Source organism: Streptomyces sp. NPDC014882 (genome assembly GCF_043081325.1).
Lineage (GTDB): Bacteria > Actinomycetota > Actinomycetes > Streptomycetales > Streptomycetaceae > Streptomyces.
Genome location: NZ_JBIBWL010000012.1, coordinates 230,687 through 288,357 on the forward strand (window position 1 = coordinate 230,687; position 57,671 = coordinate 288,357).

Sequence of the window (57,671 nt, forward strand, 5' to 3'; positions counted from 1 at the left end):
GAACGCCTGATCCGAGCACGTGATCCGAGGAGCCGTTCCGAGCTCGTCGGCCCGGGGCGAGGAACGACACGGTGACGGCCTTGCCCGGCGTCGTCCGGTCGTGCCCCGCCGTGGGCCGAACCACGTGCCCCTCCACTCGAAGACCCTCCGGATGGCCCAGGTGCGGTGGTGGTCCGCGGTGGGCGAGGCACATGGTCGACAGGGCGGCCTCCTCCCGAGCCCTCGCGGCGCGCAACGACGACGTGGACGTCGAGATGCCCGGTCCCGCGCGGTCCGCCCCGTTCGTCGTCCACGACGACGTCCAGGAGTACGCCTGCGCCGACCGCGCACAGCAGGACCGCGCGACCGGCCGAGAGGTCCGGCCGGACGACGGCCGGCGCGAAGAACGACCGGAAGACCGTTCCGACGGAACGACCCGACGAGGAGGAACGCGATGCCCCGAGTGAGCGACGCCGCCAGCCCCGGCACGTCGGCCGAGGCCCTGGCCTCGATCAGCATGCCGGACCGGCTGGAGACGGTCTTCGGCGCGATGGACTTCTTCGACGGCCTGCCCCTGCCCGGCACGGTCACCCGCAGCTACGACACCCTGGACCTGCTGCGCGGGATCGAGGCCTTCCTCAACTGCGTGCCAGGAGCCTCGATGGTGGCCATGCGGCGCGGACTGCGCAGCCTCGGCATCGACTCCCACACCATCGGCTACACGGCTCCGCGATGCACCTCGGCACCGCTGATCCTCACGGCGAACACCGAGACGACGTACGGGATGGCCTATCTGGCGCTCGACCAGGACGGACCCACCGTGATCGAGTCACCGCCGGACTCGCTGTGCTTCGTCAACGACCTGTGGCAGCGCTACGTCACCGACATGGGCATCGCCGGACGCGACAAGGGAGAAGGCGGCAAGTACCTCTTCCTGCCCCCGGGCTTCGACGGCGACGTCCCCGACGGATACCTCGTCACACGGCCGGCGACCTTCTCCTCCTGGGTGCTGATGCGTGCGCTGGGCGGCGCGGAGGGTCTGTTCCGGACACGGATCTACCCCCTCTCGGCCGCGGGCGACCCGCCCGAGCAGCGCTTCGTCAACTTCGCCGAGTCGGACTTCAACGCCGTCCACGCCAACGACTTCTCGTTCTTCGAGGAGATCGACACCCTCGTCCAGGCGGAGCCGCCCGAGGCGCTCGATCCCGAGCGGGCCGGGCAGCTCGCCGCAATCGGCATCGTGCACGGCAAGCCGTTCCGGCCGGACGACCGCATGCGCTCGGTCCTCGACACCGCCGCCAGGATCGCCTCGGGCATCGTACGGACGCTGGCCTTCAAGCCGCGCGACCCCGACTTCTACCTCTACCCCGGCAGCTCGTGGAAGACCCCGTGGCCCTCGCGCAGCCACGCGTTCCTGTCCCCGGAGGGCGCCCGGCTGCTGGACGCCCGGGCGGTGTTCCACTACGTGGGGGCGGGCACCTCGCCGGCGATGGCGGTGGCGGCCGTCGGGGCCGGCTCGCAGTACGCCTACACGGCGGAGGACTCCACCGGCGCCTGGCTCGACGGCGGGCGCGCCTACACGCTCAGACTGCCGCGCGGCATCCCGGCGAAGGACTTCTGGGCGGTCAACGTCTACGACCCCCAGACCCGGTCACTGCTGCGCACCGACCATCCGTACCCGAGCATGAACAGCCTCTCGGAGGCCGTGCGGACCGAGGACGACGGCGACACGGTCGTCCACTTCGGGCCGGCCGCGCCGGAGGGCAGGGAGGGCAACTGGATCCGGACCGTCCCCGGCAAGGGCTGGTTCATGCTCCTCCGCCTCTACGGTCCGCTCGAAAGCTGGTTCGACCAGAGCTGGCGGCCGGGTGAGATCGAACCGGCGTGAGCGGGCAGCCGTGGGCGTGACGGCCGGCCGGGTTCCGTCCCGCGGCGTCGTGGTGGCGCCGGGTCCGGTCCCGATCACCGGTGTGCGCCGATGCGCGCGCCCCGGATGGCCGCACTGAATTGTGTGCCCTTGTGCACGGTGCGACGGTGTAGCCGGAGAGGCGACACCGGTGGCCTGGCGACAACGGCCCCGCGGGCGCCGGCACCGTGTGTCGATCCGTGGCCGGATCCCGTCCCGCCCCTCGGTGGCTGCTGACTCCCGATCCGGTGAGCGCACGGCACGCGACGGCCCCCTATCCCCGTTCTCGTGGAGGACAGCATGGAGAAAGCCGGCATAGACGAGGAGAGGACCGGCGCGGCCCGCCGGTGCGGCCCGCCACCGCGACGGCGCCGCGGCCGGCGGCCGGCGACACGCCGCCGTACCCGGCTGGTCCTGCCCCTCGTGGGCGCGCTCCTCCTCTCCCTCACCAGCTGCGGGTCCGCGCCGCACGCACCGACCCCGGCCGCCGCGGGCGGACCCGCGACGCTGCACGTGGTCCTCGACGGGAACTCCCTGACCCTCGAGCAGATGTTCGCCGTCCTCGACGCCCCCGCGCTCTCCGTGCGCCTGGCGCCGCGGGCCCGGGAGCGGATGCGGCAGAACCGCGAGGAGGCGATCGGCGCCCTGAACTCCGGCCAGCGCGTCTACGGATGGAACCAGGCACTGGGGCCCTTGAAGGACCACGCGCTCACCCCCGCCGAGCAACGCCGGTTCCAGCGCAACATCCTGCTGTCCAACGCGGCGGGCGTCGGACCCGTCTTCCCGCCGTCGGTGGCCAGGCTCGCGCTGGTCATCCGCGCGAACCAGATGGCCCGGGCCCGGATGGGAGTGCGTCCGCAACTCGCCGAGAGGATGCTCGACCTGGTGAACGCCGGCGTCACCCCCGAGATGCCGCAGATCGGGTCGCTCGGCATCGGCGACCTCCAGCCGATGGCGGAGGCCGGCCTGGTCGCCCTGGGCGAGGCCGCCCCGGCCCGGTTCAACGGCAAGGTGGCCCCGGCCTCTCAACTGCTGCCCCTGGCAGGCCTGGCGCCCTCCTTCACGCTCGAACAGGGAGAGGCCCTGCCGGTCATCAGCGGCAGCGCGGTCGTCGCCGCCTCCTTCGTCCACGCGCTCGAGCGCGCGGAGCGACTGGCGGACCTCTCCGAGGGCGGCCTCGCCCTCTTCATGGACGCCACCCGCGCCGAGACGCAGGCCCTGGACGCCCGCACCCACCAGGAGCGCCGGGTTCCCGGCGAGATCGACGTGGCGGCCCGGCTGCGCGCGCTCGTCGCGGGCAGCGGATGGATGACCGACGCGGGGCGCCGCCGGCTCGGGGAGACCCACGACCGCGTGCAGGACGCCGTCTCGGTGCGTGCCGCGCCGCACATCCTCGGCGCGCTGCGCGAGACGCTCGGCGACCAGCGCGAGGTCCTCGAACGCGAGGTGAACTCCTCCACGAGCAACCCCCTGGTGTTCCCGCGGCCCGGTGGCGGCGACGAGTTCGTCATGGGCGGGAACTACGACGCCGACCTGATGGCGCACGAGATCGACAGGCTGAACGGCAACATCGCCGACGTGGGCGTCCTGTTCGAGCAGCTGTCGGCCCGGCTCATGTCGCCGGCCTGGAGCTACGGCCTGCCCGCCAACCTCGCCGGGGGCCGCGTGGGCCTGAACTCCGGCATGGTGCAGGTGCAGACCGTCGCCACCGCCCTCGTACCGGAGATGCAGGTGCGGGCCCACCCGCCGAGCGTGCTGTCGCGGCCGGCGAAGGCCGGGCAGGAGGACCACAACACCATGGCCATGGCCTCCGCCCGCGGCCTCCACGAGAACCTCGACCGCATGGACGTCGTCCTCGCGGTGCAGATGATGATGTCCGCGCAGGGCATCGACCTGATCCGCGCCCCCATGCACGGACTTCCCCTGGGATGCGGCACGTCGCTCGTCCAGCGGGAGATCCGCCGCCACATCCCACCCCTCGGGGACGACCGCTGGATGTCCCCCGACCTGAACGAGATGATCGGGCTGGTGAAGGGGGACGCGCTTCTCCGCACCGTCCGCACCGTCCGCGGGGCCGAACCGGAAGCACTGTGCCGGGCGGCCTGAGCCCCCGCGATCACGGCCGGCGACGAGCGGACCGGGCCGCGGCCGGGTGCGTGCCCGGGGAGAGGACCCGCGGTCCCGCCCGTGCGCGCACCCGGCCCGCGCCGTGGAACGCCCGCGGCGGGCCCCCCGCGCCGCGGGCCGGCCGAGGAGCCCCCGACCGGCGGAAGACGGCACCACCGGTCCGCCCGGACGGTGCCGCCCTCCGCCGCGCCCCGGCCCCCACGTGAACGAACGCCCCGGCCCGCCGCCGTGAACGTCCGTCACGGCGAGGGCGGGTGCGGGGGCCCGGGCCGTCCCGATGGCGGTGTGGCGGGCCCGGCGTCGCGCCGCGCCCGCCACACCGGCTCCCCCTCGGAGCAGGACCTCGTCGCGCTGTCAGCGCTGCAGGGTCAGCAGACCCGGACGGTAGGGCAGGAGGCCGTAGTCACCTCCGGAGCTGGGGCTGCGGCCCTGGTAGAGCAGCTGCAGGTTGCAGGGGTCGACGGTCATGGTCTGGTCGGCGTTGGCGCGGATCAGTTCGCCGTGGCTGATGTCGTTGGTCCAGGTGGCGCCGCTGTTGGCCTTGCCGGCGAAGGGATTGCCCTCGGTCGCGGCCTGGGGCGTCCAGGAGCCGTTCAGACTGGTGGCCGTGAACGAGCGGAAGTACCGGCCCTGTGAACCGATCGCCTCGACGATCATGAGGTAGCGGTTCTGGCCCTGCAGCTTGTAGACCTGCGGGGCTTCGAACAGGTTGTTCGTCGTGTCGCTCATGACCACGGTCGAGGTCGAGCCGAAGCTGCCCGGGAAGTTCCCGATCGGCATGCTGGCCCGGTAGATCTTGCCGTTGTCGCCGGCGAAGAACAGGTACATGTTCGTGCCGTCACCGATGAGGGTCTGGTCGATGGGGCCCGTTCCGGAGCCGGAGATGCTGCCGGAGAAGAGCGTCTGCTGGGACGACCAGCCGTTCGGGTTGGTGGGGTCGGTCGACGTCCGGTAGGAGAAGGCGGTCCCGCCCCACTGGTAGGCGAGCACCCAGATGTTCTTCGGCGCGAAGTAGAAGAGCGTGGGGGCGACGGCCGAGTTGGACATCGCGTTCTGGCCGGCCGAGGCCATCTCCGACCAGTTGGTGAACAGGCCGAAGTTCATCGACCCCCACCTCGTCCCGGTGTCGTGCGTGGTCGCGTAGACGAGCTGCCTGCCGTTGTAGGGGGCGACGGTGAAGTCCTTGAGCGAGACCCACCCCTGCTTGGGCTGCGCCAGCGCGCCCGTCGACGCCCAGCGGTAGCTCGACGGAAGCTCGCACGAGCCGGGGGTGTCGGCGCCGACCTTGACGAGCCGCCACTGCTGGTTGGCTCCGCTCCAGTCGTCGTACTGGACGATGTTCGCGCTGTCGGCGGTGGAGGCGCCCTGCACCTCCAGGGCCTTGTTGCTGTGGCGCGAGATGAGCCGCACGTAGCCGTCCGAGCTGTCGGCCAGCCGCCACTGCTGGTTGGTGGCGTTCAGGTCGGACCACTGGACGATCGCGCCGCCGTTCGCGGTGGACCAGTTGTGGACGTCCAGCACCTTGCCCGAGTGGCGGGACTTGACGCGGTAGTAGCCGTCCCCGGAATCGACGAACTGCCACTGCTGCTGGTTCTGGTCGTTCCTGGTCCACTGGGTGATGCGGGCGCCGTCGTCGGTCGCCATGTTGTAGACGTCCAGGGCTTTGCCGCTGTTGCGGTTGACCAGCACGTACGAGGCGTTGGGGTCCACGGTCGCGGCCTCGGCGGGCTGGGCACCGAGGAAGGTGGCCAGCAGCAGCAGGGGCGCGAGGACGCCGAGTAAGCGTCTTGGACGGACCGGGGACGCGGGGCGAAGCCACATCGGAGGGCCTCCTTGAGGTGGGGACGAGGTGACGCCGATGAACGGCGGAGCGGCAGCTGCGCCGGGGCGGGACGGGATCGAATGTTTCGAAGAGATCCCGGCTCCGTGACGCCACAAGCTAGGAAGGCGGGGCCCTCCGGTCAAGGTCTGTCGCCGATCTGACCACAAACAAGCCCCGCTTCCGGGCGCGACGGGCCCTTGTGCCGACCGGAATTCGCAGGTGGCGTGCGGTGTGGCCGGTCGGCTCGGAAATTCGATCGCTGTTTCGCGGCATCGAAAGTTTCGAATCGGAAGCGGAAAGTTTTTCTGTCGTGAGAGTTGACGAGCTTCTGTCAACCCCGCACCATCCTGTTTGGCGAACCGACCTCAGTGCGAAATGCCGAACACCACTCGTCCTGTGTGGACGGTGCCGCACCACGGAGCCACGCACAGATGCACGACGGATTCACGCACCACAGCACTCGCGTCGACCGGCGGCCGGCCGGGTTCGACCGTGCCGGCCGGGTTCGTCCGTGCCGGCCGGGTTCGTCCGTGCCGGCCGGGTTCGTCCGTGCCGGTCGGGATCCTTCCGGGTCTCCGTGGCCACGGTGTCCGGTGAGTCCGTCATTCCTACCTTGGAGGCACATCCATGGGCTCTCAGGCCCTTCCCGGAGCCGCCGTCCGGCGGAAGATCCGCGTTCTGCTGCCGACGCTGCTCGTCGGCGCCCTCGGTATGGTCGGCGCACTGGCCGCGCCGCCGCCCGCTCAGGCCGCCGAGAACACGCTCGGCGCCGCGGCGGCGCAGAGCGGCCGCTACTTCGGCGTCGCCATCGCCTCCGGCAGGCTCGGCGACTCGGCGTACACGACGATCGCGAACCGTGAGTTCAACTCGGTGACCGCCGAGAACGAGATGAAGATCGACGCCACCGAACCGCAGCGGGGCCAGTTCAACTTCAGCTCCGGCGACCGCGTCTACAACTGGGCGGTGCAGAACGGCAAGCAGGTGCGCGGCCACACCCTGGCCTGGCACTCCCAGCAGCCCGGCTGGATGCAGAGCCTCAGCGGCAGCGCGCTGCGCCAGGCGATGATCGACCACATCAACGGCGTGATGGCCCACTACAAGGGCAAGATCGCCCAGTGGGACGTCGTCAACGAGGCCTTCGCCGACGGCAGTTCGGGAGCCCGGCGCGACTCCAACCTGCAGCGCACCGGCAACGACTGGATCGAGGTCGCCTTCCGCACCGCGCGCGCCGCCGACCCGTCCGCCAAGCTCTGCTACAACGACTACAACGTCGAGAACTGGACCTGGGCCAAGACCCAGGCCATGTACAACATGGTGCGGGACTTCAAGCAGCGCGGCGTGCCGATCGACTGCGTCGGCTTCCAGTCGCACTTCAACAGCGGCAGCCCGTACAACAGCAACTTCCGCACCACCCTGCAGAGCTTCGCCGCCCTCGGCGTCGACGTGGCCGTCACCGAGCTGGACATCCAGGGCGCCCCGTCCTCGACCTACGCCAGCGTGACCAACGACTGCCTGGCCGTCCCGCGCTGCCTCGGCATCACCGTCTGGGGGGTGCGCGACAGCGACTCCTGGCGATCGCAGGACACGCCGCTGCTGTTCAACAACGACGGCAGCAAGAAGGCCGCCTACACCGCGGTCCTCAACGCGCTCAACGGCGGCACCACCACACCGCCGCCGGCGGACGGCAACACGATCAAGGGCGTCGCCTCGGGCCGCTGCCTGGACGTGCCCAGCAGCAGCACCACCGACGGCACCCAGGTCCAGCTGTGGGACTGCCACAACGGCACCAACCAGCAGTGGACGTCCACCGACGCCGGTGAGCTCAAGGTCTACGGCAACAAGTGCCTGGACGCCGCCGGGACCGGCAACGGCGCCAAGGTCCAGATCTACAGCTGCTGGGGCGGCGACAACCAGAAGTGGCGCCTCAACTCCGACGGATCCATCGTCGGCGTCCAGTCCGGCCTCTGCCTCGACGCCACCGGGAGCGGCACCGCCAACGGCACCCTGATCCAGCTCTACTCCTGCTCGGGCGGCAGCAACCAGCGCTGGACCCGCGCCTGACGGGACCTGTCACGAGGAGATCGCCGACGCTCGCGAGGGTCGCCGCCGTGGTGGCGGCGGCCCTCGCCGTGGGCACGGCTCCGCCGGGCGGCGTCACCGCGGTGGGGAATTCCCGGCATCATCGGCTCGTCGCTCGTCGCTCGTCGCTCGTCGCTCGTCGCCCGGTGCGCGGTGCGCGGTGGGATCAGGCGTCCGCGGACGCGGGCAGGGCGAGCCAGGCACCGTAGCCGCCGAGCAGGTCGGAGACGCCGGTGCGGCCCTTGTGGCGCAGCAGACTGGCGGCGATGGAGGAGCGGTGGCCGCCCGCGCAGTGCACCACCAGGGGCCGGTCGGCCGGGATCTCGTCGAGGCGGCGGACCAGTTCGGCCAGCGGGATGTGCAGCGAGCCCTCGACGAAGCCCTCCTCGCGCTCGGCGGTGTTGCGCACGTCGAGCACCAGCGGGGGTTCGTCGCCGTCCAGCAGCCCGCGCAGTTCGACGGCGGTCAGACGGCCGGCCTGCTCCATCTCGTCGGCCAGGGCGGGGAAGGCGCCCTCGGGTTCGCGCAGGTAGCCGCCGACCTTGTCGAAGCCGATCCGGGCGAGCCGGGTGACGACCTCCTCCTCACGGTCCTGCGGCGCGACGACGACGACGTCCTGCTCGGGGGCGACGACCATGCCCGCCTGCTCGGCGAAGCGCCCGTCGGCGGGCACGTTGACCGAGCCCCGCAGATGCCCGGTCGCGAAATCCTGCGGCGAACGGGCGTCGACCACGACCGCCCCGGCCGCGCGCCGCTCCACGAACTCCTCCACCGACAGCGGCCGGGGCGCGGCGGTCGCGTCGAACAGGCCGTGCCTCTTGCGGTTGAGGACGGCGTCGTAGACGAAGTACGCGGGTGCGGACGGCTGCCCGGCCGTCACCAGCTCCACGAACCGCTCCTCGCTCATCGGCCGGCAGGCGTAGTTGGTGGCACGCTGCTCGCCGATGGTGGACCGGCGCCGGGTGGAGAGGTTCTTGCCGCAGGCGGATCCGGCGCCGTGCGCCGGGAAGACCCGCACGGCGTCCGGGAGGTCCATCAGCTTGTGCTGGATCGTGCGGTAGAGCATCCTGCCGAGTTCGTCCGCGGTCACACCGACCGACGCGAGCAGGTCGGGACGGCCCACGTCGCCGATGAACAGCGCGTCACCCGTGAGGACGCCGTAGGGGACGGCGTCCCGCGCGTGCTCGTACACCAGGACGCTGATCGACTCCGGTGTGTGGCCCGGGGTTTCGAGGATCTGGAGCTGGACCTCGCCGAGGCTGATCCGCTCTCCGTCGGCCAGTTCGCGGATCGGGTACTCGGCCTCGGCGCGCTGCCCGTAACCGATCCAGGCGCCGGTGCGGTCGGCCAGCTCCAGGTGGCCGGCGAGGAAGTCGGCGTGGAAGTGGGTGTTGACGACGGCCTCGATGGTGAACCCGTGCGCCTCGGCGTCGGTGAGGTACTCGGTGACGTCGCGGCGGGGGTCGACGACGACGGCCTTGCCGGTGGTCTCGTCGGCGATCATGTACGACGCCTGGGAGAGGCAGTCGAGGTAGTACTGGGCGAAGAACACGGTCGGGTGACCTCCACGTCGAAGGGGACTGAACACGCGCGGGGGATGTGCGGAAGGGTCCGGTCCGCCCCTGCCGGAGGGCGGGGGCGGGGTGGCCGGCCCGGGCCGGGGGACGCCCGGGCCGGCCGGTCAGAGGCGGCCGGCGAGCATGCCGTGCCAGTACACCGGCGGCAGGCCGTACCGCTTGAACAGCCACATCGAGCGGTGCTCCCCGAACGGGTCGAGCAGCGGGAAGGTGGGGGTGGGGTTCAGGTCGTAGTCGAACTCGGCGAGCATCATCCGATCGCGGGCCGTCACCAGCGGACAGGACGTGTAACCGTCGTACCGGTGCGAGGGGGAACGGCCGTTCATGACGTCGAGCAGGTTGCCGGCCACCACCGGGGCCTGCTTGCGCACCGCGGCGCCGGTCTTGGAGGTGGGCAGGTTCGCCACGTCGCCGAGCGCGAAGACGTTGTCGTAGGACGGGTGTTGCAGGGTGTGCTTGTCGGCGGCGACGAACCCCTGCGGGCTCGCCGGGTCGGCGAGCGGGCTCGTCCCGACCCAGTCGGGGGCGCTCTGCGGCGGCACGGCGTGCAGGAGGTCGTAGCCGACGGTCTCCTTCGCGCCGCTCGCGTGGTCGGTGAGGGTGACCTCGCGGGCGTCACCGTCGACGGCGGTCATCTCGGAGCGCAGCCGCACCTCGATGCCGTACCGGGCGGCCACCTTCTCCAGGGCCCGTGACCAGGCGGGCACCTTGAACATCGCCGGGTCGGGGAGGACCAGGACGATCCGGATGTCGTCGAGCACCTTCCGCCGGCGCCAGTGGTCGGCGGCCAGGTAGGCGATCTTCTGCGGGGCGCCGCCGCACTTCAGCGGGCTCGCCGGATGGGTGAAGACGGCCGTGCCGGAGCGCATGCCCCTGATCAGCTCCCAGGTGCGCGGGGCGTACTCGGGCGCGTAGTTGCTGCTCACCCGGTCGTGCCCCACGGCCTCGCCGAGGCCGGGGACGCCGCCCCAGTCCAACTGGAGACCCGGTGCCATCACCAGGTGTTCGTAGGTGAGTCCGGCGCCGTCGGACAGCGTCACCGTGCGGGTGCCGGGGTCGACGGCCAGGGCGCGGCGGCGGATCCACCGCACGCCGTCCGGGACGACCGACCCCTCGGGGCGTCGGCTGGCGCGCAGGGGCGCCTGGCCACCGCCGACCAGGGTCCACAGCGGCTGGTACCAGTGGGTGTCGGAGGGTTCGATCAGGGTGATGTCGCTGACGCCGGCGCGGCGCAGGCGGGCGGCGACGCTGATGCCGGCGCTGCCGCCGCCGATGACGACGACGCGGTGACGGCCGGAGATCGGGGTGTCGGTGGGGGAGGGTGTGGCGGCCAAAGCGGTGCTCCTTTCCGGCTGGCCGGTGTGCGGGGGCCGGGCGGGGTCAGGCGGCGGACTCGTCCGCCGCCCGTACGTCGACCACGAGCGTCCCGGCGGCCCAGGCGGCCGAGAACGCCTCCTGTGTCATTTCACGAGACATTTGGTTGCCTCCTCAATTACCCCCGGGGGTATCTCTGCTGCGAGGTTAAGACGGCCCGGGAGGGGCGTCAAATACCCGCGGGGGTATTTGTCCGAGAGGCAACCCGTGGCTCCGCGACGGCGTCGTGAACGAGCCACGGCCCGTCGGCCACGGCCCGTCGGCCACGGCCCGCCGGCCACGGCCCCGGCCGGCCGGAGGACCGGAGGGCCGTTCACGTTTCGCCGCCCGCTCCCGCGCCGCCGCACCCGCCCCGCGGCCGCGGCCCCGCCCCGGGGCCCGGCGGCCGCAATCTCAGAGTCCTCTGATCCGGGCCCGTTAGCGTCCGCCCCATGGTGCGCGACTACCTCATCATCGGGGCCGGACCGGCCGGACTTCAGCTCGCCGCTCTGCTGGAACGCGAGGGACGCGACTACGTCGTCCTGGAGCGCGGGAGCGGGCCCGGAACGTTCTTCACCCGCTTCCCCCGGCATCGACAGCTCATATCGATCAACAAGGTCAACACCGGTGGCACCGACCCGGAACTCGACCTCCGGATGGACTGGAACTCGCTGCTGGCCGACGATCCCGAACTGCGGTTCACCCGGTACAGCGAGCGCTACTTCCCGGCCGCCGACGACCTGGTGCGCTACCTGGGCGACTTCGCCCGGCGCAGCGGCGTCCGCGTCGAGTACGGCGTCCGGGCCGCCCGCATCTCCCGCGACGGCGACGGCTTCCTGGTGCGCGACGACACGGACCGGACCTGGAAGGCCCGGCGCCTCGTCGTCGCCACCGGCGTCTCCCTCCCCAACATCCCGGACATCCCCGGCATCGAAAGCGCCGAACGCTACGCCGACTTCGACACCGACCCAGCCTCCTTCACCAACCAGCGGGTGCTCGTCCTCGGCAAGGGGAACTCCGCGTTCGAGACCGCGGACTCCCTCATGGAGAAGGCCGCCGTCATCCACGTCGCCGGACCGCACTCGCTGAGAATGGCCTGGCAGACCCACTTCGTGGGCCATCTGCGCGCGGTGAACAACAACTTCCTCGACAGCTACCAGCTCAAGTCGCAGAACGCCGTCCTGGACGGCACCGTCGAGCGGATCGAACAACGGGCCGACGGCGGCTACCGGGTGGAGTTCCGGTACGCCCGGACCACCGAACGGCTCCGCGAACTCCACTACGACCGCATCGTGGTCTGCACCGGATTCCGCTTCGACGCCTCGCCCTTCGACGCAGGCTGCCGGCCGGACCTCGCCGTCGACGACCGGTTCCCCGCCCAGACCTCCGCCTACGAGTCGGTGAACGTCCCCGGCCTGTACTTCGCCGGCACGCTCACGCAGCAGCGCGACTTCAAACGGTTCACGAACGGCTTCATCCACGGCTTCCGCTACGGCACGCGCGCCCTGCACCGCATCCTCGGCGCCCGTCACCACGCGACGCCCTGGCCGGCCCGCACCCTGCCCGCCGCACCGGAGGCCGTCGCCGACGCCCTCGTGGAGCGCGTCAACCGCTCCTCCGGCCTGTGGCAGCAGTTCGGCTTCCTGGGCGACGTGGTCACCGTCCACGACGACCACGCCCTCTACCAGGAGGAGGTCCCGCTCGACTACGTCGCCGACGGCGGACTCGGTCCCGCCGCACACCGGTTCGTCGTCGACCTGGAGTACGGGCCCGACCACGACCAGGCCGACCCGTTCGACGTCACCGTGCCCCGCGTCCGCGAGAACGACCCCGAACACGCCATGGACTCCACCTACCTCCACCCCGTGGTGCGCCACTACCGCGACGGCGACCTCGCCGGCACCCACCACCTGGCGGAGAACCTGGAGAACGACTGGGACATCCCGGCCGTCCACCGGCAGCCGCTCGCCGCGTTCGTGAAGTCCTGCCTTGGCTGAGCAGTTCCCCGGCGCCGTCCTCGACCTCCTCGACGCGGCGGGCGACCGCCCCGTCTTCGAGCACGGCGACCGGGTCGTCACCGGATCCCGACTCCTCGCCCTGGTGCGGCGGGTGACGAACGGCCTGCGCGCCCGGGGCGTCCGCCCCGGAGACGGCGTCGCCCTGCTGCTCGGCGTCGGGCCCGAGGCGTTCGCCGCCGTCCTCGCCGCCCACGCCGCGGGCGCCCGCGTCGTCGGCGTACCACCGGGACTCACGGCACCCCAGCGGCGCCACCTGCTCGCCGGCACCGCCTTCCGCGTCACGGACCGTCCGGACGGCACGGCCGACGGCCCGCACGGCACCGTCCTCGCGCTGGACGGCCTGCTCGCCGCCGAGGACGACGGCGGCCGCCCCCGGATCTCGGCCCGCCCGCGGGACGTCGCCCGGCTCCTCCACACCAGCGGCAGCACCGGCGTCCCCAAGGCGTGCGCCCAGACCTACGCCGCGATGACCGCGGCCTGGGCGGCGCACCCCGACCGCTGGCCCCCCGCCATCCGCGAACTCGCCTCGCGCCTGGAGCGGTTCCTCGTCTTCGGCACCCTGGCCAGCCAGGTCATGATGGAGTACGGGCTGCTCGCCCTCGCCGCCGGCGGCACCCTCGTCACCGCGGACGCCCCGGCCTTCCCCGACAGCCTGGTGCGCCACCGGGCCACCGGCAGCGTCATCACCGTGGCCCGCCTGACGAAGCTCGTCGCGAGCGTCCGGGCCCGGCCCGTGGACCTCGGCGCGCTGCGCGCCCTGATGGTCTCCGGCTCACCCGTCGACGCCGGCCGGCTGCGCGAGGCCGCCGACGTGCTGGGACCCGTCGTCTTCCACGGATACGGCCAGACGGAGACCGGCATGATCTCCATGGCCACCCCGTACGACGAACCGGGCTCGCTGGGCGTCCCCCCGGTCGAACTGGAGGTGAGGGACGCCGACGGACGGCCCCTGCCACCCGGCACGGACGGCGAACTCTTCGTCCGCACCCCCGCCCAGGGATGCGGCTACTGGGGCGAACCCGCCCTGAGCGCCGAGGTGTTCACCGACGGCTGGGTCCGCACCCGCGACATCGGCCACCTCGACCGCGAGGGCCGGCTCCGGCTGACCGGGCGCGCCCGCGACGTGATCATCGTCAACGCCCACGTGCACTACGCCGGACCCGTCGAGCGGGTGCTCGCCACCCACCCGGCGGTGGCGGAGGCGTACGCCGTCGCCGTCCCCGACGACAGCACCGGCGAGGCCGTCCACGCCTTCGTGGTGCCCGCCCCGGGCCGGGTCCCCCGCCTCGGGGAACTGCGCGCCCTGGTGGCGGCCGAGCTGGGCGAGGCCACCGCCCCGACCCGGCTCACCCTGATCGACGAGGTGCCGCTCACCCCTGCCGGGAAGCCCGACAAACGGGCCCTGGCGGCCGGGGGTTAGCGCCCTCGTCGGCTTCGTCGCACCGGCTCGGCGGGGCCGGGGACGGCACCCCCCGCCGGGCGGGACGGGCCGCCGTCCCGGGCCCGCTCCCGCCGGTCGATCCACGTCAGCAGGGGTGTCGCCATCACGGTGGTGACGACGGCGACCACCACCAGCGCGCTGAACAGCGCCTGCGTCACGATGCCCGCCGCCAGGCCCAGGTTGAGCGCGATGAGCTGCATCAGCCCCCGCGCGTTCATCAGCGCCCCCACCCGCAGCGCCACCGCCCCCGGCTCCCCGGCCAGCCGCGCCGCGAGCCAGCACGCGCCGAACTTCCCCGCCACCGCCACCAGGACGCACCCCAGGGTGAGCAGCAGCACCGGCCCGGAGGACAGCAGCGCGAAGTCCGTGTTCAGCCCCGAGTAGGTGAAGAACAGCGGCAGGAACACCGTGCCCACCGGCTTCAGCGTCTCCACCGTGTGGTCCAGCCGCTCCGACCGCGGGAAGACCAGCCCGAGGCTGAACGCGCCGAACACCGCGTACAGCCCGATCTCGTCGGTGTACCAGGCCACCAGGAACAGCGCGCCGACCAGCACCGGCAGCAGGCTCTCCGGCGCCGCCCGCTCCGTGAGCCGCACGGTGCGGCCGTGCAGGCGCGTCACCACCGCCAGCACCACGACGAGCCCGAGGCCGCCGGCGACGGCCAGCGACACCAGCCCCGCGCTGCCCCCGGAGATGCTGAAGACCCCCGCGAGCAGCACCCACGCGACCGCGTCGTCCACGGCACCCGCTCCGAGCGCCAGCGACCCGAACCGGGTCTCCGTCAGGCCCCGTTCGGAGATGATGCGCGCGAGCATCGGAAACGCCGTCACCGCCAGCGTCACTCCCACGAACAGCGCCGACACCACCAGCGGCACCCCCGGCGCCAGGGTGCCGGTCCGCTCGCCGACGGCGGCGATCAGCGCCGACCCGAGCACCACCGGCACCAGCACCCCGGCCACGGAGACCAGCCCGGCCGGCCGGGCGACACCGCGCAGCCGGTCCACCCGGAAGTCCCAGCCGACGTGGAACATGAACGCGACGAGGCCGATCTGCCCCACCACGTACAGGACCGGCCGCAACTCCTGGGGAAAGAGGCCCGCTTCGACACCCGGGAGGAGGGCGCCCAGCACCGAGGGGCCCAGCACCACACCCGCGAGCATCTCCCCGACCACGGGCGGCTGCCCCACCCGTCGCAGCAGCGCCCCGACGAGCCGGCACACGGCCAGGATCACCACGACGGCGAGGAAGAACGCGGGGGCGAGTTCCGAGGGCGTCATGTGCTGTCTCCTGTGGAGTGGACGACGGGGCACCGGTCGGGCGGAAACCGTTCGAAGTACCGTGCGGCCGGTCGCTGACGGCGGGCGTGCAGCACCATCACCGTGCCGAGCACGAGCTGGCGCACGCCCCGGGTGACGTCCTCCACGCCGTCGCGCACCCGCAGGAAGCCCCGCAGCGGCGCCAGGCGCGACCCGGGTTCCAGCCCGCGCGGGATCAGCAGACACGGTGCGCGGTGCGGGATGGACCGGGTGTGCGAGACCGACGAGTCCAGACGGAAGCGGCGCAGTACCTCCCGCACGGCGGCACGCAGTACCAGCGGCGACAACCGCCACGCCGGGCACGGGCGGTTGGCCGCCACACCGAACGGGACGTGGTGGGCGTTCCTGGCGGACGGCGACGCCCAGCGGTCCGGATCGAAGACGTCCGGCCGCTCGTAGCCCGTGGCGTGGTAGTCCGGGTAGCTGAAGCACACCACCGAGCCGGCCGGCAGCGTGGTGCGGTCGTCGAGCGGGATCTTGTCCGTGGTGACGCGGTGCGCGATGCCGAACAGCGGATACAGCCGCATCGTCTCGTCGAGCACGTGCGTCAGGTACCGGTCGTCCCCCGGGTCGTCCGCGAGTCGCCGCTGCACCCGCGGGTGGCGGGCCAGGGCCAGCAGCAGGTGCGCGGTCGCCTCCGAGAGCTGCACGACGGCCGTGTTGAAGAACGTGCCCTGGAGGTAGAGGACCTGCTCCTCCGGCGACAGCGAGGCCGGCAGCCGGTGCGGCACGTCACCGGCCGCCAGCCGCTCGCGCAGGTAGGCCGTCAGCCGCGCCCTGCGCCGCGTATGGCGCAGCCCCGTGCACTTCAGGGCGCTGATCACGTCCTCGGCGTGCGCGGTGATCAGCTTCCGGGCGTGCGGCGGGCACGGCTCGCGGAACACCAGCCCGTAGCAGAAATCCGCCCAGGCGGGCATCACCAGGTCACGCAGCCGCACCAGGCTGATCCGGTCCGCGGGCAGCGCGTCCAGGACGCCGGCGACCGCGCGGCCGGCCGCCGCCGCCAGGTCCGCCGAGCCGCCGGCGAGGATGCGCCGGGTCGCCCGGGCCACGTCCTCGTAGCGCGGGCCGGGTTCCAGATGCTCCTGGTGCACCTCGGGCCCCGGCGCCAGCCAGTACCAGAACAGGTCGGACAGCCCCGCCCCGGCACTGCGGCCGTTCGCGGCCGGATGGGCGTACACCCGCTCGAACACCTCCGGCCCGTACGCCGCGTTGGGCAGCGTCACCGCCCGGTCGCCGTTCACCTTCTCGAAGATGCGCGCCCGCAGCGCCACCACACCGCGCGGCAGCCACCACGTGTCCGGTTTCCGTCCGCCGCTCACCGCGTCCTCCGTCCGCCGCTCACCGCGTCCTCCGTCCGCCGCTCACGGCGTACCGCCTCTCCGGACCACCATGTCCCGCGTCAGATCGGCGTTGCGGCGGCCCCCGCACAGCGCCAGCGTGTGGTCGTAGTCGTCGCGCAGCTCCGCGAGGACCCGCCGCACCCCCGCCTCGCCGTCGGCGGCCAGCCCCCACAGCACCGGACGGCCCACCCCGACCGCCGCCGCGCCCAGCGCGAGCGCGACGGCCACGTCCCCGCCCCGGCGCACCCCGCCGTCGAGCAGCACCGGCACCCGGCCGCCGACCGCCCCGGCGACCGCCGGCAGGCAGTCCACGGCGGCCGGCACGGTGTCGCACTGGCGTCCGCCGTGGTTGGAGACGACGAGCCCGGCCGCCCCGTGCGCGACGGCCAGCAGCGCGTCCGCCGGATGCAGGACCCCCTTCACCAGCACGGGCAGCGCCGTCACGGCCCGCAGCGCGTCGAAGTCCCGCCAGGACAGGGCCGGGGACATGGGGATGTCGGTGAGGCCACCCGGCGGGGCGCCGGGCAGGTCCCGCATGTTCTCGGCGGCGTAGCCGGGCGGCAGGTCCGTGAACCCGTTGCGCAGGTCCCGGGGGCGCCGGCCGAACACCGGCGCGTCGACGGTGACCACCAGCGCCGTGCAGCCCGCCTCCTCCGCCCGCCGCACCAGCGCCTCGGTGACCTCGCGGCGCGGGTGCAGGGAGAGCTGGAACCACACGGCCGCGCCGGCCGCCGCCTCCCGGGCCGCCGCGACCACCTCGCCGGCCGCGACGGTCGCGGCCGTGCCCGTCACCAGGACGGCGCCCTCCGCCGCCGCGGCCCGGGCCGTGGCCCGCTCGCCGTCCGGGTGCATCAGCCGGTGGAAGGCGGTCGGCGCGACCAGCACCGGACCCGCCCGGCGGGCGCCCGGCAGATCGACGGACGTGTCCCGCCGCTCGCTGCCGCGCAGCACCCGCGGCAGCAGCGCGTACCTGTCGAACGCACGCTCGTTGTCGGCCAGGACGCGCTCCTCGCCCGCGCCGCCCGCGGCATAGTCGTAGTGCACCGGGTCCAGGACCCGGCGGGCCCTCTCGTGCAGCGCGCGCAGCGTCACGGCGCCACCGGTGCGGCCGGGCCGCGCCGGGCGGCGAGGAACGCGCGCAGCGGGGCCCGGTGCACGTCCTCGCTGTCCCACTCGTTCTCCAGGTTCTCCGCCAGGTGGTGCTCGGCGACGTCCTCCCCGTCGCGGTACCAGCGCAGCACCGGATGCAGATAGCGGCCGTCCAGCCCCGACGCGTCCCGCTGCGAGGGGCGGCCCGCCGACACGTCGAACGGGTCCACCTTGTCGTGGTCGGCCCCGTACTCCAGGGTGATCACCGCGTGGGCGGCCACCTCCCCGAAGTCACCGGCGCGCACCGCCCCCGGCACGTGCCCGACCGGGACCTCCTCTGCGTAGCGCATCGTGCCGTCCGGGGCGAGCAGCAGCAGGTCGCCGAGGACACCGAACTGCTGCCACAGCGCGGAGGACCGGTTGACCCGCTCGACGATCCGGCCGACGGCCGTCTCGGTGTCCCCGCCCAGCTCCGCCACCGGCCAGGGCTCGCCGTGGTGGCGCCGGCGCAGCTCCCGGTACAGGGCGCGGACCGAGTAGCGGAAGCCGTGCACGAAACCGGTGGTGGACTTCTTGAAGTCGCGGCCCTGCGTCAGCGTCCCGGCGAAGTACAGCTCCGGCACGTTCACCGACTCGCCGACGGCGGTCACGGCGGGGAACCGGCCGTCGACCACCGTCTCGGGCGCGCAACCGCCGTCGAACACCGACGCGTCGAAACGGAACCCGGTCGCCACGATCACCCGGTCGTAGCGCAGGTCCTTCACCACCTCGTCGGCCCGTTCGAAGGCCACCGGCACGCGGAAGCCGTCCCCGTCCCGCCGGATCTCCAGCACCCGCCCGTCCAGCAGGGCGTTCTGGGACTTGAGCTGGTAGCTGTCCAGGAAGTTGTTGTTCACCGCCCGCAGATGACCCACGTAGTGCGACTGCCAGGCCAGGCGCAGCGAACCGGAGCCGACCAGGTGGATGACGGCCGCGGTCTCCATCAGGGCGTCGGCCGTCTCGAAGGCGGAGTTGCCCCGCCCGATCACCAGCACCCGCAGGCCGGTGAAGGCCTCCGGGTCGGGGTCGAACGTGTCGTAGCGTTCGGCCAGTTCGATGCCGGGAATCCGCGGCAGGTTCGGCAGCGGCACCCCGGTGGCCACCACCACGCGCCGCGCCCGCCAGGTCCCCCCGGCGGCGTCGGTCACGGTGAACCCGCCGGCGTCGCGGGAGACCCGCTCCACGGCGGTGTCGTACCGCACCCGGACGCCGGTGCGTTCCGCGAAGTCCGCCAGATAGCGGACCATGTCGTCGGCCGCCGGGAAGTAGCGTCGGCTGTACCGGGTGAACAGCAGCTCGGGATCGTCGCTCAGCAGGGAGTTCCAGTCCATCCGCAGCCGCAGCTCCGGATCCTCGTATCCGGTGTGCACCTTGTTGATCGAGATGAGTGTGCGGTGCCGGGGGAACCGTGTGAAGAACGTGCCCGGACCGCTGCCGCGCTCCAGAACCACGTAATCCGCACCGTCGCGCTCCAGGGAGGCGGCGAGCTGAAGCCCCGCCGGCCCCGCTCCGATGATCAGGTAGTCGTGCGCCATGGCCCGGAAGCTATCCAGCGGATTTCAGAGCGCTCTGAGATTCCCCGCCTACCGTCGCGGACGTGCTGACCACCACGGACACCGTCTCGCTCACCGGACCCCTCGATCCCGCCGTCCTGCGCCGCGCGGCCGAGCCGCTGACCGTCACCGTGGACGACGCGGCCCGCGCCCGGCTGGACCGCGGGCGCCGCCTCTTCCGCGCCCTGCGCGACGGCGACGGCGGCACCGGGGGACGGCCGATCTACGGCGCCACCACCGGCTTCGGCGCCCTCGTCGGCTTCGCCGGGCGGGCCGACGAGGCCGACCAGTGCGACAACACCCTCGCCCACCTCGGCGCCGGCCAGGGACCCGACCTGCCGCACGGCATCGTCCGCGCCGCCCTGCTGGTGCGCACCCGGTCCCTGGCCCAGGGCCTGTCCGGGGTGTCCGCCGAGGTCGTCGAACGGCTGGCGGAGATGTTCGCCACGACGTTCTCGCCCGCCGTGCCGCGCTACGGCTCCGTCGGCGCCAGCGGCGACCTCATCCCGCTCGCCTACGCAGCCCAGGCACTCCGCGGCCGGGGGCACGCCTACGTGGACGGACACCGCGTGCCCGCCGCCGAGGCGCTCACCGCCACCGGACTGCGCCCCCTCGCCCTGGACGGCCGCGACGCCCTCGCCCTCGTCAATGGCACCTCCGTCACCACCGCGGCCCTGGCCCTGGCCCACGACGCCGTCCGCGCCGCCCACCGCGCGCTCGCCGCCCTGACCTGCCTGCTGGCCGACCTGCTCGGCTGCGACCCCGGCTTCCTCGACGCCGACCTGCTGGACGCCTACGGCCACCCCGGCGCGGCCGACACCGGCGCCCGCATGCGGCGCCACCTGGCCGGCACCGTGCCGTCCGGCGGACGCCCGCTGCAGGAGCCGTACAGCATCCGCTGCTCCCCGCAGTTGCTCGGCGCCGCAGAGGACGCGCTGCGGTACGTCGACGCGGTGGTCGCCGCGGACCTGGCCGGGGTCAGCGACAACCCGCTGTTCTTCCCCGGAGCGGAAGACGCCGTGGACCCGGACGCGGACCCGGGGGAGGGGAGGGCGGTGCACGGCGGGAACTTCTTCGGGCAGCCCGCGGCGTTCGCCGCCGACCTGCTCGCCTCCGTCACCGCGCAGCTCGGCAACCTCGCCGAACGCCAGCTCGACCTGCTGGTGGACCCGGCCCGCAACGGCGGCCTCCCTCCCATGCTCGCCACCGAACCCGGCGCCCAGCACGGCCTCCAGGGCGTGCAACTGGCGACCACCGCCTTCGTCGCGGAGATCCGCCGCTGCGCGACCCCCGCCGCCATGCAGAGCCTGCCGACGAACCTCCACAACCAGGACATCGTCCCGTTCGGCACCCAGGCCGCCCTGCGCGCCCACGACATGGCCGAACTGCTCGGCCTGCTGTGCGGCTCCCTCGCCCTCGGCCTGCGCCAGGCCGTCCACGTCGGCGCCAGGCGGCCCACCGCGTCCCGGTGCGCCGCCCTCCTCGACGCCCTCAGCGCCGCGATCGACCCGGTCGACCCGGACCGGCCGCTGGACGCGGACGTCCGGGCAGCGGCACGGGTGCTCGCCACCCACGCCATGTCCTGACCGCGCGCTCCGCGACCGCCGGGGGCGACGACGCGCTCTGCGGCAGCCGGAGGGTGAACCGCGCGCCGCGCCCCGGCCGGCCCGCCGCCACGACCGTGCCGCCGTGGCTCGTGACGACCTCCCGCAGCAGGGCCAGCCCCAGCCCGTACCGGCCGCCGCCGCCCCGGTGGAACCGACGGAACAGCCGCTCGGCCTCACCGGCGTCGAAGCCGGCCCCGGTGTCCGTGACCGCCAGCACCACCGTCGTGCCCGAACGGGACAGCGCCACCTCGATCCGGCCGCCCGGCGGGGTGTGGGCGATGGCGTTGGCCAGCAGTTCCCCGACCGCCCGGCGCAGGGCGGACGCGACCCCGTCGACCCACAGCGGATGCGGCGGCCCGGTCACGCGGACGGTCAGCCCGCGTTCCCGGACGCGTTCCGCCTCCTCCGCGGCCGCCGAACGGGCCAGGGCCACCAGATCCACCCGCCGCCGCGCCGCCCGCCGTGCCGGCCCCGCCGCGAGGACCGCGGACGACAGCAGATCGTCCAGCACCTCGCCGAGCCGGCCGAGGGAGGCGACCAGCAGGGCCAGACCGTCCCGGTGCGCCACCGGCAGCCCTTCGGCCGCCGCCCGGCGCGCCAGCACCTGCGCCCGCGTGTGCACGCGGGTGATCGGCGTGCGCAGCTCGTGGCTGGCGTCCGCGACGAACCGCCGCTGCCGGGCCAGTGCCTCGGCCAGCGGCGCCACCGCCCGGCGCCCGAGGACCCCGCCGGTGACGGCCGCGGCGGCCAGCCCCACCGCCTCGGCCACGCCCAGCGCGAACCACAGGTTGTCGCGGTCGGCGAGCTGGAAACGCAGGTCGAGCACGGCCTGCACCACGTCGCCGTCGTCCCGGACCTGCGTCCGCACCAGATAGGCGGTGCCCTCGCGCCGCACCGTGTGCTCGACCGGCGTGCGGGTCAGCCGCACCCGGTCCAGATCGGCACGCAGCGGGAACCCGGCCGGCGCGTTCGGCAACGTTGTCGCACCCGGCCCGTACAGCCACATGCATCCGGGAGGGCGTGACAGGTCGCCGTGCGCCGCGCCGTAGCGCACTTCACGGCGCACCCGGTCGTCCTGCGCCTGCGTCATCAGGGTGTACGCGACCCCGCTGACGAGGGTGATCAGCAGGGTGATGATGGCACCGGTGGTCCAGGCGATCCGCCGCCGGGCCCGGCGCACCGCCCCCTCCCCGGCCTGCTCCGGCTCCCTCACAACGCCCCCAGCCGGTAGCCGAGTCCGCGGACCGTGCGCACCGCCCCGCGGCCGAGCTTGCGGCGCAGGTAGTACACGTAGGTGTCGACGATGGACGGCGCGTGCGCCTCCTCGAAGACGATCCGGCGCAGTTCCGCCCGCGAGTACACCGCGTCGGGGCGGGTGGCCAGCGCCCACAGCAGCGCGAACTCCCGTGCGGCCAGGGCGATCCGCTCGCCGTCCGCCAGCACCACCTCCCGGCGTCCGACGTGCAGATGGCCGGAGCCGATCCGCAGCACATCGGTCGCGTCCAGCGAGCGGCGGCACAACGCCCGCAGACGGGCGGTGAGTTCGTCCAGGTCGAAGGGTTTGACCAGATAGTCGTCGGCGCCGGCGTCCAGACCGTCCACCCGGTCGTGCACGCTGCCCATCCCGGTCAGCAGCAGCACCGGCGAACGCACCGGACGGGACCGCAGCCGGCGCAGCAGGTCGAGGCCGTCCAGCACCGGCAGCCGCCGGTCGATGACGAGCACGTCGTACCTGCGGGTGAGACCGAGGTGCAGGCCCCGCTGCCCGTCGGCCGCGACGTCCACCGCGTACCCCTCGTCCCGCAGCACCCCGGTGAGCAGCTCGACCAGCTCCCGGTCGTCCTCGACCAGCAGCAGCCGCCAGGGATCCCGCGTGTGCTCCTGAGCCACTGTGCCCTCCCTCGCCGCAGTCTCGCCAGTCAACGCCTGTGTGACGTACGTGAGTTCCGGGCCCGAGTCCCTGGGGAGAAGAGTGCCGCCGCGGCGGCCGCCGACCGACGGGATCACGCCACCGCACATCCGTCCGCAAACCCCCGCAAGGCGGACCCACCTGGGGAAACGAGCGGCACGGCCCGCACCGCGGGCCACCTCTTCTGCGACGAGAACGCCTGGGGCGAGGGCGAGGGTGCGGGTGCGGGTGCGGAAACAGGAACGGTCCGGGTCAGCGGGTGTTGCTCCAGCCGCCTGCGCCGGCGGAGTACGCGTCGAGCAGGTCCACCACGAAGACCAGGGTCGAGCCCGCCGGGATCAGCGGCGAGGGAGACCGGTCGCCGTAGCCGAGACGCGGGGGAACGACGATCTCGCGCCGGCCGCCGACCTTCATCCCCTTCAGCCCCCGGTCCCAGCCCTTGATGACCCTGCCGCCGCCCAGGGCGAACTTGAAGGGCTGGTCACGGTCCCAGGAGGAGTCGAACTCCTTCCCGGTCTCGAAGGTCACCCCGACGTAGTGGACCCTGACCACCGTGCCCGGTCTCACCTCGGCCCCGTCCCCGACGACCAGGTCCCGGACGGTCAGCTCGGCGGGCGCGGCACCCGCCGGGACGTCGACCTCGGGCTTCGTCGGTCCACTCATCGCCGTTCCGTCTCTCTCCGTCGCAGACCCTCGTGCGGGCCGACCCGGCCCATGGACACTGCCGTGCGGCAGAGGATCACGTTAACGCGCGTGCCGGTTTCCGGAACGCACCGGATCAGTGACCGCGCACGGCGGTCCGCCGCACGACCGGCGCACGAGCCCCCGCGCACCCGGCCGGGACGTGACCGTCGCGCCGGGGGAGACCCGCACCCTCGTGGTGCCGACGATCCGAGGGTCACGTCGCTGTCATCCGCCCGCCCCCCGACCGGCCGCCTCGTGCACGGTGTCGGACACGCGTACCGCGGTGACCTTGTACTCGGGGCAGGACGTGACGGTGTCGGCGTGCTCGGAGGTGAGGCGGTTCACGCCGCTCGCGGGAAAGTGGAAGGAACCGAACACCTGCCCGGGCGAGGTCTGTTCGCTGACGCGGGCGATGAGCCGGGCCCGGCCGTGCCGACTCTCCACGGTGAGCTGTGCGCCGTCGCGCACGCCGTACCGGGCGGCGTCGTCGGGGTGGAGGTCGAGGTGGTCGACGGGATCGAGTGCGAGGTTGCCACCACGACGGGTCATGCTGCCCGAGTTGTAGTGCGCCCAGCGCCGCCCGGTGACCAGAAGCAGCGGGTAGTCGTCGTCGGGCTGCTCGCCGGGCGGGAGGTAGGGCGCCGCGCAGAGGTGGGCCCGCCCGTCCGGTGTGGCGAACCGCTCCTCGTACAGTTTGGCCTCCCCCGGGCGCCCGGGGTCAGGGCACGGCCACGGCACGGCGCCCTCCCGGTCCAGCCGTTCATGGGAGAGACCGGTGAAGACGGGCGCGACCCGCCCGCATTCGGCCAGGGCGTGGGCCGGAGTGGGGCAGCCCAGGTCGGCCCCCAGCGCGGCGGCGAGGGCGTGGACGATGGCGAAGTCGCTCCGTGCCTCACCCGGCGCGGGCACGGCGGGGCGGACCCGCTGGAACCGTCGGTCGAAGTTGACGAAGGTGCCGTCCTTCTCCAGCCAGGACGTGGCCGGCAGGACGACGTCGGCATGGCGGGCGGTCTCGGACAGGAAGAGTTCGTTGCACACCACGAGCGGGCACGCCCGAAGAGCTTCGGTCACCCGGTCGCTGTCGGGGTCGGTCGCGCAGACGTCCTCGCCGATGACCCACAGCGCCCCCAGCTCCCCGGCTCGCGCGGCGGCGAACATGTCCGGGATCCGCAGGCCCGGGCGCTCCGGGATCCGTACACCCCAGACCGCTTCGGCCCTGGACCGTGCGCCGGGGTCGGTCACCTTCCCGTAGCCGGGCAGCAGGTCGGGCAGCGCGCCCATGTCCGAGGCGCCCTGGACGTTGTTCTGGCCGCGCAGCGGGTTGACACCGTACCCGCGGTCGGTGCCGACGGCGCCGCGCAGGATCGCCAGGTTGGCCAGCGAGCGCACACCGTCGGTGCCGTGCAGGTGTTCGGTGACGCCGAGGCCGTAGACGACGGCCGGCCGCTCGGCCCCGCCGTACAGCCGCGCGGCGGCGAACAGGTCCGCGGCGGGTACCCCGGTGATCTCCGCGACCCGGTCGGGCGGGTAGTCCTCCAGCAGCCCGGTGAGTTCCGGCAGACCGGTGGCCCGCTCGCGCAGGAACTCCTCGTCGGCCAGTCCTTCGGTGAGCAGGACGTGCGCGAGCCCGTGGAAGAGCGCCACGTTGGTGCCGGGCCGGGGCCGCAGATGCACGTCGGCGTGCAGGGCGAGTCCCACCGCGCGGGGGTCGGCGACGATCAGCCCGGCCCCGTGCAGCACGCGCCGCAGCAGCCGCGCTCCGACCACCGGGTGGGCCTCGACGGGGTTGGCGCCGACCACGAGCAGACAGTCGGACCGTTCCACGTCGTCGAAGCTGTCCGTGCCGCCGGAGAGACCGAAGGAGGCGGTGAGGCCGGCGGCGGAGGGGGAGTGGCACAGGCGGGAGCAGTTGTCGACGTTGTTGGTGCCGATGACGGTCCGCATGAACTTCTGGACGAGGTAGTTCTCCTCGTTGGTGGCGCGGGCCGAGGAGATCGCTGCCACGGCGTCCGCGCCGCCGTCCGCGACGGCCGTGCGCAATCCCCGGGCGACGTGCCCGAGCGCTTCCTCCCAGCTCACCGGCTCCAGGCGGCCGTCGCGCCGCAGCAGGGGCCGGACGATTCTTTCGGGAGAGGTGAGATACCCGTGCGCGAAGCGCCCTTTGACGCAGGCGTGCCCCCGGTTGACCGGCCCGTCCCGGGCGGGGAGGACCGCCGTGACCTCGCCGCCGGAGGTGACGACGTCCAGGGCGCAGCCGACACCGCAGTATCCGCACGTCGTACGCGTCGCGGCCGGCCGGTGGGCGGAGGTGAGCCCGCGCCCCGGTCCCGGTTCGGTGATCGCGCCGGTGGGGCAGGTGTCCACGCATCCGCCGCAGGCCACGCAGTCCGACTCGGCCCAGGGCCCGCCGTTTCCGGGAGCGACCACGGTGTCGGCGCCCCGGCCGGTCAGGGTCAGGGCGAAGGTGCCCTGCACCTCGGCGCACATGCGCACGCACCGCCCGCAGGCGATGCAGAGGTCCCGGTCCAGGTGGACGTAAGGGTGGGAGTCGTCCCCGCCGCGGCCCCCGGCGGCCCGTGCCGTGTCGGGACCGATACCCGACGACCGGCAGACGTCGGCCAGTTCGCTGGGGTTGTCCCCCGCGAGAGCGCGGGGCGGCAAGGCGGAGACGATGAGCTTCGTCGCGTCCCGGCGCAGTTGCCGGAGATCGTCCGCGGCGGCCTCGACACGGGCCCCTGACGCGGCCGGTGTCACGCAGGCCGCCACGATCGAACCGTCGGCCCGTACGAGACAGGTACGGCATGATCCGGCCGGGCTGAGCCGGTCGTCGGAGCAGAGTGCGGGCAGCTCGACACCGGCCGCCCGTACCGCGGCGAGCAGCGCGGCTCCCTCGGGAACGGTGACGCCCGTACCGTCGACTGCGACTTCGATCTCGCTTCCGGTCATGACTCCCATCCCGGCGGTCGCCCTCCGTAGGCGCGGGCGAGGCTGCGCACCGCGGGCGGGATACGCCGCCCGAAGGCGCACAGGCTGGCCTCGGCCAGAACACGCCCGAGTCGTTCCCACTCAGGGCCGGGCGGGATGTCCGCGGACGCCAGTTCCAGGCCACGACGCGAGCCCACGCGGCACGGGGAACAGGCACCACAGCTCTCCGCCGCCGCGAACTCCCAGACGTGCCGCAGCGCCTCCTGCGGGGTCACCCGCCCGTCGAAGGCGACCAGCCCCGCATGGCCGAGCGCCGCGCCCCGCGACGCGAGGCCGGCGGTGGTCAGCGGTACATCCAGCGCGTCCGGGCCGAGGAAACCGCCCAGCGGTCCGCCGACCTGCAACGCGGTGAGCCCGGTGCCGTCCTTCAGACCGCCGCCCAGCTCGGTGACGATCCGCAGCAACGGGGTGCCCAGCTCGACCTCGTACGCCCCCGGCCGGGCGAACCGCTCCGACAGGCAGACCAGCTTCGTCCCGGTCTCGTCGAGGGTCCCCCGCCGCGCGTACGCCGCTCCGCCCCGCGAGACGATCCAAGGGACGGAGGCGAGGGTCTCGACGTTGTTCACCACCGTCGGCGCGCCCCACAGACCACTCCGGGTGGGGTAGGGCGGACGCGGCCGGGCACAGCCCCGGTCCCCCTCCAGGCTCGCGATCAGGGCGGTCTCCTCGCCCGCGACGTAGGATCCGGCGCCCTGCACCACCTCGATGTCCAGGGTCGTGTCCGTGCCGTGCACGGACGGGCCGAAGTGCCCGTCGTCGTACGCCTGCCCGACCGCCTCCCGCAGCCGCGCCAGGGCAAGCGGATACTCCGAGCGCACCAGGACCACACCCCGGCCCGCCCCGCACGCGAAGCACGCCAGGGCCAGGCCCTCCAGCACCCGCTCCGGCTCCGCCTCCATCAACAGCCGGTCGGCGTAGGAGCCGGGGTCCCCCTCGTCCCCGTTGGCCAGGACGACGGTGCCGGGAGCCCGGTCGGCCGCCTCCCACTTCGAGGCCACCCGGAATCCCGCGCCACCGCGTCCGCGCAGCCCGGACGCGGCCACCTCCAGCCGGACCTCCTCCGGAGTGCCGGCCGTGACCACCTGCGGCCACACCTGCCACGCGGGCTCCCCGGCGACCACCCCTCCCAGCAGTACGGGGTCACCGGTGTCGTCGGCCGCCGGGATCGCCGGTGCCCGCGGGGGCTCGCGTCCGGCGAGCTGCCCGGCCAGCGCCGGGCCGGCGCGGGGTGTGTCACCGTCGAGCGCGGCAGGACCCGCGTAGCAGTACCCCAGACAGCGGACGGCCTGCAGGGAGGTCTCGCCGTCCGGTGAGACCGTGCCCACGGTGACGCCCAGCTCGTGCTCGACCTCCGTGAGGTGCCGTCCGGCCTGTGCGGCGAAGCACGCCGTCGCCGCACAGACGCGGACATGACGGCGGCCGTGCGGTGCGGCGAGGTCCGCGTAATATCCGGCCGGTCCGAGCGCGGCGGCAGCGGGAAGGCCCATGCCGACGGCGACGGACGGAGCCCAGGTTTCCGGGCTGTCCGCCGTTCCCGCGCCGGCCTCTGCCAGCGATTCGAGCAGTCGGCGCCCTGGCCGGCCGCGCCGGTCGGCCAGGGCCCGAAACGCGTCGAAACGGTCCGCGGGGCCCACGGGAAGCATGACCTCATCGTGTGGCCGGTGGGCAGGGACCGCAAATCCGGGCGACGGTGCCGTCCGGTTCCCCCCCGGACCACACCAGCCCCACCCCCACCCCCAGCCCCGCGAGCTGCGGAATCAGGACGAAACGATCCCACCGGTCGTTCGCGGTGTTCGCCGTACCTATCCAGTACCTGAGCGGCGAGCGTCGTCCAGGACGTCACGCAGTGCCCAGTAGGCGGGTTTCACCTCGTACGCCGCGTCCCAGGGAAGAGCGTTTCCCGGACTCGGGGGATAGTGCCGCAGGTCAGCCGTGGAGCCGTACCTGTCGGTGAAACCCCAGGTCGAGAACGAGGTGCAGTTGGGTTCTTCGCCGCAGACTGCGAGTTTCCCCGCCAACTGGCGGGCCTGGATGTCCTCTTCGCCCTCGTCGACGAGGACGTCCGCCTCCGAGACCCGGGCCTTCAGGCCGAGTTCGGCCAGAGCCCGGACCTTGCGTCGGAAGACCTCGGGGTCGGTACGGTCGCCGACGTCGTATTCGTGGTCCTGGAAACCGACGCCATCGATCGGAACGCCCCGCTCCTTCAACCGGATCAGCAGCGCGTAGAGGGCGTCCCAGCGTGGACCGTCCTCCTCCACCCCGTACTCGTTGAGGTACAGCACCGCGTGCGGGTCGGCCTCGCGGGCAGCGTGGAAGGCGATGTCGATGTACTGCTCACCCATCGCTTCGAACCACAACTGCGGCCGCACGCCCCGGTTGCCGTTGGAGTAGTCCTCGTCCTCGTCGGACATGGGCTCGTTCACCACGTCCCATTCCGCCACCTTGCCCCGGAAGTGGCCCGCCACCGCGCGTATGTGCTCCACCATGACGCGCCTGCGTTGCCCGTGCGTCATCTCGGCGCGCATCCATGCGGGCAGGGCTTCGAACCAGACGAGCGTGTGGGCGTGCACCTTCATCCTGTTGGCCTCGGCGAAGTCCACCAAGGTGTCGCCTTCCGCGAACGCGAACACGCCGCGTCGAGGCTGGACGAACTGCGGCTTGAAGTCGTTCTCCGGCGTCAGCATGGAGAACTCCTCACCCGCCGTCCGGCGGTAGGCGCTGTCCGTCAGCAAGGGGCCCGCGGCCAGGGCGGTTCCCATACGGATCGGGCGGGGGAGAACCGCCGCCAGATCACGCATCGCATCGCTGGACCGGGGCACTCGCAGGCCAGGCGCGTCCACGACGGACATCCGGCCCCGTCCCAGTGACCGCGCGTGGAGATCGCTGAGGGTCCAGCCCTTCCCGCGGGCTCCCGCGTCCGCGCCGAACCAGATGCGGCCACTGCCGAAGACGTCCCGCGCGGGAACGGTTCCCACGACCCTGCCGTCGGCCTCCAGCACAAGCCTGTTCGCGCGGACTTCGACGGCGAGGCGGACTTCGAGCCCCAGGCCGCTCCCGAAGGTCCGGGTCATCGCAGGTCCGTCGGAGTCCCCGTCCCAGCGGTCGATCCGGAGCCTCCCGCCGACCACGCCGATGCGCACGCCGCGCCGTTCGTGGCGCCATTCGTCGTAGATGACCGGCGTCTCACCGTACAGATGCAGGTAGGCACCCGTGTCGTCCGTGCGCCGCAGGCCGGCTTCGATCCGGACATCCCCCCGGAACACCAGGTGGGGACCGCGCAGGTTCACCGGTGGGTTCGGCTGTCCGCCGGTACCGTCCTGGCGTGTGATGCGCCGGTCGAGGGGGGTGACCCGTACCCCCGCGTGCGTGGGCTTCCCGCCGGCGAAGTGAGCCCAGTCCCTGCCGTTCAGGAGGTCCTCCACGGGTCCCCCCGCGGGCGCGGAGGTGCCGGCACGGTCCCCCGAGACACCAGCGGCCAAGGCACACACCACCGCGATGACAGCGCTCTTCCGAAACCGCATGAACAGCAGCACTCCGTATCCTCAGCCCGTCTTCCGACGGCATCGCCGCCCTCGGTCACACCGTCGCCGAGCACCGTCCTCCCCAGCTGCGGGAAGAACGGTGCGCAACCGATCGCGCCGCCCCGCTGTGACTGATCGCCATTGTTCCAGGTGCGAGTGAGGGACCGTCGGCCGAGGACCGTTCGGGAACGACGGCCGGAGGGCGGTCGGTACGGCCGGCGCCCGCACCCGTACACGATTCGGTTCCGGGGCGCTCTCGGCGACCGACGCGGAAGAGGGCGGGTGGTACGACATGCGGTGCGACGCGATCGCGTGCCTGGCCTGGGGCTGTGCCCTACGCCATTGGCAACGGAAGTCCGCCGGGAACTCGTTCTGCAGACGGTCCTCCGGTGACGCGAAGCAGTTGGCGGCCCCGGCGGCGGAGGACGACGGATTCCTCCACGGGCCGAGATGCGGACGATTCCATCGAAGTGCCCGCTCCAAGGTGTGTGAGGGCCTCGGACGGATCGGGCAGCGGCGAGGTGGGCAGGGGGGAGGGAGCAGGCGTCATGGAGCGCTCCTTGCCGTGCCGCCGGGGCTTCGGGCACGGCAAGGAGCGTCTGCCGGGGAGCTACCGCCGCTCCGGACCGGTCCGGTCGCGCGGTGTCCTTCGGGTCAGGTGCCGCAGGCGTGTCCGTCGAGGGTGAAGGCGGCCGGCGCGGGGCCGTCCTGGGCGCGGCTGCCGTTGAAGCCGATGGTGGTGGAGGCGCCCGCTGCGAGTTTCGCGTTCCAGCTCAGGTTCTGCGCGGTGACCGTCGTGCCCTGCTGCCTCCACTGCGCGGACCAGCCCTGGTCGACGCGCTGTCCACCCGCGAAGTCCCAGCTCAGCTGCCAGCCGTCGATCGGCTTGTCACCGGTGTTGGTGATCTTCACGTTGGCCGTGAAGCCGCCGGGCCACTGGTTGGCCACGGTGTAGTCGACCCTGCACTGCTGTGCGAGGTCTGCCGCTGTGCGCACGGTGACGCCGGGCGAGGCCGGTGAGACGTTGCCTGCCGCGTCCCGGGCCTTGACGGTGAAGGTGTACGCGGTGTCGGGCCGCAGGGAGATGACGGTGTGTGAGGTGCCGGTGGTGCCGGCGACCTTGACGGGGGTGTCGCCGTCGAGCCGGTACACGTCGTAACCGGTGACGCCGGTGTCGTCGGTGGCGGCCGGCCAGGTGAGGGTGACGGCGTCGGCCGTGATGCCCGAGGCGGTGGGCTTGCCCGGTGCGGTGGGTGCCTCGGTGTCCTCGCCGCCGCTTCCGCCGGCGGGCAGGACGAGGTGGGTGACGGAGTCGGCGGGGAAGTCGGCCGTGAACGCGCCGGCCGTGACGGCCTGGTCGTTCTCGCGGACGATGCCGTCCAGGTGCCCGGCGCCGTAGCGGTGGACCTCGGCCGTGCCGGTGCCCGCGCCCTTGATCCTGACGGGGCTCGTGAGGTCGGTTCCGCTCTTGTTGACCACCACCACGGTCAGGGCGCCGTCGGAGGCGCGCCGGGCCGCGTAGACGGCGAGCTTGCCCTGGTCCTCGCTGACCGCGGGGAGGGAGGTCTCTCCGAACGCGCCGCCCTCGCCGTCGTAGTTGCGGTAGATGCGGAAGGCGTGCGCGACAGGTTCGTCGCTCTTGGGCGCGGTCCACAGGGAGGCCATGTCCATGCCCTCACGGCCGAAGATGCCCAGGACGTCGGCCTGGGCCAGGGCGCCGTTGATGTGCCCGTGGGCGCCCCAGCTGTACTCGGTCATGGCGAGCTTGGTGCCGGGGTAGTGGTCGTCGACCAGCTTGCGCATCCGGGGGATCATCTGGACCGGGCGGTCGATCCAGCTCTCGTCGACGTAGGTGGGGTCCCACAGCTGCCGCGTGGAGCGCAGGCGGCGTTCCTGGGTGGCGGCGTCGCCGGCCTCCTGGCCGTGCACTCCCGTCTGCTGCGGGTACAGGTGGATGTCGAAGTAGTCCAGGATGCGGGTGCCGTGCTCCCTCTCGTAGGCGCGCATCTGGTCCAGGTACCACGGGCCGAGGTCCTGTCCGCCGTGCGCGGCCCGGTCGGGCGGGTCGCTCCAGCAGCCCGTCCGGCCGCAGACGTCCTGGTCGAGTCCCGAGTAGAAGATGGAGTTCAGTCCCCAGCCGACCGGTCCCAGTGTCTTGGCGCCGGGATCGGCCGCCTTGACGGCGGCCGCGTACCGGTAGGTGAGATCGCGCAGTTCGTCGTACCCCAGCCCCTCGCGGCGGACGTCGCGGTGCGTGGAGTGCCACAGGTCGGGCTCGTTGTCCAGGTTGTAGAACCGCACTCCGTCACCGGCCGCGCCGCCGTAGCGGCTCTTGAGGTGGTTGATCCAGTCGGTGACGTACTGCGGACCGATCTCGACGCTGGTGTCGGCGGGGTCGTTGCCGGTGATGGGGGTGCCGTCCGGCTTCCTGCCGTTGCCGCAGTCCGGCGCCCAGGGGTCGGTGGACTGCTGCGGCCCGTACTTCTGCACGCTGAAGGCGCATGACCTGGACCGGTCCTTGGCGACCTGGCCGAGCAGGGGGACGGTCAGGATCGTCTGGGTGCCCGTCGCCCGGTTCTGCTCGACGAAGCGGTCCGTCTCCGACCCGTTCGGCAGACTGCCGGGGTCGGGGTTGTCGTTGGGGATGTTCTCGAAGTACCAGTCCGAGGCGCGGTTGGTGGTGTCGTTGCGGAAGTTGTAGCGGGTGGTGTGGTTGCCGCCCCAGCGGTGGACCGGCAGGCGCAGGTCGGCCGCCAGGGCCTTGTCGGCGAAGTTCATGCCGTAGACGTACGGGCTGATGGCATGCCCGGCCGCGGTCGCGTCGACGGTCAGGGCCGGCCCGACCGCGGCGGCCGCCGTCGCGGGCAGGGAGACGCCGGTCGCGATGACGCCGGCGATCGCGACCGGTACTAAGGCGGTTCTGAGGCGCATCAGGTTCCTCTCGCTTCTCTCCGTAAACATGGGAGCGCTCCCACTGGCGAACGTCCATCGAACTGTCACGGCCCTGTCACTTACTGTCAAGGGATCTCGCAACCGCTTTCTAAAAGGTGGGACCTGCTCCTGCGGAGGCCCGCCGGAGGAACTCCTGCGCCGACGTGGGGACTTCGTCTCCCGCGCCACCCGCACCGCCCGCACCCGCACCGCCCGCACCCGCACCGGCCCGCCCGCGCCACCTGCCCGCCTGCGCGGCCTCGACGGGGTGCGCCGGTGACGGGGAGGCGGGTGCCGGCGGAACCACGGGGAGAGAGCGGGGCGCCGGACTTTCACGAGGATCCGGGCGGACGCACCGATGAGTTCTTCCGCTACACCCTGACCCGCACCCTGGACGCGCCCGTGGAGCAGGTGTGGCGTGCGTGGACCCCTCCCGAGCGGTACGCCCGGTGGGCGGGCGCCGCGGCCGGTTCCGTCGAGATGGACGTGCGGCCGGGCGGAGCGTGGAAGGCCACGGTGCTCACCCCTGACGGCGGGCGGTTCCCGCTGACCGGTTCCTACCTCGAGCTCACCGAGAACCGGCGCCTGGTGGTCGGCATGGACGTGCCCGGCAGGCCCGAGCCCGCCACCATGGCCGTGGACCTCGACGAGCAGGACGGCCGACGCACGCGGATCGTGCTCCACCAGAGCTGCGACACCGCCGCGGAACGCGACATGGCCGAACAGGGCAGCACCATGCTCCTCGACGGCCTCAGCGCCTTCCTCACCGCGCAGGCGGGCAGTTGAACGCGTAGGCGGCGGTCAGGGGTGCACGCGCGGGCGCGGGGCACCAGGCGGCCGACCGCACCGCTGCCCGCGCCCGTCGGGCGGGCGGCGGAACATCCCCGGGACGGCACCCGGACGAACTTCGTCCGTGGGTTCACGGCAGGACCGGCGACCGGTCACCCGCCCTCGTCACCCCGTGCCCCCGTCGACTCCACAGGGGCACCATCCTCCGGAAGGGCACCCGCATCCTCACCGGACGCGTCACCGGAACGAGGAACACCGCGTCCGCCGGCGCGCACATCCCCGCAGACCGGGTGGACGTGCTCCGCCGACCTGCTGAGAGTCTCTTCGAGGCAAGGCACCCGCCACGGGTGTGAGGCCCGGTGCGCCGCCGCCCGCGTGAGGCGGGGGCGCACCGGGCCGATGCGGCTTCACCGGCCGTGGCCCGGCGGGTACGTGATCCGCGGCGGGAGGCCGCTCAGGTGCAGTGGACGCCGTTGAGGGTGAAGCCGGTGGGGGAGGCGCCGGGTGTGCCGGAGCCCTGGAAACCGAAGGCGGCCGAACCGCCCGGGGCGATCGCCTTGTTGTGACCGGCGTCGGTGGCGGTCACGGCCGCGCCGGACTGGGTGACGGTCGCGTTCCAGGCGCCGGTCACCTTCTCGGGGCCGGAGAAGTTCCAGCCGAGGCGCCAGCCGTCCACGGCGGTGGTACCGGTGTTGCGGACGGTGACGTCGGTGGTGAAGCCGCCGTCCCAGGAGGAGCCGACCTTGTAGGTGACGGCGCAGGCGGCACCCGGGGCGGGCGTCGGGGTTGGCGTGGGTGTCGGGGTCGGGGTCGGCGTGGGCGTGGGCGTGGGCGTGGGCGTGGGTGTCGGGGTCGGCGTGGGCGTGGGCGTCGGGGTCGGGGTCGGGGTCGGCGTGGGCGTCGGGTCGGATCCGTCCGGCAGCGCGCCCCACTGCCGGTCGCTCCCGTCCAGCAGCACCAGGTTCGGGGCGTCCGCCGGGGTGGAGCCCGGCGCGGTGGGCAGGCCCGCCGCGGACCAGTCGTCGGAGGGGTCCCAGGCGCCCGAGGAGGTGAGGCGGAACTGGACCTCCTTGCGGTAGGCCGACTGACCGGCCGGCGCGATCACGGTGTTCGAGCAGTCCACGCTGACGTAGTACACGTCGCCCGCGTGGTGTGTCGGGCCGCTGGCCGTGCCGCACTGGTTGTAGTTGGTGGTGACCTTGACGCCGGTCGGCGGGACTCCCGGCTCCAGCGTGAAGTAGTACCGCAGCGACGCCTCGGTCAGCGCTCGCGCCGGCCAGGCCGACTTGTTCACCAGGTACGCCTTGATCTCGGTGAAGTTCGTCCCGGAGGCGTTCACGGACGCCTGGACGAGCACCTGCGGCCCGTCCGGCTCCTCGACCGGCGGGAAGGCGGCCAGGGGGGCGCCGCCGTACTCGGCGTACAGGCGGGCGAGCGCGCCGGTGAAGGCCGCGTTGTAGTCGGTGGCGACCTCGTTGTCGACGTAGTTCTGCCGGTCGTCGGTGTAGGCGTCGTCGGGTGCGCTCGGCCCGCCGACCAGGGCGCCGTACAGGGTGTGGCGGCTTTCGGCGGGACTGGTGATCTGGTCGGTCCACGAGCCGTGCGCGGTGCGGTGGTGCGGCTTGGTGGGCGGGTTGGTGCCGAAGCCCACGACGTAGCTCGCCCTGCGCGGGTTGTCGCCCAGCGCGTAGTTGATCTGGCGCACGGCGAAGTCGTGGTAGCGCGCCTTGCGGACCGGGTCGTCGGTCAGCCAGTCGCTGTAGGAGAGCGCGGCGAACGCGGTGTTGGCCGCGTACCGCAGCGAACCCCACGAGTCCAGGACCGCCTCGCCGCCGGGGGAGTAGCGCACCTTCTGACCGTTCACTCCCGAGGTCCACCAGTCCAGCCACCGGTTGGCGTCGTCGATGTACCGCTGCTTGCCGGTGAGCTCGGCGAGCAGGACGTAGGAGCCGTAGGAGGTGTCGTCCCAGGAGAGGGTCCACCGGTAGGAGCGGGTGGTGGACTGCGGCTCGGTGGAGAGACCGTCGTAGTAGGCCTCGGCCTTGGCCAGGTAGGCGGCGTCACCGGTGGCCCGGTGGAGCCAGATCGCGCCCCACACCAGCTCGTCCCGGTAACCGCTCCAGGAGTTGTAGTAGGACTTCGCGTCGGTGATGCAGTCGCTGTACTTGCCGCGGTGGTCGTCGGCGAACGCGTACAACTGCTTGGCGTGGGTGAGCAGCATCGCCGCGTACGCCGGGTCGTCGGTGAACAGCATCGAGGAGGCGGCCATCGCGGCGGCGGTCTGCCCGGCGAGGTCCGACCCGGGGCAGGAGGCGTCGATCCGGTACGCGGGCCGGGCCATCGGCATGACCTCGGCCGGGCCCCACCACTTGTGGTCGTCGGCGCCGTTGCCCACCTGCCCGTACAGCACGGTGGGGGAGGGGTGCGCCCTGACGAAGTAGTCGTTGACGAAGCGCAGGCTGTCCTTGAGGTGCTTCAGCTGTCCGGAGGCGGTGTACGCGGCCTTCTGTTCGATGCCGCCCCAGGCCAGCACGGTGGCGCTGTACGCCATGGGCAGGCCGAACTTCACGTGGTCGCCCGCGTCGTACCAGCCGCCGGTCAGGTCGACGCCGACGTCCTTGCCGTCGTCCAGGCCCGAGTCGCCGCGCCAGGAGACGCGGTGGTCGGCGGACAGGCGGCCGGAGCGCTGGGCGTCGTAGAAGAACAGCGACTTCTGCAGCGCCTCGCCATAGGCGAACGCCGGCGCGGCCGAGGCCGGGGCCGCGGTGAGCGGCGTGAGGACTCCGGCCAGCAACGTGGCCGCAGCGGCGAGGGCAGCGCCCCAACGGGGGCGGCTACGGCGGCCGGGCGGAAACGGGGAAGGGCGGGGAGCGGGCTCGCGGGACGGGCGGCGGAACAGGCGCAACGGATCGTCCTTCCGTGGGAGGGCGGCAGCGGTGCGGCTTACCGGACGTGCGGATGCACCCCGGAGCCGGCGGGTGGGGAGGTGGCACCGGCAGGCGGGACTGGGGTGCGCGGCTCGTGCGGAGGTGCCGGGCGGTGCGGTGGTGCGCGTGCGCGGTGCGGAGGTGCCGGGCGGTGCGGTGGTGCGTGTGCACGTGCGCGGTGCGGAGGTGCCGGGCGGTGCGGTGGTGCGCGTGCGCGGTGCGGACGTACTGGGCGGCGCGGTAGCGCGCGGAGCGCCCCGGCCGGGGACCGGACGGGGGCTGGGGTTCCCGTCCGGTGAACGAGGGCCCGCGGCCGTGTCCGTGACGTCGTGGGAGCGCTTCCACGGACGTGCTTATGAAGCCAGCGTCGGCATGCCCTGTCAACGGGTCGCGTGCGGTACGGACGGCGTGGGTGCCCGTCAGCTCCTGGACGGATCCCCTTCACGGACGGCCGGCGCCGGAAGGGCGACAGGCCTGCGGCGGCGCACACCGAGCACCTGAATCCCCCCGTACGAGCGCACGCGAAGCCGGCGACCACCTCCTCTCCGGCGTCACATCGCGGATGGAGGCGAAGCCCGCTCCCGGGGAGCAGGGAAGCTCGCCGAGGGCCGGCACGACCTCGTACCCGGGCAGGGGAGCGAAGGGGCGCCATCAGGCACGCGAGTTCCGCATGGAGCCTCCGCCCGCCTGGATCAGCAGGTCAAAGAGCTGGTGTGATCAGTCGGGGCAGACTCACGCTGGTCATCCGTGCGAGTCTGCGGGGTAGATCGTCGGACTGAGGTGGACGGTTCCTCCGTTCCTGCTCGATCGGGTCGGGCGGCCATCTGCGATCCGGTTCATGGATCCTGAGCTGCCGGAACGGACCACCGCGCGGCGCGCGGAATGGGACGAGCTCGAGGAACAGCCGGAAGGAGTCACGACCGCCGGCCAGGGCTTGGGTGTACTTGAGTGCGCCCCAGTGTTCGGCCAGCCCCCGGCCCGCACCACGCCACGACAGGGCAGTGCCCCGGGCGAGGGTGTGGAGCACGTCCCAGAGGGTCACTTCGAACTGCCGGGGCGACTCCGTCGGCGGGATCGGGACGAGGGCCTACCCGAGTCCACCGAGACGGAGGGCATCCTCGATCTCGCCGAGTTTCGGGGAGGGCAGGGCGCCGGCCCGCTCGATCAGGTCGTCCCGGGACACGGTGGTCAGCCATGTGCACGGGGTGAAGCCTGGACGCGGGAACGCGACGACCTGTGCGACCACGTGGTGGAGCATCTGCACGACGACCAGGCAGTCCTGGTGGTCGACGAGACCGGGTGGCACCGACGCGAGAGCCGGGAGAACACGGTGGCGCCGGCGAAGCGGGCGCTGAGGTCACCACCGTGCCGCATATCGGTCCTCCACCTGTCCGACCCCGGACGGGGGCCACGCGCTTGCGGGATCGTCGGTGATCCCGCCGGGCTTTCACCCGGAGCACCCCACCGCGCGGGAGGGTTGCCGGTCAGCGAGCCAGGGCTTGACGCTGACACTCAATGCCGATCGTGACCGTACGAAGAGATCCTGTCGCCGGACGACGGCCGGGCGGGGCTCAGGAACCGCCGCGCTCCCGGGGGATCTTCTGCCCGGCCTCGATCGCCACCGGCAGCCGGTTCTCGGCCGGGGGCAGCGGGCAGGTGGCCAGGTCGGTGTACGCGCACGGCAGGTTCGAGGCCCGGTTGAAGTCCAGGACGACCGTGCCGTCGGCGGCTGGCGGCTCCACGGTCAGGGCCCGGTTGGCCGCGTACGTGGTGACGCCGGAGGTCGCGTCGGTGAACAGCACCAGCAGCCGGCCCCCACCAGGGCCCGGGAACGCCGTCAGCGACAACTGGCACCCGTTCAGATCGAACTCGATCCTGCCCGGGGCGTCGTAGACGTGCTCCAGGCCCTCGACCGCGGCGCCCACGGTGGTCGGCCGCGGTGTGGCGAAGGGGACGTAGCGGCCGGTCACCGCCCAGCGAGGGTCGGGGGCATAGGCCGGGGTTCCGGTGAAGGCCGTGCGCAGCGGTGCGTCCGGATGCCGGGGGCGCACGATGTCCTGCCCGCCGCGCCGGGCGACCTCGATCACGGCGTCTCCCCACACGGCGTCGACGCCGCCGCGCTCGGGGATCACACCGAAGCGGTGCTCACCGTGCACCGGGCTTCCGTCGACGACCAGTTCCTCGCCGTCGTCCAGGGCCACGACGACCCCCTCGGGGCCGGTGTGCCAGGCGCCGGGCGCGTCCGGGAACCGCTGCGGCCGGTCGTCGAGCCAGTGCAGGCCGGTGACCGCCAGGAACCCGTGCGGGTCGGCGAGGCGGGCCTCCTGAGCGCGATACCACTCCAGCCATGTCTCGGTGAAGACATGGAGGTCCGTGGTGGTGGCCTCGGTGGTCATGGGTGATCTCCTTCATGCCGGGCTGTTTCATGTCGGGCTGTGCTTCGGTGCAGGGGGCGTCAGGCGTGTCGGGTTGCCTTCGGTGAGAGGGCTGTCGGGTTCGCGGGGCCCGACACACTTGTTCAGTGGGCCAGTTCGCCCAGGAGCCGCCAGGTGCGTCGGCGGTCCGCATCTCCGGCGATCTCGGTGGACGAGAACACGACCTCCGTGGCGCCGGCGTCGCGGTAGCGCCGTACCTCGGCCTCGACCGTCCTCTCGTCGCCGATCACCGCCAGGTCGGCGGCCCGCCGCCCGCCCGACAGCTCGATGACGCGGGCGTAGGACGGGATCTGCTCGTAGAACGCGAGGTTCTCGGTGGCCCTGGCCCGCACCGCGTCCAGGTCGGCCGTGACGACACCGGGCACCAGTGCCACGACCCTGGGTGTCGGGCGGCCCGCGGCCTCGGCGGCCGCGTGCAGGGCGGGCACGATGTGGTCCGCCAGGGCGCGCGGTCCCGCCAGGTAAGGCAGGATCCCGTCCGCCAGTTCGCCGCTGACCCGCAGCGCCTGCGGCCCCATCGCGGCGACCAGCAGGGGCACGCCGCCCTCCGCGCCCGGTACCCGTGCCGGGACCGGTGTGGTGGCCGTCAGCAGCTCGCCGTGGAAGTCGGCCGTGCCGGTCTCGGTCAACTGCCTCAGGGCAGTGAGGAATTCACGCAGTCGGGCGATGGGCCGTTCGAAGGGCAGGCCGAAGCCGGTCTCCGTCAGCAGCTTCGTGCCCAGGGCAAGCCCGAGGTGGTAGCGGCCGCGGGTCGCGGCCTGGGCGGTCTGGGCCTGGCTGGAGACCAGCAGCGGGTGCCGGCCGAAGACGGGGATCGCCGACGTGCCGACCTGCAGCCCGGGCACTTCGCGTCCGACGATCGCCGCGAGCTGGGGTGAGTCCGCGCCGAAGGTCTGCCCGAACCAGGCCGACGTGAGTCCGGACTCCGCCGCCTCCCGGGCCAGTTGCACGGTGGCGTCGATCTGGTTGGGCGCGTCGGCCGCGTTGAGCGCTACTCCAACAGTCATGTCAGTCCAGAACGGGTGCCGGACGCAGCTGCATTCCGGTCCGTGTGTGACAGCTTCTTGTCGACCATGTGTCGTGGTCCCGTGCCGAGGGGTGCGGCGCCGGGCGGCAGCGCGCCGTCGTCCGAGGTGATCAGGGTGAACCCGGCGTTTTCGGCGACAGCGGAGACCTGGGCCACGCGGCGCGGGGTGAGCGGCTGGTCGGGGGAGTGGGCGGCGCGGCGCCAGCCCGCGGGACGGGCGCCGTCATCGTCCATCCCGACGGCGAGGCGCGGTGCGGGGCCGGACAACGGGGTTCCTTCCGGGAAACGCACGAGGACTCGCGGCGACAGGGGCACGAGGGGACCCGTCCGCGTACGCCGGCGTCGCGTTCATCCCGGCGAGGCCGAAACGGGAGGGTTCACAGAGCCGGTCCTACCTCATCATCGACCTTGCGGTCCGCGAATTCAGGACTACCCGGTCGAAGCTCACATCTCGCTGAGCGAGTGGCAGACATGGAGAAGCTAGAATGCCCCGTGACAATGCGGAACTGCAGACACCCTGGTTGCGTGATCAATTGATCGACTGGCTTCTGCAAATTGCGGACAGGGATCGGCTGCAGGAGATTTTGGCTTCCTCTGGAGGGGCGGCCATGGACCGCATGCTGGACTTCTTCGACGATACCGGGGTATTGGACGAACCTGTCGGCAGGGTCGGTTTCATTCTCCGTGACGAAGGAGAAGTGGAAGTCATGCGGAAGCTCGACTCTGCAATCGATCAAGCCATCCGGGAAAGCTCTGGGAGTGATGTCGGAATGATTCACTCGCGATCTTGGGAATCAATGATGACCGCTGCTCGGGAAGCCCTGAGGGTAATGGTGGTGGATGGTGCGCGAAACGGCTGATTCGCGAAGCGGATCGCGTCGCGGCGGGGTCCGAGCCGGAACGGGTCACTCGGCTCGGACCCCTGATCCCTTCCATGGCGTTGAGTCTTCCCTGGAAGTTCGGCAGGAGGGAGGTGGCGTCGATTCCGTGCGCCGGGACGTCGATCGATCTGGGTCCATCCCTGGGCCTTCATGGGAATGGATACGCGCGGGAGTACGGCGTGCTCGGTACCAGTTCACTGCGCGACTTCTAGCCGATGGGGAACAGGGCAACATGAAGATTCGGCCTCACGGGCGCAGACTGGCCTTCGGGTTCGTTCTGCCCGGTCTCGTCGCACTCTCCTGCTGGGGGTGCGGTGCCGCAAGTGTGGAGGCGAGTGCCGGGCCCACGGAGCGGAACGGCGCACGGATGTACGACGGTTGCACCGGCGGGCGAAGCCTTGAGGAAATTCAGCGGGTCTACGGCTTCACCGTCCCTGCCGCAGCAGAGAACTTGCGCCACTGCGAACAGGAGAGTTGGTCGGGCAGTGAGGGGGAGTTGCAGTTCGACACGTCCAGAGACGGACTGCAGGAGTTCCTCGCGGGGTCCGGGCAGGCGGACCTCAGGCTCGTCAAGGGCGAGGCGGCCGACACGGGGAGGGACTGGCAGAAGATCCCGCCGGGAGTGCAGCTCGAAAGCGGCACCTACGTGAGCAGGATCGGCGGATGCGACAACACTGTCATGCTTGACGTCCAGGAACCGCGTGCCGGTGAGGTACGGGTCTATCTCACCGTGATCTGCGCCTCGTGACCGGCTTGGTGCACAGGAACCGTACGGGGTGATCGCTCGGTACTGGTGTCGGGAAGTGAGGGCCCACCGGTGCCATCGACGGGTCCTCACTCCGGTTCGGCGCCCCCTTCGGTTGGTCGGGCGGCTGTGTTCACCGGGAGTTCGCGCACGGGAGCCTCACCTCATGAGAACCGGAAGGATACATACCGTGCCTGATGGCAGGCGGTGGAAGCCCGGTCGCGTCTCGGTCGTTGCCGTGGGTCTGCTGATCCTGGGGCTCGGTGTCGGCGCCTGCTCGCCGGCACCCGAGTCGATCGTCGCGGTCGAGGCGGCAGGGGAAGGCGGGGTACGCATACTGGCCATGACGTGCGCGGAGTTCCCGCTGGCTGATGTGCGCGACAGGGGTGCGGGAAGAGACCGTTCAACACGAGGCGGAGCGACCCTGCGACTTTCCACGGCGCGGGGCCCCGGCACCGATGAGCCTCGCATCCGGTGCCGGTTCGGCCAGTGCGAAGGGCAAATTGTGTACAAAGTCGAGAACCACGTAGCCTGCCGTCCCTCAACATCTGGGCCAATCGCTGCTGCCCGCGCGGAGACGTCACCGTTGCCCTGCGCAGCAACCAGTCCGGCGCGGAGAAAACCACCTGCCTCGCCGGCGACCGGCACGACACCGGCACAGTGCCGACCACCTCCGACATCCATGCGCGGCCAAGCGCTACCTCGCCCGTCGTGGAGGAGCCCTGGCCCAACTCAGAGATTCAGCAGACACGCCCCGCGCAGATCAAAAGCCTTTTCCGCCCGCCCGACCGGCGTCAATGAGGCACTGACGGCCCTGGACCGCGTCCACCAGGAGCGCGACTGACCGGGGTTGCTCCGGAGCGTATGAACGGCACGGTCAGAACCCGAACCACGTCACCGAAGCGCCGCATCGGCGAAGGGGATCGCCACGGTCAGTGGCGGCGCATGCCGTCGCAGTGAGCGTGACCGTGACGCTCATGTGAGGCCCCGGGGCCGCGAGCCGTGTGTTCACACCCTGGCCCGCCTCTGAGGTGCCCCTCACGAATCCTGACGCATCGTCAGTGAAGTCGGCATCCGGTCAGCACCAGTCCCCGAAGACTCCGAGACGGCTACACGGGCAAGCGCCTGGTCCGCGGCGTCCCCACAGCCTGGCCCGCACAGAAGCCCAGGCGGGAAGCCTGCTCGGTGCGGTGCGCGATGTTCTGCAGGGTCTTCGATCGGAAGGCGCACCGGTGTACGGTGAAGGTCGCCCTTGACCTGCACAAAGCAGGCAGGGAGCCGTCTTCCAGGAGTCCAACATGCTGCGCACCATGTTCAAGTCCAAGATCTACTATCTGGACATTTGTGCAGGTCAGAGGCATGATGAGACCGCTCAGGTCAGCAAATGGTCAGCATTGGACGCGGGAGCGTCCTGACTTGCTGACCTGACGGCCGTCGTGGCGGGGCCTGGGCGCGAATGTCCGGTTTTCGTTTGGAGGTTGCGTCTCTTGGCTCGTCAGCTCGCCCGGGGAATGGGGTCGTTCTTCAAGGACTGCGGCTGTGCCCGGCCGTCTCGGTGTCAGCATCCGTACACGATCCGTTTCCGGAACGGGCTGGGAAAGCAGTCCGAGGAGAGCGGTTTCGGCACGCAGGACGATGCGATCGAGCGCCTGACGCAGATCTACACGGAGAAAAAGCGTACGGCGCCATCTGTGGCAGAGGCGCGTCGCGAGCTGGGGCAGAAGACGGTGACGGAATATGCGAAGGAGTGGCGGTCCCGGCAGCGAAAGATGACCGAGTACTCCACGGGCGAGCACGTTGACAGCTCCCTCAACGTGCATATTTTTCCGCGCCTGGGTTCCCGGAAGCTGAATACCGTCACGCCGCTTGTGGTGGAGCGTTTCCTGGAAACCTTGGAGGCGGACGGTGTCGGCCGAGGGAACCAGGTCAACATATTTCGCATCCTGAAGACGATTCTGCGGGACGCCTTTGACAAGGGGGCGATGGCGGACGACCCGGTGAAGGGGGTACAGGAGCCGGAGTACGTTCGGGAGAAGGTGGTCATTCCGTCCCTGGAGTATGTGAAGCAGGCGCTGGCGGTCGCGGGTGACGATCTCGCCATGGAGATCGTCATGATGGCGGGGTGCGGGCTGCGCAATGGTGAGGCCCGGGCGGTAAACATCAACAACGTGGTGGCCGACGATGTGTACCGGGTGCACGAGCAGATCCACTCCAACACGCACCGGCCGGCCAAGCTCAAGCACCGCAAGGTAGGGGACTTCCGGGAGGTTCCGCTGCCCCGCTCGGTACGGGAGGCGATCGAACGATACAAGGAGAAGCACGGCACTACGCGGGAAGGCTATCTGCTGCGAGGGCCGAGCGGATACTACACAGAACCGATGGAACGCCGACGCGTTCACGCGCTCTTCGACAAACTGCCGGAGATAGACAGGATGGGGATGTACGGCTTCCGGCACTACTTCGCGTCCAACGCACTCGGCAACGGCATACCGATCACGGACGTGGCGGAGTGGATGGGGCACAAGTCGATCGAGGAGACGTACCGCACCTACCGGCACCTGATGCCGGGCAGTATCACCAAGGCCGCGCGCATCCTTGACGCCGGTCTGTGGGAAACGGCGTGACAGTCGCTGGCGCAGTGGGCCCCATCCGGTTGTTCCGGAACTGGATCTGCCGGTCTCAGGAGGAGATCGTACAGGCCCGCCGGGACTGGATGGAAGGCACGCGGTTCGGGGAGGTGAAGGGGTACGACGGCGCTCCGCTGCCCGCTCCGGAGCTCCCGCCGGTCCCGCTGAAAACCCGGAGAAGGGTGCGCTGACCTGCGGAAACATCTGAGCGTCGGCAGCCGGCGGATGGGGGACGGTTGGGTGCTGCCTCCCGCTTTTCGATCACTCGTGGAGGGACGGCTGAGTGAGTTGCGGACCTGAGGGGGGGCGGGCGATTCCAAGGTCTGGCCGTCTGTGAGCAGCTGTGGCAGTGCTTTTGCTGACCTAATGCTGACTTTGCTGACACGCAGTCAGATGCGGTTGGAGCGCTCTTTTCGCAGCTCTGTCGCACGCGGCGGTCTTTGCAGGCTGGGTAGCGGCCGGACGAGTGCTGACCTGGCCAACGGTTGCGCCGCCCGCCGACGCGTGAACGTGGCGCTCACCGTGCCCTGTTGTGGAGAGTCAACGAGTTTTGAGAGGGCGTTACTGTAGGTCAGCCTCGTCCGCCGGGTCGGCAACCGGCTCTACGTCTCGGGACACATCCGGCCCTCCCGGGCCGCCCATCCAGTTCCGCGCGCTGTGTAGCTCCAGTTCGGCCTCGATCTCGACCGGGAGGTTCCAGGGAAGCATGGCTTCTTGTCTTCAGCGGCTTCCAAGGAGTGGCCGTCCGGGTCTCCGGGGTGCCCTGGCTACTGATTTCGGCCGACGGCATGCTGTACGGAGCGAGGAGGGCGGCGACTACGGGATCAGCGGCTCGTCGGTCGGCAGCACCTCGCACCACCCACCCACGACCTGGTCGTTGGACTTCCTCTCGCGTGGTGGCATGCGGTGGTCGCCTCCTTTCGTGACCGATTGTTCATGACCGAGGTTCGAGATGTCTCATGAGCGCTGTAACGTACCGGCGAACCTAGTGTTTTCTGATTGTCCTGAACCGGGGGCGGGCGGAGATGTCGACGATTGGTCTGGCCACGGCCATCGAAGAGCTGCGGCAGGAGCTGTACGAGGCGCAGCGGCTTGGTGTCAACCAGCAGTTCGCCTTCGGCGTCGAAGAGGCGGAGCTGGAGCTGCGGCTTGAACTGCGCAAGTCCGTTAAGGGAGACGGCAAGCTCTCCTTCGGTGTGGTTGCCGTCGGCGCGGGCGGTGAGCATTCCACCGTCAGTACCCACAAACTGACGCTGAGACTGTCGGTCAAGGACCGGGCCATCGGTGGCGCGCGCCCCGAGGTCGGCGACGACGAGTTCGGGGCGCTGGACGAGGACTGACGTGGATCCGCACAGACTGGCGCAGATCCGAAGCGGGGGTGGCGGCGAGGGACGCCTCACCGTCGGCTCCGGCTATTTGATCGCCCCACGGTTGGTGTTGACCGCCCGTCACGTGTTGGTTGACCAGGCCACCGAAAAGTTCTGGCCGAAGATCACCGTACGCGTCGGACACGACCGCTACGGCGAGACGACAAGGGCGACCGCAGAGCTGCTCTGGGAGCACCCGGACGGCCTTGACGTCGCGCTGCTGTCCGTCGACCGGGAGATCGACCTTCCTGGCGCCGTTCGCTGGGGCCGCCCTACGGGCATACGGCCGCTGAAGTACGAGGGGCTCGGCTTCCCATGGGCCTCCAAGGCGGAGGGCCGGGAGCCGGAGCACCTGCGAGGTGACCTGTCGGTCCTCTCCGGCGGCAAGGACCGCTACGTCCTGGACCAAGGCCCGGCGCCGGTTCCCCGTACCGGCGGCGGGAACGCCTGGGGTGGGGCCTCGGGGGCTGCGATCTTCTGCTGTGGCTATCTGGTTGGGGTAGTGACCGAGGAAGACGCGGCCTACGGAGCCCGCCGACTGCTTGCCCTACCAGTGTCTTCCTTCGCCGAGGACGGCGGCTTTGTATCCCATCTCGAGAAGCACACCGGCGGGCGTCCCGGACTGAGCGCGATCGGCGCGTCCCTCCCCAAGGCGGGGCTTGCCTCGGAACGTACGTTCGCCGAGCGCGAATTGGAGAAGCTACTCACGCCGTTGTTCCCGGACCCGGATGTGCGCACCGGTCACGCGCGAGCCTTGGTGCACGAACTGGGTTACGACGCCGACGACTACGAGCCGGCCATCGCCGACCTCGTGGCGCTCGTCATGGAGCATCGCCGCGCGCTCGCGTCGCTCGGTGAAGTCGTCGCCCGGACCGCGGAGGGCACGGTGCGCGGAGCTCTCACCCATCTCTTCTCACGTGCCAGGGCACTCGAATGCGGGTCGCTGCTCTCGGTGAACGAGTACGAGGACCTGCTCTGCCTGCTGCGTTGCGTCTGCGATGAGTATCCGACCCTCCTGCCCCGGGCTGCCCGTGAAGCGTTGCCGTACGTCGTGCTGCCCGAGCCTCTCACTCGACTGCGGCTCGATGAGGATCGCCTTGCCAACGCAATCGAGTGTCTGGAGGACCTACCCGACGGCGAGAGCGTCCCCGACCACACTCCACCGGTGCCAGCGCTTCTGCGGCTCGTCGAGTATGTGGCGGCGTCCGCTGGCGACGAGCTGGCTGACGGCCTGCGCGCGTGGTCGGGGACGGTCGCCGACCGGCTCGGCGTCCATCCCGGGGCCTTGAGCGAGCGGCGTGCGGACGCCGCCCGGTGGGCGAAGCGCCCCGCCTCGCCGGTGTCGCGGGTAGTGATGGAGCTGGAACACGATGATGCCGTGGGGGACGACCGGTACCGGTGTCGAATCCTGCTCGTCCGCGACGACGGCTCATACCGGGTACTCAAGGAGGCAGAGTCGGGGTCCAAGACCCCGCAGGAGGTGGCGAGCAGCCTGAGTGAGGCGGTCTTCGCCGTCCGCCAGGAACCCGGGCAGCGAGACCATGTGCCGTGGGTGACCGTCGTGGTCGACCCGGAGGGGCTCCACCTGGCCGTCGACGAATGGGTGCCGGCAGTGCCCAACGACATCCTTCCGGCGTGGCCGATTGGAGCCGAGTACCGCGTCTCTCTGAGCTGCCCCGAGCTGAGCGACCTGATACCGGAACGCCAAGGTGATCAGGAACGCCGGTGGAAGATCGGACGAGGGACGACACTGGTCCTCAGCCAGACGTGCGACAGCAGGCATCAGCTCGTGGACCTGCTGAAGACCGAGCATCGCGACACCGCGCGAGTGGTCCTCCACAGTCCCGCCGACGAGCGGAAGCGCTGGCTGCTGGCCACTCTCGCCTTGGGCGTCCCCGTCGTTCTCTGGGACCGCGATCCCGTCGGCCATAACGACGCCGGGGGACTGGAGAGCTTGGCTCCCTCCAGCGACCTGGAGGGGCTCCCCGAGCGGGTCCGGTGCTTTCGGAGCCGCTCGGCGGCCTGCTCGACGGAGCGGCGTCCACGGCCCTCCCTTGTGTGGGAGCCAGAAGGTCATCACTCGAGGATCGAGTCGCTACAACTGACGGACCCCCGGAGAGGAACGCAAACGTCATGACCACCTCCCATCCCCTGTCCGGTGCGTCTCCGCAGCGTCCGTCCTCCGATGGCGGAAGCGAAGTCTGGCGGCTCTTCCGCGGTGACGGCGAACGCCGTGAGACCCCGTTCCCTGCCGCTCCGCCGTGGCGTCGCTTCGGGCTGGAGTCCGTGACCGATGCCAGCGTTTCCTACCCACGGCCCTACCTAATCGGCCCCGACGAGGCCGACGTCGTGAATGCGGCGCTCCACCTGCGCCGGCCTCTCCTGGTGACCGGGCAACCTGGCACGGGCAAGTCCTCGCTGGCTCACGCCGTTGCCCACGAACTCGCGCTTGGCCGCGTCCTGCAGTGGCCGGTCAACAGCCGCTCCACCCTGCAGGACGCTCTCTACCAGTACGACGCGGTCGGCCGGCTGCGCGAGGCCACCTTGCGTCGTGACGCGGAAGGCACGGAACCGGACATCGGCCAGTACATCCGGCTTGGCGCCCTGGGTAACGCCCTCCTGCCCCGGGAACGTCCTAGAGTGCTGCTCATCGACGAGCTGGACAAGGGCGACATCGACCTACCCAACGACCTGCTGACCGTCTTTGAGGAGGGTGAGTTCGCCATTCCTGAACTCACCCGGCTACCCGACGACCACGCGCCGGTGCATGTCCAGACCGACGACCCGGACGAATTTGCCCCAGTTACGCGCGGCCGCGTCCGGTGCAGTGAGTTCCCGGTCGTAATCATCACCAGCAATGGCGAACGTGACTTCCCACCCGCCTTTCTGCGGCGCTGCGTCCGCCTCGATCTTCCCGAGCCCGATGAACGTCGCCTGCGTGAGATCATCGCCGCCCACCTCGGTCCCGACGCTCTGAACCACACGGACGACTTGCTCCGCGAGTTTCTGGGGCGCCGCGCTGCGGGTGAACTCGCCACAGACCAGCTACTTAACGCTGTCTTCCTCCGGAAGGGCGGGGTGAACCTTGACGCGGGCTCCCTTCTCGAGGCCGTCCTGCACCGCCTTGGTGAAGTTGTGTGACGCCGTGATCTCGCGCGTGACGAAGGTCCTGGCCGAGAGTGGGGCAGAGATCTCCTATGAGGAACTCCTCGACGTTCTATGGCTCGCCAGAAGGCTGCCCCGAGGGGTTGCACCCGTGGCGCGTGCCGTTGGCGAACCTGCGACGCTCTCGGAGCAGCATGGCTCCCTCCACCACAACGGATCGGCGACACCCGTGTCGGAGGCTGCGGGGCACGACACGCCGACTGCCGAGCCGACGACTGCGGAGTCAACAGACCCAGCGTCCGCGAACCCCGTCCAAGCCACAGCGCGGCCCCGTGCCCATGACGACCCGGAGGTGTCCGCAGGGGCGATCCCGTCCCGGGCGGTCGCTGTCCGTGCTCCGGAAAGCCGCCTGATTGGGGCCAGGCAGCTCCGACTTGGCAAGTCCCTCCGACCGCTGCGGCAGCGCTTCCCCGACCGGCGTCGCTATGAACTCGATATCGCGCGAACCGTCGCGGCCATGGCCGACACAGGCGTGCCCGAGCCTGTCACCCGCCAGGCGCGCACCCGCTGGCTGTCCCTGGCTCTTGTGGTCGATGACGGCATCTCCATGGTTCTCTGGCAACGCCTTGCCGCCGACATCCGAGCGCTGATGGAACGCGCCGGGGCGTTCCGCGATGTACGTGTGTACGGACTCGACACGCGCGGCGCCATCCCGTCCTTGCGGGCCAGCCCGTATCGCCACCGCAGCCGTCTTCTTTCGCCAAAAACTCTGTGTGACCCGAGCGGGAACACCCTCGTCCTCATTGTCAGTGACGGCGTGGGCGCAGCCTGGCGGAACGGCGGGATGAGGCAGGTGACGGGACGTTGGGGAAGGTGCGGGCCCACGGCGATCGTCCACGCGCTGCCAACCCGGCTCTGGGCGGGCACTGGGATCGGCGCACGGCGCTGGCAGGTCACCACCCGACGGCGTGGCGGCCCGACCCGCGCCTGGCATGTCACTGATCCGGACCTGCCGCCGGACCTCGTCCGCTTCGACTCCGTACCCGTCCCCGTCCTCACGCCGACCCCCGAGGCCGTTGCCGACTGGGCGCTACTCATCGCCTCGCCCGGGGGCACCGCTCTCCTCCCGCTGTGGGATGGCGGCCAGCGAAGCTGTGGTCGGCCCGCCGCCGACACTCGGGGAATTGACGCCGCCGAAGCGGTGCTCCGCTTCAGGGAGGCCGCGTCCGCCGAGGCGTACCGGCTGGCGGCCCACGTCGCAGCGGTCGCGCCTGTAACGCCTCCCGTGATGCGTCTGGTGCAGGCCGCCATCGGGCCTCCGACGGACCCCGGACATCTAATGGAGGTGTTTCTGGGCGGACTGATGCACGAGGCGGATGCCGCCGAGCCGGAACGGCTGCCGCACCACCGACGGTTTGACTTCGCGAGCGACGCCCGCCGAATTCTGCTCAGCGCCGTCTCCCCGAAGGAATTGCTGCATACCACCGATGCCATCACGCGCCACATCGAAGCAGCCGTCGGCCGTGCCCCGGTCTTCCCGGCCTGGGTCGGCCACCCGGAGGGCTTCTCCGTGATCGACGACATCGGACGCCCCTTCGGTTGGCTGCGGGAGCAGCTGCTGACGCGTCTCGGTATCCCGTCCGCAGATTCCATCCCGATGACATCCGTACCGGACCGCACTGTGGTGCCCAGACCAGTGACTGAAGGCTCCCTGAGGTATGGGGCGGCCCGGATCGGGGACTCTGAACCGAGTAGGCAGGGTGCGCCGCCGTACGACGACGGGTCTGGCAAGAGCCTGCGGGCGGGGGTGACCGATCTGGTTGAGAATCTCGCCACGGACGCGCCGCCGGAGGTTCGCGCACGCGCCGCGGCTCAGACCAACACGCTGGTCGCCAAGCTCTGGAACTACTGCAACGTCCTGCGGGACAACGGCCTGTCCACCATCGAGTACATCGAACAACTGTCCTACTTGCTATTCTTGAAGATGGTCGACGAGCTTGCCGAGGAGGCTTGGGAGGACGACGACATTGCCCAGGTCGTCCCCGAGGGCTACGACTGGAAGTCCCTGGCTAGCAAGCGTGGGGTGGAGTTGGAGAAGCACTACCGCGCCATCCTCGACGAGCTGGGCCGCCGCCCCGGAACCACTATCGGCACGATCTTCGCCGGGGCGCAGAACCGCATCACCAAGCCCGCGCTCTTGGAGAAGCTCGTTGTCGACCTGATCGGCCGCGAACAGTGGACCATCAAGGGGGCGGACCTCAAGGGCGACGCGTACGAAGGGCTTCTCAACAAGGGCGCCTCCGACACTAAGACAGGTGCTGGCCAATACTTCACCCCTCGCGCCCTCATCGACGCGATCGTCGAGGTCTCGAGGCCGACACCGGACGACATCATCGCCGACCCGGCCTGCGGCACTGGCGGCTTCCTCATCGCCGCCCACACGTACCTGCGTAAGCACCACATGCAGGGCCTGCCCGGGGAGAAGCGCGAAGCCCTCCAGCGAGGCGACCACATCCGCGGCAACGAGCTCGTCACGAGCACTGCCCGACTCGCGGCGATGAACATGCTGCTGCATGGCATCGGCACCAGCGACGGCCCCAGCCTCGTCTCGGTCGGAGACGCCCTGGCCGAGAAGCCATTCGGCAAGCGCGCGACGCTCGTCCTCGCGAACCCGCCCTTCGGCCGCAAGTCCGCCATCAGCATCATTGGTCAGGACGGACAGGTCGAAAAGGAAGACGTTGAGTACGACCGCGACGACCTCACCGTCACCACGACGAACAAGCAGCTCAACTTCCTGCAGCACATCATGTCGCTCACCTCGATCGACGGCCGCGCGGCTGTCGTCCTCCCGGACAACGTGTTGTTCGAGGGCGGTGCCGGCGAAAAGATCCGTAGGCGGCTGCTGAACGAGTTCAACCTGCACACCATCCTGCGGTTGCCCACGGGCATCTTCTACGCCGGCGGCGTCAAGGCCAACGTCCTCTTCTTCGAGAAGAAGGCGCCCCGCGCCGACGGCAAGCCCCACACCGAGCGTACCTGGGTGTACGACTTCCGCACCGGCCAGCACTTCACCCTCAAGCAGCGTCCTCTTACCCGCGCTCACCTCCAGGACTTCGTCGACGCCTACAAGGCCGATGACAGCGAGAGCCGCGTCCCCTCCGAGACCCCGGAGGGTCCGTGGCGGGTCTTCGAGTATGACGACCTGATTAAGCGCGACAAGGTCAACTTCGACATCACCTGGATGAAGGACCCGGCCCTCGAGGACGAGGAACAACGACCTACCGCCCGAGGTTATCGCGCAGGAGATCGTCCAGGACCTCCTGGCCGCTCTCGATGAGTTCAAGGCGATCGCCGAGGCTTTCTGGGCGGCGAGGTCACCGACGACGAGTGAATTGTGGCCCCGGCTGGTTGGAGAGCCGTACGACGACATCGAACACCACGGCACCGGCACCTTCGGAGCGGACTGTCCCGCTACCTGCTGGCCCAGCACGTCCAGGTGTACGAAGTGAACCGGCCCGACCGCACGGCCCGCCGGCTGCTCGGTAAGTCGAACCCGCTCGATGCGCAGGCCGCCGCGCGGGCCGTGCTCAGCGGCCGCGCCCGGGCCCGGGCCAAAACCGGCGACGGTCCGATGCACAGCGCCCGGATGTTCAAGCTCGCCAAGGACTCCGCGGTCAAGGCCCGCACTCAGGCGATCAACCAGCTCAAGGCCGTCCTGGTCATAGCTGACCCCGCCCTGCGGGAAGGACTGTCCAACCCGGGCAACCGCAAGTTGTTCCGCACCTGCGCGCGCTTCGGCCTGCACGACGGCGGGGGCGACGAGGGCGCGGTGGCCCAGGCCACCTGCATCACCCTGAGCCTGCTGGCCCAGCACCGACGGAGCTCGCGTCGGCTCAACCATGGCGACGACCGGCAGGCCAACGCCGCCCTGCACCGCATCGTGTTCACCCGCCTGCGCCACGACCCACGCACCCAGGAGGGCAAGACCCGACGTGAGATCATCCGATGCCTCAAACGATATGCCGCCCGAGAGGTCTTCAATCTGGTCAGAACGGTACCCAGCGCCCCCTCGTTGTAGGGGCGTCGGTGAGAGGAAGCGGCTCCACGAGAGCACTTCGGTGAGGCCGCTTCCTCTCACAGATCACCCCACGCGGTCACCACTACGACCGCGCGGAGAGGGCGTTCTGGCGCACCGGATCACCCCTCTCGCGGGGACCACCAGTTCGTCCTCTCCCGTACCGTGGAGCAGCTCATCAAGACGAACGGGATGACGGTGCTCTCACCGGCTGTGCCCCGCATCACCTGGGCGTCCTTGCGTCTCCTCGCTCTACAGCACGTCCAGCAAGGCGTTGTCCTCTCACTGGTCAACCGTTTCCAGCCGATGAAGCGAGCGCCGAGGTTGTAGCCAACGACCCAATCGGGGTTGTCGAACCACGTTGGCGCTGAGACGACCACCACTTCGGCCTCTATGACCTCGGATACTGAGCGATCGGGTGAGGTAGGTCAGAACTCCACGCGGGGTCGTTCGCTGATATCCCGACTGAGCAGGTTTCGAACGTCGGCTTCCGGAAAACCGGAACGATTGATGAAATCGGCGAAGGAGATACCCGTTGTTTCCATGAGTTCTAGTGCGCGCTGCAGGAGTACGGGAGCCTCTGGATTTCCCAGGGTGCCAGGCTCTGCTTTTCTCCACCCTCGGACGGACAACGCTTTCCAGCCCTGGGCGTAGGTGTGTTCGCTCATGACGCCGAGCGTTTTTGCCCTGACCAGTAGGGCGGCTAGTGAGACATGCCATTTTGCCTTCAAGCGGAGAAATGCGGGCCAGTCGAGCCGCTCCGGGAGTTCGGATCTGATGTCGTCGGCCGGCATGAGGAACGCGGCAGCGAACTCATGGGCTTGACTTTCAGTGACCTTGTCGCCAATTTTTCCAGTATAGCCATGCAAGACCAGATGGCCTAGTTCGTGGGCCGCGTCGAAGCGGGAGCGGTCGCGCAGGCCCTTGTCGGCCCCCAGGGCAATAACGGGCCTGTCGGGGAAGTCGACACAGAATGCATCAACTTTTTCGATACCGACACGGAAGCGGACGACTACAATGCCGTTCATTTCCAGTAGTCGCACGACATCTTGAACTGGACCGCGTGGGACGTTCCAGTGGTTACGGATTTGGGCTGCCGCTTGTTCGATATCGGGGGACCGAAGGGGCTGTCCTTCGTCGGATGGGACGCGCGGCAGGTTGAGTTCGGGCAATGCGACGTGCTTTTCGAGCTCAAGCGTGATTTCTCGTGCGAGGTGCACGTAGGCGAGAGCTTGTTGGCGATCTCGGGGGGAGGTGGAGCGAAGGCTGCGGAAGAACCCGTTGACCTGATCCTGCGCAGGGGGGCGGGCCGGAGCGGCGAAGAACGAGGGCGGCACCCGCAACGCGACCGCGAGCCGGCGAAGCGTCGATGTGGCGGGCTTGGTGTGTCCGTTCTCGAACTGACTGATCGAAGCCGCAGTGACGGCGCCGACCTCGCGGGCTAGCTGCACCTGGGTGAGCCCACGTAGTTCGCGTGCCATGCGCAGTCTGGCGCGATCGAACAGGGCTGCGATGTCGCCAGGGTCCAGTTGCGGGTCGTTCACGTCGCTCGTCTCCGGGCCAGTCGATGTCCACCGATCAGCGGACGATTCTCGATCTTGAATGTTCCGCTCGCATCTTAGGCATGCCTTCATTACCGGACGGTCAAAATCACACGGCCTCCAGCAGACACGCCCGAGTGAAGTGTGTCGAGTTGCATCTCCGCCACATGGTGTACTCTCCCTGAAACGCGGAAGATCATGTTCAGATCTGAGGTAACCCACTAGGCGTGGGGGGACGGAGTTGAGGGGATGAGGGTTCAGGAGTGCGTGCTGGCGGATGAGGTGATCACCGCCGACTCGGCGGAGACCGCGCTGTGGGACGCCATCGTGGTGCCGGAAGAGATCAAGGAGCGGCTGCGCAACCAGACAGTGTTGTCGCTGCTCGTGCGATCTGACCTGCCGTTCGCGGTGACGGCGTTGCACGGCTTGTGCACGCTCTACGGCCCTCCCGGCACCGGCAAGACCACCCTGGCACGGGGCCTGCCGGCACAAGTCGCCCGCTATGTCCCTGGAGGCGCGGTCAGGCGGATCGAGATCAACCCGCACGGGCTGATGAGCGCCGAACACGGGCAGTCGCAGCAGCGGGTCAGCGAGCTGCTCGGCGAGTACGTGCCGGGGCTCGCGTCGGACGGCGTGCCGACCGTGGTGATCCTCGACGAGGTCGAATCGATGGCGGTCGCCCGCTCAGCGGCTTCACTGGCCGCCAACCCGGCTGATGTCCACCGCGCCACCGACGCCGTGCTCACTGCCTTGGATCTCAACGCCGCCGAGCACCCGCACCTGTTCTTCGTCGCGACCAGCAACTTCACCACCGCCCTGGACGAGGCGTTCCTCTCCCGCTCCGACGCCGCCATCCTCGTCCCGCTTCCCGAACCGGAGGCACTGCGTAGGATCCTGGCCTCCACGCTGTTGACGCTGGCCGACAAGTACCCGGCCTTGGGCACGCTGGCGCGCTCCCCTGCGATGGACCGCATCGCCGAAGCGGCTCACGGGCTGGACGGTCGCCGTACGCGCAAGGTGGTCTTCGAAGCTCTGGCTCAGCGGCTGGACACGGTGCTTGACCCAGGCAGCCTCACCGAAGACGGCCTGGCCGCCGCAGTGCGCAACGCGGTCGCGGAGACGGACGAGCCGGAGGTGTCCCGTGCGGCGCACTAGGCAGGTGGCGGCCTCACCCGTGCGCAGTGCCAGCGGAACCTGGACGGTGATCATGGACCTCGTGGCGGATACCGTGGCGCAGTCCTCCGCGCTGTCCCGCGACGAGGCAGTGCAGGCAATGTCGGCCGCCGAGGCGGTCGGGCGGATGCTGATCGCGGCAGACCACCTTCAGGGTCACCCGATCACCCTGGTCGCAGGCAAGGTGCACTGCGAGATAACGACCGTGTCCGGCATTGCGGCGCTGACGCTGGAGGAGAACCTCACCCCTGTCCCCGGCGCGACGGGCGCAGACGACTTTATGATCTACCTGCCATCCCCGGCCCCGCTCCAGGAGCAGGTGAAGGCAGCCGCTGACGGTCACGCCCGGTTGTCCGACGCTGTCCCACCCGCTCCAGAGACGAAGGCTGCCCACTCCGGTCCGCTGATCGATCGTGAGGCTCTGCGACGGGCGGTGACTCAGCGATGACCTCCACCTACACCTACAGCTACACCCGTGCACACACCGCCACGCACCTGACCGACGTCATTCTCGGCACCATCACCGGCATCCTCGCCGACCTGAAGATCAGCATGGACCCGCTGAGCCGCAACTGGGTGCAGAACGAGAACGCGATCAAGGCGTGGATCGAGGAAGGTAGCCTCGACGCGGTTGTCCTGGAGTGCCACCAGCCCTCAGGCGCCGTAGCACCGGTGATCGAGTTCCCGGTGTCCTACACCACCCCCGGCGATGGCAACGCCGAGTTCACCGCCTCCCGTGCCCGAGCCGCCCGGTTCCGGGCCAAGCTCGACCGGGTGCCCACGGGCACCACCTACCGGCTGTTCTGCACCTTCAATGGGCCCCGCACTCCACAACCAGGTTGGGGCCCCGGCCAGCGGGCGAGCATCGACGGCTTGAGCGGCATTACCTTCGGCACCCTTGGCTCCGCCCCGCACGCCTCGACCGGTATGCGGTACTACCACAGCTGAGACGACGAGGAGGAGCACACCGCCATGGGATACATCGACGACGCTTTCGCCAACCTCAAGCACAACCTGGAAATCACCCCGACCGAGCAGAAGTTGGCGAAGGCACGGCACGAGTCCATCCGCGACTTCGTCCGGTCGCACTGGGACCTCGCCGACGACTTCCTCACCGGCAGCTATCGGCGCGACACCAAGACGAAAAAGCTTAAGGACATCGACATCTTCGTGGTCCTCGACGCCGACGGCTCCCAGGCCGGCTTCCGCGATCAGGCCCCCATCCAAGTGATCAACGCGCTGGAGAACCTGCTCCGTCAGAAGTGGAGCGACGCAGCCCGCGACGGCATGGCCATCGTGATCCCCTACGGTCCCGACGACGAGGTCATGTCGATCGACGTAGTCCCCGCCTTCAAGAGAGACGACGGCGGCTACTACATTCCCAATCCCTCGGCAGGTGACTGGATCGCGACCAATCCCAAGCGCCATCACGAGCTGAGCATCGCCAAGAACGCCGACTGCGACGGCAAGTACGTCCCCTTCGTCAAGATGGTCAAGGGCATCAACCGCGAACTCGGCGAGCCCGTGTCGCCCTCCTTCCTGCTGGAGGTCATGGCTCAGACGCTGGTGAAGCCGCCGATCGGGAGCTACCAGGACGAGATCGTGACCTTCCTGGCCACCGCTGCCGAACGCATCGGCGACGAGTGGCCCGACCCCGCCGACCTGGGCGGCAACGTCAACGCCGTCATGAACGCGACCCA

39 protein-coding genes, 2 pseudogenes and 1 riboswitch (1 of these 42 cut by a window edge) are annotated in these 57,671 nt (G+C 70.9%); of the genes and pseudogenes, 21 read left to right on the plus strand and 20 right to left on the minus strand.

Translation table 11 applies throughout. The features are described from left to right. Positions 1–191 precede the first annotated feature (191 nt). The 3 genes from ACF09K_RS25690 to hutH all read left to right on the plus strand — a co-directional run bounded on the left by ACF09K_RS25690 (position 192) and on the right by hutH (position 3,991). A complete protein-coding gene (locus ACF09K_RS25690; RefSeq protein WP_392247075.1) occupies positions 192–446 on the plus strand; it encodes a hypothetical protein in 255 nt (84 codons plus the stop codon). Further along, positions 434–1,867 carry a DUF1254 domain-containing protein gene (locus tag ACF09K_RS25695; protein ID WP_392247077.1) on the plus strand — a complete coding sequence of 478 codons (1,434 nt, stop codon included), beginning with the start codon at positions 434–436 and terminating at the stop codon, positions 1,865–1,867. The genes ACF09K_RS25690 and ACF09K_RS25695 overlap by 13 nt, the downstream gene beginning before the upstream one ends. Positions 1,868–2,173: 306 nt before the next feature. Further along, complete coding sequence (hutH, locus tag ACF09K_RS25700; protein ID WP_392247079.1) at positions 2,174–3,991, plus strand: histidine ammonia-lyase; 1,818 nt, start codon at positions 2,174–2,176, stop codon at positions 3,989–3,991. Between the two features lie 375 nt (positions 3,992–4,366). Here the strand turns inward: hutH and ACF09K_RS25705 are convergent, their stop codons facing one another. Next, a complete protein-coding gene (locus ACF09K_RS25705) occupies positions 4,367–5,833 on the minus strand; it encodes a non-reducing end alpha-L-arabinofuranosidase family hydrolase (RefSeq protein ID WP_392247081.1) in 1,467 nt (488 codons plus the stop codon). A 628-nt stretch (positions 5,834–6,461) separates the two neighbouring features. Between ACF09K_RS25705 and ACF09K_RS25710 the strand changes: the two genes are divergently transcribed. Continuing rightward, positions 6,462–7,895, plus strand: coding sequence for an endo-1,4-beta-xylanase (locus tag ACF09K_RS25710; protein WP_392247083.1), 1,434 nt, complete (start codon positions 6,462–6,464; stop codon positions 7,893–7,895). 184 nt (positions 7,896–8,079) lie between these two features. Here ACF09K_RS25710 and ACF09K_RS25715 read toward each other — a convergent pair whose 3' ends face one another. Next, the gene (locus tag ACF09K_RS25715) at positions 8,080–9,465 is read right to left on the minus strand and encodes a rhodanese-like domain-containing protein (protein ID WP_392247085.1); all 1,386 of its coding nucleotides are present in this window, start codon (positions 9,463–9,465) and stop codon (positions 8,080–8,082) included. A 129-nt stretch (positions 9,466–9,594) separates the two neighbouring features. Next, positions 9,595–10,824, minus strand: a complete 1,230-nt coding sequence (locus ACF09K_RS25720) for an FAD-dependent oxidoreductase (RefSeq protein ID WP_392247087.1) — start codon at positions 10,822–10,824, stop codon at positions 9,595–9,597. Positions 10,825–11,295: 471 nt separating this feature from the next. Between ACF09K_RS25720 and ACF09K_RS25725 the strand changes: the two genes are divergently transcribed. Further along, the gene (locus tag ACF09K_RS25725) at positions 11,296–12,840 is read left to right on the plus strand and encodes an NAD(P)-binding domain-containing protein (RefSeq protein WP_392247089.1); all 1,545 of its coding nucleotides are present in this window, start codon (positions 11,296–11,298) and stop codon (positions 12,838–12,840) included. Further along, complete coding sequence (locus ACF09K_RS25730; protein WP_392247090.1) at positions 12,833–14,281, plus strand: class I adenylate-forming enzyme family protein; 1,449 nt, start codon at positions 12,833–12,835, stop codon at positions 14,279–14,281. The genes ACF09K_RS25725 and ACF09K_RS25730 overlap by 8 nt, the downstream gene beginning before the upstream one ends. Here the strand turns inward: ACF09K_RS25730 and ACF09K_RS25735 are convergent. The 4 genes from ACF09K_RS25735 to ACF09K_RS25750 are packed head-to-tail and all read right to left on the minus strand — an operon-like array spanning position 14,278 to position 19,624. Then, complete coding sequence (locus tag ACF09K_RS25735; protein WP_392247092.1) at positions 14,278–15,579, minus strand: cation:proton antiporter; 1,302 nt, start codon at positions 15,577–15,579, stop codon at positions 14,278–14,280. The genes ACF09K_RS25730 and ACF09K_RS25735 overlap by 4 nt on opposite strands. Further along, the gene (locus ACF09K_RS25740) at positions 15,576–16,940 is read right to left on the minus strand and encodes a cytochrome P450 (protein WP_392247094.1); all 1,365 of its coding nucleotides are present in this window, start codon (positions 16,938–16,940) and stop codon (positions 15,576–15,578) included. The genes ACF09K_RS25735 and ACF09K_RS25740 overlap by 4 nt, the downstream gene beginning before the upstream one ends. 42 nt (positions 16,941–16,982) lie before the next feature. Next, the gene (locus tag ACF09K_RS25745; protein ID WP_392247096.1) at positions 16,983–18,053 is read right to left on the minus strand and encodes an alpha-hydroxy acid oxidase; all 1,071 of its coding nucleotides are present in this window, start codon (positions 18,051–18,053) and stop codon (positions 16,983–16,985) included. Then, a complete protein-coding gene (locus tag ACF09K_RS25750) occupies positions 18,050–19,624 on the minus strand; it encodes an NAD(P)-binding domain-containing protein (RefSeq protein WP_392247098.1) in 1,575 nt (524 codons plus the stop codon). The genes ACF09K_RS25745 and ACF09K_RS25750 overlap by 4 nt, the downstream gene beginning before the upstream one ends. Before the next feature lie 62 nt (positions 19,625–19,686). On the opposite strand from ACF09K_RS25750, the gene ACF09K_RS25755 reads away from it, so the two are divergent. After that, the gene (locus ACF09K_RS25755; RefSeq protein WP_392247100.1) at positions 19,687–21,228 is read left to right on the plus strand and encodes an aromatic amino acid ammonia-lyase; all 1,542 of its coding nucleotides are present in this window, start codon (positions 19,687–19,689) and stop codon (positions 21,226–21,228) included. Here the strand turns inward: ACF09K_RS25755 and ACF09K_RS25760 are convergent. The 7 genes from ACF09K_RS25760 to ACF09K_RS25790 form a co-directional block, all read right to left on the minus strand. Next, the gene (locus ACF09K_RS25760) at positions 21,134–22,462 is read right to left on the minus strand and encodes a sensor histidine kinase (protein ID WP_392247102.1); all 1,329 of its coding nucleotides are present in this window, start codon (positions 22,460–22,462) and stop codon (positions 21,134–21,136) included. The two genes, ACF09K_RS25755 and ACF09K_RS25760, sit on opposite strands and share 95 nt — an antisense overlap. Then, positions 22,459–23,139, minus strand: a complete 681-nt coding sequence (locus tag ACF09K_RS25765; RefSeq protein WP_392247104.1) for a response regulator transcription factor — start codon at positions 23,137–23,139, stop codon at positions 22,459–22,461. Before ACF09K_RS25765 ends, ACF09K_RS25760 begins: the two co-directional genes overlap by 4 nt. Before the next feature lie 271 nt (positions 23,140–23,410). After that, on the minus strand, positions 23,411–23,821 hold the full coding sequence (locus tag ACF09K_RS25770; protein ID WP_392247106.1) for an FKBP-type peptidyl-prolyl cis-trans isomerase: 411 nt from the start codon (positions 23,819–23,821) through the stop codon (positions 23,411–23,413). 246 nt (positions 23,822–24,067) lie between these two features. Continuing rightward, positions 24,068–26,788: a formate dehydrogenase subunit alpha gene (gene fdhF, locus ACF09K_RS25775; RefSeq protein ID WP_392247108.1), complete on the minus strand. Its 2,721-nt coding sequence runs from the start codon at positions 26,786–26,788 to the stop codon at positions 24,068–24,070. Further along, entirely contained in the window at positions 26,785–28,470 is a 1,686-nt protein-coding gene (locus tag ACF09K_RS25780; protein ID WP_392247110.1) for an NAD(P)H-dependent oxidoreductase subunit E, read from the minus strand. Before ACF09K_RS25780 ends, fdhF begins: the two co-directional genes overlap by 4 nt. 159 nt (positions 28,471–28,629) lie before the next feature. Next, a complete protein-coding gene (locus tag ACF09K_RS25785; protein WP_392247112.1) occupies positions 28,630–30,249 on the minus strand; it encodes an endo-1,4-beta-xylanase in 1,620 nt (539 codons plus the stop codon). Between the two features lie 753 nt (positions 30,250–31,002). Beyond that, complete coding sequence (locus ACF09K_RS25790) at positions 31,003–33,279, minus strand: glycoside hydrolase family 44 protein (RefSeq protein WP_392247114.1); 2,277 nt, start codon at positions 33,277–33,279, stop codon at positions 31,003–31,005. 378 nt (positions 33,280–33,657) lie between these two features. On the opposite strand from ACF09K_RS25790, the gene ACF09K_RS25795 reads away from it, so the two are divergent. After that, a complete protein-coding gene (locus ACF09K_RS25795; protein ID WP_392247162.1) occupies positions 33,658–34,065 on the plus strand; it encodes an SRPBCC domain-containing protein in 408 nt (135 codons plus the stop codon). Between the two features lie 457 nt (positions 34,066–34,522). On the opposite strand, the gene ACF09K_RS25800 is transcribed toward ACF09K_RS25795, so the two are convergent. The 5 genes and pseudogenes from ACF09K_RS25800 to ACF09K_RS25820 form a co-directional block, all read right to left on the minus strand. Then, positions 34,523–36,862: a glycoside hydrolase family 9 protein gene (locus tag ACF09K_RS25800; protein ID WP_392247116.1), complete on the minus strand. Its 2,340-nt coding sequence runs from the start codon at positions 36,860–36,862 to the stop codon at positions 34,523–34,525. 1,220 nt (positions 36,863–38,082) lie between these two features. After that, positions 38,083–38,223 (minus strand): annotated as a pseudogene (locus ACF09K_RS25805) (type II toxin-antitoxin system PemK/MazF family toxin); the annotation flags it as partial. A 179-nt stretch (positions 38,224–38,402) separates the two neighbouring features. After that, positions 38,403–38,515, minus strand: a riboswitch (SAM riboswitch). Between the two features lie 51 nt (positions 38,516–38,566). Next, the gene (locus ACF09K_RS25810) at positions 38,567–39,391 is read right to left on the minus strand and encodes a DUF1684 domain-containing protein (RefSeq protein WP_392247118.1); all 825 of its coding nucleotides are present in this window, start codon (positions 39,389–39,391) and stop codon (positions 38,567–38,569) included. Between the two features lie 122 nt (positions 39,392–39,513). Next, the gene (locus ACF09K_RS25815) at positions 39,514–40,437 is read right to left on the minus strand and encodes an LLM class F420-dependent oxidoreductase (protein WP_392247120.1); all 924 of its coding nucleotides are present in this window, start codon (positions 40,435–40,437) and stop codon (positions 39,514–39,516) included. Next, complete coding sequence (locus ACF09K_RS25820; protein ID WP_392247122.1) at positions 40,434–40,724, minus strand: hypothetical protein; 291 nt, start codon at positions 40,722–40,724, stop codon at positions 40,434–40,436. The genes ACF09K_RS25815 and ACF09K_RS25820 overlap by 4 nt, the downstream gene beginning before the upstream one ends. 218 nt (positions 40,725–40,942) lie before the next feature. Here ACF09K_RS25820 and ACF09K_RS25825 point away from each other — a divergent pair, with 218 nt between their 5' ends. The 9 genes and pseudogenes from ACF09K_RS25825 to ACF09K_RS25865 all read left to right on the plus strand — a co-directional run bounded on the left by ACF09K_RS25825 (position 40,943) and on the right by ACF09K_RS25865 (position 53,260). Continuing rightward, positions 40,943–41,317, plus strand: coding sequence for a hypothetical protein (locus ACF09K_RS25825; RefSeq protein WP_392247124.1), 375 nt, complete (start codon positions 40,943–40,945; stop codon positions 41,315–41,317). A 253-nt stretch (positions 41,318–41,570) separates the two neighbouring features. Then, a complete protein-coding gene (locus ACF09K_RS25830; RefSeq protein WP_392247126.1) occupies positions 41,571–42,086 on the plus strand; it encodes a hypothetical protein in 516 nt (171 codons plus the stop codon). A gap of 1,508 nt (positions 42,087–43,594) precedes the next feature. Further along, entirely contained in the window at positions 43,595–44,707 is a 1,113-nt protein-coding gene (locus ACF09K_RS25835) for a tyrosine-type recombinase/integrase (protein WP_392247164.1), read from the plus strand. Positions 44,708–44,736: 29 nt separating this feature from the next. Next, a pseudogene (locus ACF09K_RS25840) lies at positions 44,737–44,901 on the plus strand (pirin family protein); the annotation flags it as partial. Positions 44,902–45,735: 834 nt separating this feature from the next. Then, positions 45,736–46,050: a trypco2 family protein gene (locus ACF09K_RS25845; protein WP_324773638.1), complete on the plus strand. Its 315-nt coding sequence runs from the start codon at positions 45,736–45,738 to the stop codon at positions 46,048–46,050. Position 46,051: 1 nt separating this feature from the next. Continuing rightward, on the plus strand, positions 46,052–48,214 hold the full coding sequence (locus tag ACF09K_RS25850; protein ID WP_392247127.1) for a trypsin-like peptidase domain-containing protein: 2,163 nt from the start codon (positions 46,052–46,054) through the stop codon (positions 48,212–48,214). Further along, complete coding sequence (locus tag ACF09K_RS25855; protein WP_392247128.1) at positions 48,211–49,218, plus strand: AAA family ATPase; 1,008 nt, start codon at positions 48,211–48,213, stop codon at positions 49,216–49,218. Before ACF09K_RS25850 ends, ACF09K_RS25855 begins: the two co-directional genes overlap by 4 nt. Positions 49,219–49,234: 16 nt before the next feature. Continuing rightward, positions 49,235–52,519 carry an SAV_2336 N-terminal domain-related protein gene (locus tag ACF09K_RS25860; RefSeq protein ID WP_392247130.1) on the plus strand — a complete coding sequence of 1,095 codons (3,285 nt, stop codon included), beginning with the start codon at positions 49,235–49,237 and terminating at the stop codon, positions 52,517–52,519. 159 nt (positions 52,520–52,678) lie between these two features. Beyond that, positions 52,679–53,260, plus strand: a complete 582-nt coding sequence (locus ACF09K_RS25865) for a hypothetical protein (RefSeq protein ID WP_392247132.1) — start codon at positions 52,679–52,681, stop codon at positions 53,258–53,260. Positions 53,261–53,685: 425 nt separating this feature from the next. Here the strand turns inward: ACF09K_RS25865 and ACF09K_RS25870 are convergent, their stop codons facing one another. Beyond that, positions 53,686–54,801 carry a helix-turn-helix domain-containing protein gene (locus ACF09K_RS25870; protein ID WP_392247134.1) on the minus strand — a complete coding sequence of 372 codons (1,116 nt, stop codon included), beginning with the start codon at positions 54,799–54,801 and terminating at the stop codon, positions 53,686–53,688. A gap of 246 nt (positions 54,802–55,047) precedes the next feature. On the opposite strand from ACF09K_RS25870, the gene ACF09K_RS25875 reads away from it, so the two are divergent. The 4 genes in view from ACF09K_RS25875 to ACF09K_RS25890 are tightly spaced (at most 52 nt apart) and all read left to right on the plus strand, a layout consistent with a single transcriptional unit that may run on beyond the window. Continuing rightward, complete coding sequence (locus tag ACF09K_RS25875) at positions 55,048–55,953, plus strand: AAA family ATPase (RefSeq protein WP_392247136.1); 906 nt, start codon at positions 55,048–55,050, stop codon at positions 55,951–55,953. A gap of 52 nt (positions 55,954–56,005) precedes the next feature. Beyond that, positions 56,006–56,419 (plus strand): hypothetical protein, encoded by a 414-nt coding sequence (locus ACF09K_RS25880; RefSeq protein WP_392247166.1) that lies wholly within the window; start codon positions 56,006–56,008, stop codon positions 56,417–56,419. Continuing rightward, positions 56,416–56,919 (plus strand): hypothetical protein, encoded by a 504-nt coding sequence (locus tag ACF09K_RS25885; RefSeq protein WP_392247137.1) that lies wholly within the window; start codon positions 56,416–56,418, stop codon positions 56,917–56,919. Before ACF09K_RS25880 ends, ACF09K_RS25885 begins: the two co-directional genes overlap by 4 nt. Before the next feature lie 24 nt (positions 56,920–56,943). Beyond that, positions 56,944–57,671 carry the 5' portion of a CBASS oligonucleotide cyclase gene (locus ACF09K_RS25890; protein WP_392247139.1) on the plus strand. It continues 139 nt past the right edge of the window, so only the first 728 of its 867 coding nucleotides appear in the window; its start codon is at positions 56,944–56,946; the stop codon falls past the right edge of the window.

Coding starts and splice junctions, on each gene's coding strand:
- ACF09K_RS25690 (WP_392247075.1), top strand. CDS start 192: ATGGTCGACAGGGCGGCCTCCTCCCGAGCCCTCGCGGCGCGCAACGAC.
- ACF09K_RS25695 (WP_392247077.1), top strand. CDS start 434: ATGCCCCGAGTGAGCGACGCCGCCAGCCCCGGCACGTCGGCCGAGGCC.
- ACF09K_RS25705 (WP_392247081.1), bottom strand. CDS start 5,833: ATGTGGCTTCGCCCCGCGTCCCCGGTCCGTCCAAGACGCTTACTCGGC.
- ACF09K_RS25710 (WP_392247083.1), top strand. CDS start 6,462: ATGGGCTCTCAGGCCCTTCCCGGAGCCGCCGTCCGGCGGAAGATCCGC.
- ACF09K_RS25725 (WP_392247089.1), top strand. CDS start 11,296: ATGGTGCGCGACTACCTCATCATCGGGGCCGGACCGGCCGGACTTCAG.
- ACF09K_RS25735 (WP_392247092.1), bottom strand. CDS start 15,579: ATGACGCCCTCGGAACTCGCCCCCGCGTTCTTCCTCGCCGTCGTGGTG.
- ACF09K_RS25750 (WP_392247098.1), bottom strand. CDS start 19,624: ATGGCGCACGACTACCTGATCATCGGAGCGGGGCCGGCGGGGCTTCAG.
- ACF09K_RS25770 (WP_392247106.1), bottom strand. CDS start 23,821: ATGAGTGGACCGACGAAGCCCGAGGTCGACGTCCCGGCGGGTGCCGCG.
- fdhF (WP_392247108.1), bottom strand. CDS start 26,788: ATGACCGGAAGCGAGATCGAAGTCGCAGTCGACGGTACGGGCGTCACC.
- ACF09K_RS25780 (WP_392247110.1), bottom strand. CDS start 28,470: ATGCTTCCCGTGGGCCCCGCGGACCGTTTCGACGCGTTTCGGGCCCTG.
- ACF09K_RS25790 (WP_392247114.1), bottom strand. CDS start 33,279: ATGCGCCTCAGAACCGCCTTAGTACCGGTCGCGATCGCCGGCGTCATC.
- ACF09K_RS25810 (WP_392247118.1), bottom strand. CDS start 39,391: ATGACCACCGAGGCCACCACCACGGACCTCCATGTCTTCACCGAGACA.
- ACF09K_RS25815 (WP_392247120.1), bottom strand. CDS start 40,437: ATGACTGTTGGAGTAGCGCTCAACGCGGCCGACGCGCCCAACCAGATC.
- ACF09K_RS25825 (WP_392247124.1), top strand. CDS start 40,943: ATGCCCCGTGACAATGCGGAACTGCAGACACCCTGGTTGCGTGATCAA.
- ACF09K_RS25830 (WP_392247126.1), top strand. CDS start 41,571: ATGAAGATTCGGCCTCACGGGCGCAGACTGGCCTTCGGGTTCGTTCTG.
- ACF09K_RS25835 (WP_392247164.1), top strand. CDS start 43,595: ATGGGGTCGTTCTTCAAGGACTGCGGCTGTGCCCGGCCGTCTCGGTGT.
- ACF09K_RS25845 (WP_324773638.1), top strand. CDS start 45,736: ATGTCGACGATTGGTCTGGCCACGGCCATCGAAGAGCTGCGGCAGGAG.
- ACF09K_RS25855 (WP_392247128.1), top strand. CDS start 48,211: ATGACCACCTCCCATCCCCTGTCCGGTGCGTCTCCGCAGCGTCCGTCC.
- ACF09K_RS25875 (WP_392247136.1), top strand. CDS start 55,048: ATGAGGGTTCAGGAGTGCGTGCTGGCGGATGAGGTGATCACCGCCGAC.
- ACF09K_RS25880 (WP_392247166.1), top strand. CDS start 56,006: ATGGACCTCGTGGCGGATACCGTGGCGCAGTCCTCCGCGCTGTCCCGC.
- ACF09K_RS25885 (WP_392247137.1), top strand. CDS start 56,416: ATGACCTCCACCTACACCTACAGCTACACCCGTGCACACACCGCCACG.